At 49.8% G+C, this 57,671-nt stretch carries 55 protein-coding genes (1 of these 55 running past the window's edge); 35 read left to right on the top strand and 20 right to left on the bottom strand.

All coding sequences use genetic code 11. The annotated features are described in order from the left end of the window. The first annotated feature begins 443 nt into the window (after window positions 1–443). The 17 genes from VGK02_03215 to VGK02_03295 all read left to right on the top strand — a co-directional run bounded on the left by VGK02_03215 (window position 444) and on the right by VGK02_03295 (window position 17,324). Window positions 444–881, top strand: a complete 438-nt coding sequence (locus tag VGK02_03215; protein ID HEY3374055.1) for a flavodoxin domain-containing protein — start codon at window positions 444–446, stop codon at window positions 879–881. 105 nt (window positions 882–986) lie between these two features. Then, window positions 987–1,496 carry a hypothetical protein gene (locus VGK02_03220; protein HEY3374056.1) on the top strand — a complete coding sequence of 170 codons (510 nt, stop codon included), beginning with the start codon at window positions 987–989 and terminating at the stop codon, window positions 1,494–1,496. A 160-nt stretch (window positions 1,497–1,656) separates the two neighbouring features. Continuing rightward, a complete protein-coding gene (locus tag VGK02_03225) occupies window positions 1,657–1,839 on the top strand; it encodes a hypothetical protein (GenBank protein ID HEY3374057.1) in 183 nt (60 codons plus the stop codon). 446 nt (window positions 1,840–2,285) lie between these two features. Beyond that, window positions 2,286–4,109 carry an APC family permease gene (locus VGK02_03230; protein ID HEY3374058.1) on the top strand — a complete coding sequence of 608 codons (1,824 nt, stop codon included), beginning with the start codon at window positions 2,286–2,288 and terminating at the stop codon, window positions 4,107–4,109. 43 nt (window positions 4,110–4,152) lie between these two features. Beyond that, window positions 4,153–5,736: an ATP-binding protein gene (locus VGK02_03235; protein HEY3374059.1), complete on the top strand. Its 1,584-nt coding sequence runs from the start codon at window positions 4,153–4,155 to the stop codon at window positions 5,734–5,736. Then, a complete protein-coding gene (locus tag VGK02_03240) occupies window positions 5,720–6,427 on the top strand; it encodes a response regulator (protein ID HEY3374060.1) in 708 nt (235 codons plus the stop codon). Before VGK02_03235 ends, VGK02_03240 begins: the two co-directional genes overlap by 17 nt. 177 nt (window positions 6,428–6,604) lie before the next feature. After that, window positions 6,605–7,456, top strand: coding sequence for a 30S ribosomal protein S2 (gene rpsB, locus VGK02_03245; GenBank protein ID HEY3374061.1), 852 nt, complete (start codon window positions 6,605–6,607; stop codon window positions 7,454–7,456). A 136-nt stretch (window positions 7,457–7,592) separates the two neighbouring features. Then, a complete protein-coding gene (gene tsf, locus VGK02_03250) occupies window positions 7,593–8,195 on the top strand; it encodes a translation elongation factor Ts (protein HEY3374062.1) in 603 nt (200 codons plus the stop codon). A gap of 48 nt (window positions 8,196–8,243) precedes the next feature. After that, window positions 8,244–8,963 carry a UMP kinase gene (pyrH, locus tag VGK02_03255; GenBank protein ID HEY3374063.1) on the top strand — a complete coding sequence of 240 codons (720 nt, stop codon included), beginning with the start codon at window positions 8,244–8,246 and terminating at the stop codon, window positions 8,961–8,963. A gap of 7 nt (window positions 8,964–8,970) precedes the next feature. After that, on the top strand, window positions 8,971–9,525 hold the full coding sequence (gene frr, locus VGK02_03260) for a ribosome recycling factor (GenBank protein ID HEY3374064.1): 555 nt from the start codon (window positions 8,971–8,973) through the stop codon (window positions 9,523–9,525). A gap of 15 nt (window positions 9,526–9,540) precedes the next feature. Then, the gene (locus VGK02_03265) at window positions 9,541–10,323 is read left to right on the top strand and encodes an isoprenyl transferase (GenBank protein HEY3374065.1); all 783 of its coding nucleotides are present in this window, start codon (window positions 9,541–9,543) and stop codon (window positions 10,321–10,323) included. Between the two features lie 79 nt (window positions 10,324–10,402). Then, window positions 10,403–11,209 (top strand): phosphatidate cytidylyltransferase, encoded by an 807-nt coding sequence (locus VGK02_03270; protein HEY3374066.1) that lies wholly within the window; start codon window positions 10,403–10,405, stop codon window positions 11,207–11,209. Between the two features lie 173 nt (window positions 11,210–11,382). Further along, window positions 11,383–12,537 (top strand): 1-deoxy-D-xylulose-5-phosphate reductoisomerase, encoded by a 1,155-nt coding sequence (locus VGK02_03275; protein ID HEY3374067.1) that lies wholly within the window; start codon window positions 11,383–11,385, stop codon window positions 12,535–12,537. A gap of 99 nt (window positions 12,538–12,636) precedes the next feature. Continuing rightward, window positions 12,637–13,701, top strand: a complete 1,065-nt coding sequence (gene rseP / locus VGK02_03280) for an RIP metalloprotease RseP (GenBank protein ID HEY3374068.1) — start codon at window positions 12,637–12,639, stop codon at window positions 13,699–13,701. Window positions 13,702–13,703: 2 nt separating this feature from the next. Further along, window positions 13,704–14,786, top strand: coding sequence for a flavodoxin-dependent (E)-4-hydroxy-3-methylbut-2-enyl-diphosphate synthase (gene ispG / locus VGK02_03285; GenBank protein ID HEY3374069.1), 1,083 nt, complete (start codon window positions 13,704–13,706; stop codon window positions 14,784–14,786). A 122-nt stretch (window positions 14,787–14,908) separates the two neighbouring features. Further along, entirely contained in the window at window positions 14,909–16,657 is a 1,749-nt protein-coding gene (locus tag VGK02_03290; protein ID HEY3374070.1) for a proline--tRNA ligase, read from the top strand. Then, window positions 16,641–17,324 carry a glycosyltransferase family 2 protein gene (locus VGK02_03295; GenBank protein HEY3374071.1) on the top strand — a complete coding sequence of 228 codons (684 nt, stop codon included), beginning with the start codon at window positions 16,641–16,643 and terminating at the stop codon, window positions 17,322–17,324. Before VGK02_03290 ends, VGK02_03295 begins: the two co-directional genes overlap by 17 nt. A gap of 23 nt (window positions 17,325–17,347) precedes the next feature. Here VGK02_03295 and VGK02_03300 read toward each other — a convergent pair whose 3' ends face one another. The 6 genes from VGK02_03300 to lpdA all read right to left on the bottom strand — a co-directional run bounded on the left by VGK02_03300 (window position 17,348) and on the right by lpdA (window position 23,183). Then, a complete protein-coding gene (locus VGK02_03300; protein ID HEY3374072.1) occupies window positions 17,348–17,542 on the bottom strand; it encodes a 4Fe-4S dicluster domain-containing protein in 195 nt (64 codons plus the stop codon). Between the two features lie 11 nt (window positions 17,543–17,553). Beyond that, window positions 17,554–19,608, bottom strand: coding sequence for a heavy metal translocating P-type ATPase (locus tag VGK02_03305; protein ID HEY3374073.1), 2,055 nt, complete (start codon window positions 19,606–19,608; stop codon window positions 17,554–17,556). An 18-nt stretch (window positions 19,609–19,626) separates the two neighbouring features. Further along, window positions 19,627–19,911, bottom strand: coding sequence for a heavy metal-associated domain-containing protein (locus tag VGK02_03310; GenBank protein ID HEY3374074.1), 285 nt, complete (start codon window positions 19,909–19,911; stop codon window positions 19,627–19,629). A 14-nt stretch (window positions 19,912–19,925) separates the two neighbouring features. Then, window positions 19,926–20,324: a metalloregulator ArsR/SmtB family transcription factor gene (locus VGK02_03315; protein HEY3374075.1), complete on the bottom strand. Its 399-nt coding sequence runs from the start codon at window positions 20,322–20,324 to the stop codon at window positions 19,926–19,928. Window positions 20,325–20,586: 262 nt separating this feature from the next. Beyond that, on the bottom strand, window positions 20,587–21,747 hold the full coding sequence (locus VGK02_03320) for a cysteine desulfurase family protein (GenBank protein HEY3374076.1): 1,161 nt from the start codon (window positions 21,745–21,747) through the stop codon (window positions 20,587–20,589). Window positions 21,748–21,788: 41 nt separating this feature from the next. Continuing rightward, the gene (gene lpdA, locus VGK02_03325; protein ID HEY3374077.1) at window positions 21,789–23,183 is read right to left on the bottom strand and encodes a dihydrolipoyl dehydrogenase; all 1,395 of its coding nucleotides are present in this window, start codon (window positions 23,181–23,183) and stop codon (window positions 21,789–21,791) included. Window positions 23,184–23,343: 160 nt separating this feature from the next. Between lpdA and VGK02_03330 the strand changes: the two genes are divergently transcribed. Both VGK02_03330 and VGK02_03335 read left to right on the top strand, forming a co-directional pair. Next, window positions 23,344–24,327 (top strand): potassium channel protein, encoded by a 984-nt coding sequence (locus VGK02_03330; GenBank protein ID HEY3374078.1) that lies wholly within the window; start codon window positions 23,344–23,346, stop codon window positions 24,325–24,327. Between the two features lie 43 nt (window positions 24,328–24,370). Further along, window positions 24,371–24,883: an adenine phosphoribosyltransferase gene (locus VGK02_03335; protein ID HEY3374079.1), complete on the top strand. Its 513-nt coding sequence runs from the start codon at window positions 24,371–24,373 to the stop codon at window positions 24,881–24,883. A gap of 95 nt (window positions 24,884–24,978) precedes the next feature. On the opposite strand, the gene VGK02_03340 is transcribed toward VGK02_03335, so the two are convergent. After that, on the bottom strand, window positions 24,979–25,242 hold the full coding sequence (locus VGK02_03340) for a hypothetical protein (protein ID HEY3374080.1): 264 nt from the start codon (window positions 25,240–25,242) through the stop codon (window positions 24,979–24,981). 190 nt (window positions 25,243–25,432) lie between these two features. On the opposite strand from VGK02_03340, the gene iorA reads away from it, so the two are divergent. The 12 genes from iorA (at window position 25,433) to VGK02_03400 (ending at window position 37,359) form a co-directional block, all read left to right on the top strand. After that, window positions 25,433–27,184 (top strand): indolepyruvate ferredoxin oxidoreductase subunit alpha, encoded by a 1,752-nt coding sequence (iorA, locus tag VGK02_03345; GenBank protein HEY3374081.1) that lies wholly within the window; start codon window positions 25,433–25,435, stop codon window positions 27,182–27,184. Between the two features lie 10 nt (window positions 27,185–27,194). Then, a complete protein-coding gene (locus VGK02_03350; protein HEY3374082.1) occupies window positions 27,195–27,797 on the top strand; it encodes an indolepyruvate oxidoreductase subunit beta in 603 nt (200 codons plus the stop codon). 171 nt (window positions 27,798–27,968) lie between these two features. After that, entirely contained in the window at window positions 27,969–29,159 is a 1,191-nt protein-coding gene (locus VGK02_03355) for an ABC transporter substrate-binding protein (GenBank protein HEY3374083.1), read from the top strand. Window positions 29,160–29,455: 296 nt separating this feature from the next. Continuing rightward, window positions 29,456–30,640, top strand: a complete 1,185-nt coding sequence (locus tag VGK02_03360; GenBank protein ID HEY3374084.1) for an ABC transporter substrate-binding protein — start codon at window positions 29,456–29,458, stop codon at window positions 30,638–30,640. A 285-nt stretch (window positions 30,641–30,925) separates the two neighbouring features. Beyond that, window positions 30,926–31,807, top strand: a complete 882-nt coding sequence (locus tag VGK02_03365; GenBank protein HEY3374085.1) for a branched-chain amino acid ABC transporter permease — start codon at window positions 30,926–30,928, stop codon at window positions 31,805–31,807. A gap of 3 nt (window positions 31,808–31,810) precedes the next feature. Beyond that, window positions 31,811–32,818 carry a branched-chain amino acid ABC transporter permease gene (locus VGK02_03370; protein HEY3374086.1) on the top strand — a complete coding sequence of 336 codons (1,008 nt, stop codon included), beginning with the start codon at window positions 31,811–31,813 and terminating at the stop codon, window positions 32,816–32,818. Continuing rightward, window positions 32,805–33,575 (top strand): ABC transporter ATP-binding protein, encoded by a 771-nt coding sequence (locus tag VGK02_03375; GenBank protein HEY3374087.1) that lies wholly within the window; start codon window positions 32,805–32,807, stop codon window positions 33,573–33,575. The genes VGK02_03370 and VGK02_03375 overlap by 14 nt, the downstream gene beginning before the upstream one ends. After that, a complete protein-coding gene (locus VGK02_03380) occupies window positions 33,568–34,308 on the top strand; it encodes an ABC transporter ATP-binding protein (protein ID HEY3374088.1) in 741 nt (246 codons plus the stop codon). Before VGK02_03375 ends, VGK02_03380 begins: the two co-directional genes overlap by 8 nt. Before the next feature lie 114 nt (window positions 34,309–34,422). Then, window positions 34,423–35,721, top strand: a complete 1,299-nt coding sequence (locus tag VGK02_03385) for a phenylacetate--CoA ligase (protein ID HEY3374089.1) — start codon at window positions 34,423–34,425, stop codon at window positions 35,719–35,721. A gap of 95 nt (window positions 35,722–35,816) precedes the next feature. Next, entirely contained in the window at window positions 35,817–36,350 is a 534-nt protein-coding gene (locus VGK02_03390; GenBank protein HEY3374090.1) for an SH3 domain-containing protein, read from the top strand. A gap of 111 nt (window positions 36,351–36,461) precedes the next feature. Continuing rightward, on the top strand, window positions 36,462–36,899 hold the full coding sequence (locus VGK02_03395) for a hypothetical protein (GenBank protein ID HEY3374091.1): 438 nt from the start codon (window positions 36,462–36,464) through the stop codon (window positions 36,897–36,899). A gap of 43 nt (window positions 36,900–36,942) precedes the next feature. Continuing rightward, complete coding sequence (locus VGK02_03400) at window positions 36,943–37,359, top strand: hypothetical protein (GenBank protein ID HEY3374092.1); 417 nt, start codon at window positions 36,943–36,945, stop codon at window positions 37,357–37,359. An 806-nt stretch (window positions 37,360–38,165) separates the two neighbouring features. Here the strand turns inward: VGK02_03400 and VGK02_03405 are convergent. The 5 genes from VGK02_03405 to VGK02_03425 form a co-directional block, all read right to left on the bottom strand. Further along, a complete protein-coding gene (locus VGK02_03405) occupies window positions 38,166–39,284 on the bottom strand; it encodes a hypothetical protein (GenBank protein ID HEY3374093.1) in 1,119 nt (372 codons plus the stop codon). 240 nt (window positions 39,285–39,524) lie between these two features. Continuing rightward, window positions 39,525–40,547 (bottom strand): acyl-CoA dehydratase activase, encoded by a 1,023-nt coding sequence (locus VGK02_03410; GenBank protein ID HEY3374094.1) that lies wholly within the window; start codon window positions 40,545–40,547, stop codon window positions 39,525–39,527. A 42-nt stretch (window positions 40,548–40,589) separates the two neighbouring features. Next, window positions 40,590–41,828 (bottom strand): hypothetical protein, encoded by a 1,239-nt coding sequence (locus tag VGK02_03415; protein ID HEY3374095.1) that lies wholly within the window; start codon window positions 41,826–41,828, stop codon window positions 40,590–40,592. After that, on the bottom strand, window positions 41,812–42,903 hold the full coding sequence (locus VGK02_03420; protein ID HEY3374096.1) for an acyl-CoA dehydratase activase-related protein: 1,092 nt from the start codon (window positions 42,901–42,903) through the stop codon (window positions 41,812–41,814). Before VGK02_03420 ends, VGK02_03415 begins: the two co-directional genes overlap by 17 nt. 407 nt (window positions 42,904–43,310) lie before the next feature. Next, window positions 43,311–43,898 (bottom strand): helix-turn-helix domain-containing protein, encoded by a 588-nt coding sequence (locus VGK02_03425; protein HEY3374097.1) that lies wholly within the window; start codon window positions 43,896–43,898, stop codon window positions 43,311–43,313. Between the two features lie 736 nt (window positions 43,899–44,634). Between VGK02_03425 and VGK02_03430 the strand changes: the two genes are divergently transcribed. Both VGK02_03430 and VGK02_03435 read left to right on the top strand, forming a co-directional pair. Further along, entirely contained in the window at window positions 44,635–45,261 is a 627-nt protein-coding gene (locus VGK02_03430) for an RNA polymerase sigma factor (protein HEY3374098.1), read from the top strand. A gap of 1 nt (window position 45,262) precedes the next feature. Beyond that, the gene (locus tag VGK02_03435; GenBank protein HEY3374099.1) at window positions 45,263–46,597 is read left to right on the top strand and encodes a hypothetical protein; all 1,335 of its coding nucleotides are present in this window, start codon (window positions 45,263–45,265) and stop codon (window positions 46,595–46,597) included. Between the two features lie 80 nt (window positions 46,598–46,677). On the opposite strand, the gene ade is transcribed toward VGK02_03435, so the two are convergent. The 3 genes from ade to dut form a co-directional block, all read right to left on the bottom strand. After that, window positions 46,678–48,402, bottom strand: coding sequence for an adenine deaminase (gene ade, locus VGK02_03440; protein HEY3374100.1), 1,725 nt, complete (start codon window positions 48,400–48,402; stop codon window positions 46,678–46,680). A 215-nt stretch (window positions 48,403–48,617) separates the two neighbouring features. Next, window positions 48,618–48,863 carry a hypothetical protein gene (locus tag VGK02_03445; protein HEY3374101.1) on the bottom strand — a complete coding sequence of 82 codons (246 nt, stop codon included), beginning with the start codon at window positions 48,861–48,863 and terminating at the stop codon, window positions 48,618–48,620. A 211-nt stretch (window positions 48,864–49,074) separates the two neighbouring features. Further along, complete coding sequence (dut, locus tag VGK02_03450) at window positions 49,075–49,506, bottom strand: dUTP diphosphatase (GenBank protein HEY3374102.1); 432 nt, start codon at window positions 49,504–49,506, stop codon at window positions 49,075–49,077. 621 nt (window positions 49,507–50,127) lie between these two features. Between dut and VGK02_03455 the strand changes: the two genes are divergently transcribed. Both VGK02_03455 and VGK02_03460 read left to right on the top strand, forming a co-directional pair. Further along, complete coding sequence (locus tag VGK02_03455; GenBank protein ID HEY3374103.1) at window positions 50,128–52,653, top strand: hypothetical protein; 2,526 nt, start codon at window positions 50,128–50,130, stop codon at window positions 52,651–52,653. Between the two features lie 207 nt (window positions 52,654–52,860). After that, window positions 52,861–53,094 carry a hypothetical protein gene (locus tag VGK02_03460; GenBank protein HEY3374104.1) on the top strand — a complete coding sequence of 78 codons (234 nt, stop codon included), beginning with the start codon at window positions 52,861–52,863 and terminating at the stop codon, window positions 53,092–53,094. A gap of 118 nt (window positions 53,095–53,212) precedes the next feature. Here the strand turns inward: VGK02_03460 and VGK02_03465 are convergent, their stop codons facing one another. The 5 genes from VGK02_03465 to VGK02_03485 form a co-directional block, all read right to left on the bottom strand. Beyond that, the gene (locus VGK02_03465; protein HEY3374105.1) at window positions 53,213–53,944 is read right to left on the bottom strand and encodes an anaerobic ribonucleoside-triphosphate reductase activating protein; all 732 of its coding nucleotides are present in this window, start codon (window positions 53,942–53,944) and stop codon (window positions 53,213–53,215) included. Then, the gene (locus VGK02_03470) at window positions 53,929–54,180 is read right to left on the bottom strand and encodes a thioredoxin family protein (GenBank protein HEY3374106.1); all 252 of its coding nucleotides are present in this window, start codon (window positions 54,178–54,180) and stop codon (window positions 53,929–53,931) included. The genes VGK02_03465 and VGK02_03470 overlap by 16 nt, the downstream gene beginning before the upstream one ends. A gap of 121 nt (window positions 54,181–54,301) precedes the next feature. Next, window positions 54,302–56,497: an anaerobic ribonucleoside-triphosphate reductase gene (gene nrdD, locus VGK02_03475; GenBank protein HEY3374107.1), complete on the bottom strand. Its 2,196-nt coding sequence runs from the start codon at window positions 56,495–56,497 to the stop codon at window positions 54,302–54,304. Window positions 56,498–56,676: 179 nt separating this feature from the next. After that, window positions 56,677–57,123, bottom strand: coding sequence for a transcriptional regulator NrdR (gene nrdR, locus VGK02_03480; protein ID HEY3374108.1), 447 nt, complete (start codon window positions 57,121–57,123; stop codon window positions 56,677–56,679). Between the two features lie 238 nt (window positions 57,124–57,361). After that, on the bottom strand, window positions 57,362–57,671 hold the 3' portion of the coding sequence (locus VGK02_03485) for a DUF2807 domain-containing protein (GenBank protein HEY3374109.1). The gene runs 77 nt beyond the window's last position; 310 of the gene's 387 nt are visible here — the last part of the coding sequence; its start codon lies beyond the right edge, outside the window; its stop codon occupies window positions 57,362–57,364.

A 57,671-nucleotide genomic window follows, 5' to 3' on the forward strand; every position in this document is an offset into this window, starting at 1 on the left:
AAGCTCTTTTCCTCTAGCCAATCAGATCCATTCGTTGTAAGATGCAACATAAAAGCGTGCTCCTTTCGTTTGATTGGTCTCAAAAGGAAGGGTACGCTTTTTTGCTTAAAAAGCCAATCCACAACTTTTAGTTATAACTCAATAGTCCGATCCGGGGAGCACTTATTAGATGCAAAATGATACGTGGAAAAACCGCTTTGTAGAGCGGCTATTCTACTTTTTGGGTATTGTTACGGGATAAGGCTCAGCAAGCCAAGGCTCTATCTTAATGAGTATAGTGCGAAAGCAAAGAACATCACCCAGTTCCGCTTTTTGGGTAGATGACCGCTCAATTACTAAAAGCTTCGTATTATTTGGGAATGATGCTTATAATATCCAATATAGAAAAAGGAATCCGACGAGAGGGAACTATGTCACAAGAGATAACATAGACGGGAGAAATAATGAAAGCGCTTGTAATCTTTGATTCAACTTTCGGAAACACCCAAAAAATCGCAGAAACCATTGCCAAAGAGCTGGACACTAAAGCCGTGCCGGTCTCGAAGGTCGCAACAAAGGAACTAAATGACCTTGATTTGATTGTCGTCGGAAGCCCGATTATCAGTTGGAAACCATCGGAGTCGATGGGTAAGTTTTTAGCAAGTCTGGGCCGCGACCAGATGAAGAATGTTAAAGCAGCGGCGTTTGATACCAGGATTAGGCTCTTTGTTCACGGTGATGCGGCAACAAAGATATCCCAAGCACTGGCAGAGGCAGGGGCCGAAATCGTGACTGAGCCGCAAGCTTTTAAAGTCCGAGGGACAGAGGGGCCGTTGCTCGGCGGTGAAATCGAAAAGGCGGTTGATTGGGCAAAATTGATAAAAACAAAGGTGGGTAAATAATCGCTTGGGAATCGATTCCTAAATAATATGGGGCAGGGGAAGGATTAAGCAAGGCAAGAACGAATAACACAATATGATAACAAGCGGTGTCGCGGAAGAGGGAGCGTGCACGCATTGGAAAACCGCAAGAGCTTAGATGGGACGAATACTGATAATACCGAGGCAAGCCGGAAGAGTCTCTACAAAATCGGCGGTGCTGTTGCCCTGGTAGCCGTACTGCTATACGTGGTGGATGTCATCCTTACTTTCGGTGGGGAGCCCATCCGTTACGGTAGTCAAACGGCAGTCGATTGGTTAGGGCGCTTGCAGAGCAACCTGTTCCTCGGGCTCCGCGACCTTGGACTCTTCAATGTTATTTCCTTGACCGTTGGAATCCCCTTATATCTAGCTCTCTATGCAACGCATCGGAGGGCGCATAAAGTCTATGCAGGTCTTGCATTGATCCTTTACTTAGCCGGTACGGCAATCTATGCCTCGGTTAATGCGGCGATTCTCATGTTTGCACTGAGCGGCAAATACATGGCGGCTACAACAGACGCACAAAGAACTCTGCTAGCCGCAGCGGGGGAGGCGATACTTGCCGGGGCGAAGACTTTACGCCCGGTATTTTCATAGGCTTCGCTCTCACGGAAATCGCAGCTTTGATGATCGCTTTTGTTATGCTGCGCGGCGGAGTATTCAGCAAGGCGACTGCCTATACGGAAATTGTAGCATTTACGCTCCTGACCATCTTTACAATATGGGCGACCTTTGTTCCGGCTATGAGGAGGATAATATGGCTAATAGTGACGTTTCCGGCGGTGTTTCCAGCAGTGCCTATGGTCTGGCTTTTATTGGAGCACTTGTCTATTACATCCAACATGCGACATCGTTCTGGATTGGGGTACTGGGTTTTCTCAAAGCCCTTGTTTGGCCCGCAATCCTGGTCTATAAGCTGCTAGAGTTCTTAAAAATGTAGACGCTTTGCTAGCTTCCACCTCGATATTTTTATGAAATCTTTACGCATCCGCACCTCTTCTTAACGGCAATTTGACGCTATGCTGCGGTAAATTACTAGCAGAAGACAGGGCGTCTTGCTACTGGATATTCATAGCCAGAACAACGCTGCAGTAGCAAAGATGTACAACCAGTTGAGGTGCGGTTAAATGGAAAACACGATAATTACCGACGTGCTGTGGGTTTTAGTTGTGCTCTGCGCGCTTTTAATTGTAAGGCAGTATCTATCCACGTGGCATAAAGGTTAGGTAAAATCTTTACGATATCTTTACGCTAATCCCGCTAATCTTAATGACTTCTTAACACCAACGAGCGATAAGCTATTTGAATCTGATATTTGTCAAAATACGAGCATGTGATCAGAGATTTGCTTCTGATATCACATAAGCAGGAGTCACGTAAGAAGCTGTGTCTGTTCAAACTCTAAAGCGAACGCTGCTCGGCCAGCCGATTGCCAACGAGCGCGCTCACGAAGAAAGACTCATAAAAACACTTGCGCTAGCAGTATTTTCATCTGACGCTATGTCATCCGTAGCGTATGCAACGGAAGAAATCCTTATTGTTCTGGTTCTTGCCGGCGCCGGCGCATTGTACCTGTCGCTGCCGATAGCTATGGCGATAATTGCGCTCTTGGCTATCCTGGCCGTATCCTACCGGCAAATCATTGAAGCGTACCCGGCCGGCGGGGGATCCTACATTGTCGCCAGCGATAATCTTGGACACAAGATCGGGCTGGTTGCGGGTTCGTCCCTCTTGATAGATTACGTTCTGACTGTGGCGGTTAGTATTGCATCCGGGGTTGCCGCCATCACATCGGCAATCCCGCTTCTCTATAACTATAGGGTTGAGCTTTGCGTTGTCTTCATCCTTTTGACCATGTTGGCGAATCTACGCGGAATCCGTGAATCAGGAAAAATATTCGCAATACCCACGTATTCGTTCGTTTTCGGGCTCGCCTTGTTAATCGGGGTTGGATTCTTCAGGCACTATACCGGGCATACATTTACCTCCGGCGACCCAATCGAGGCATCGATGCTTCAGCCCATTACGATATTTCTCGTTCTAAGAGCGTTCTCGTCCGGCTGTTCGGCGCTAACCGGTGTCGAAGCCATCAGCGATGGTGTACCGGCGTTTAAGAAACCCGAAACCAAGAACGCCCGAACGACGCTTTTACTGATGGCCATCATACTCGGCATAACCTTCTTCGGCATAACGGAACTCGCCCGCATCTATAATATCGTGCCGAGTGCGACCGAAACCGTGCTTTCACAGCTTGCCCGCGGTGTATTCGGAACATCCGCCGTATACTATTTCATACAGGCGGCGACGGCATTGATTCTTGTTGTAGCGGCCAATACCAGTTTCTCCGACTTTCCGCGGGTGTCTTACTTTATGGCGCGCGATGGTTTTATGCCTCGGCAGCTTGCCAACAAGGGTGATAAGCTGGCGTTCTCGAACGGTATCATAATGCTGGCGTTATTCTCCATAATTCTCGTCATCGGGTTCAGCGGTAACACCAGCAAGCTGATTCCGCTTTATGCGATAGGCGTTTTTATGAGCTTCACGTTGTCGCAGTCCGCTATGGTTAGACGCTGGTTTAGGGTGCGCGGTAAGGGCTGGATTAAAAAAGCTATTATCAATGGGCTTGGAGCATTAACGACGTTTACCGTTCTCATGGTAGTTGCGATAACCAAATTTGCGCTCGGGGCGTGGATCGTTATCGCAGTAATTCCTATACTGATCACAATATTTCTAAGAATCAAAAAGCATTACAATAAGGTGGCCCAATCACTCACACTTTGCAACCTAAAACCGCCGAAACCGGGCAAAAATTGGGTTCTAATGTGCATCGGCGGTGTACATTGCGGCACGCTCGAAGCGTTACGCTATGCCAAGATGATCTCGAGCGGCAACAGTGTCAACGTTATCTACGTGAACACGCAGGGCGAAGTCCCGACTAACATCCTTGAGAAATGGGAGACGTTCGGCTTTAGTACGCCTCTAGAGGTTCTAGAATCACCGTACCGGGACATCATCACCCCAATCATCAACAGAGTACGCGAGATCCACAATGCGAATCCCGATGACTTTATAACCATCGTCGTTCCAGAGTTTGTTGTAAGCAAATGGTGGGAGCAACTGCTTCATAATCAGACAGCCTTTATTCTTAGAACTCGCCTTATGCTCCAGCCAAAAGTGATTATAAGCAGCGTACCGTACCAGTTATCCTAAACTTGCAGTACGTTGTATCCGCGCGTAGACTAGGATAATGACAATGACGAATTCTATTAAACAAACCGGCCGACCCGCTTCAGAAGATGTGTTGATGCAAGGTGAAGGCGAGAGCCGAAATAAGTTTGCCGCTCTGTTAAGTATCAGGCCGCATTTAGACATATTTATCGGGGTTATCTTGCTGACGGCAGTGCTAAAAGTGCTGCATTTATACTTTGAATCTGTGTTCGACCTGGCCAACATAGCGTTACTCTACCTAATACCGGTGCTTTACGGCGTTATCCGGTGGGGACGAGCGGCAACGGTTTCATCGGCCATACTATCCGTTATAGCGTTCGACTATTTCTTTGTACCGCCGGTCTTGAGTTTTTCGGTCGCAGACTTGCGCTATCTCATTACCTTTATCATCTTCTGCATTATTGCCTTCGTTACCGGCGATCTAGCAAGCAGATTAAAGGATGAGGCGCGGACGGCCCGAAAGCGTGAGGAGCGAACGGCGGCCCTTTACGCGTTAAGCCGAAAGATGGCCGCCGAGACGGATCTGCAGCACCTACAGGACACGATTGTGCAGGTGATCGCTCAGACAATTGATGGCGACGCGGTCATTCTTATGCCGGATGTTACCGGCATACCGCAAATCGTAGCCGCGACAACTACTGAAGGAGTGCTCGTAGAAGAAAGCAAGGAAGCTTCGGCGGATTGGCTCGGCAAGAGCGTATTTATTCCATTGCGGACCAAGGATAAAACATTGGGCATGATAGGCGTCTTGCCGAAACAACCGGAACGGACGCTTTCCGGCGGTCAGAGACAGCTTCTTGAAGCATTTTCAAACTTAAGCGCCGTTGCCATCGTGCGCCTGCAGCTTGCTGCAGAGGCGCATAAGATACGCCACATAGCGGCATCGGAAAAGCTTCGCACCGCGTTGTTTAATTCGGTCTCGCACGACCTGCGCACTCCGTTGGCATCGATCACAGGGGCTGTGACGAGCCTTCAAGAGGAGGGAATTTACAACTCGGAAGCACGGCGGGCTTTGGTCGAAACGATCAAAGACGGGGCACTCCGTATGAATCACATGGTTGGAAACATCCTCGACTCGGCGCGCCTGGAGAGCGGTATGCTTACGTTGAATAAAGACTGGTGCGATATTCAGGATATTATTGGAGTCGCACTCGCTCAGGCTCAAGACGTCGTACGGGATCGGTCGATACGTGTCGAAATCCCAACCGAGCTCCCGTTGGTTCAAGCCGATTTCTCGCTAATCGAGCAGGTTATCATAAATCTTTTATATAACGCCGTCAATTATTCACCGCAGGGTAGCGAGATATCGATTACCGTAACCCCGGGGGATAATGATCTTATAGTAGCCATCGGCGACAGAGGTTCGGGGATAGCTGAAGCCGATAAAGATAGAGTGTTCGATAAATTCTATCGTCTATACTCATCCGAACATGTACGGGGTACCGGTCTCGGCCTTTCAATATGCAAAGGGCTTATAGAAGTACATGAGGGTTCTATCTGGGTTGATGTGGCGCCCGAAGGCGGCAGCATCTTCACGTTTACTTTGCCGCTTGATAGTCAACCCACCGTAATTGAGCCGATCACAAAAGAAGGTGTCGAAGATTTCTGATAAAGATAAAGGCGCGCGAATTCTAATTATCGATGATGAGACGCAAATCAGACGGCTGCTGCGGGTCGCGTTAGAAGGGCACGGGTATCAAGTGAGCGAGGCCGATTCCGGGCACGAGGGCCTAAAGTCGGCCGCAACATATCATCCCGATCTAATAATCCTCGACCTTGGCTTACCCGACCTGGATGGGTTGGCTGTTCTCGGGCGTATCAGGGAATGGTCGAGTGTTCCGGTCATCATTCTAACCGTCATCGAGCAAGAGCTCGAGAAAATCAAAGCACTCGATGCCGGCGCGGATGATTACGTGACGAAGCCGTTTAGCATGGGAGAATTATTGGCGCGTGTCCGTGTCGCGCTGAGACATATCGCTAAGAACGAGGGCGAACCCGTAATCGTCGTGGGCGATCTATCGATTGACCTGACACACCGTCTGGTTACATTAAGAGGGAAAGAAGTAAAACTAACACCTACAGAGTATGATATTTTGAAGAACCTCGCCGTTTATTCAGGTCGCGTTTTAACCCACAAACAACTATTGTCTTCAATTTGGGGGAAAGAATACCAAAAGGAAACGCACTACCTGCGCATTTACATCGGTCAGCTGCGGAAAAAAATCGAATCCGACCCGACCCAGCCTGAGTACATTATAACGGAGCCGGGCGTCGGTTATCGTTTAAAAGAGATGAAGTAGGAAGCCCAAAAAATGAGCCTTCGATTTAGTGCACGCACATGACCACTTGCCGCATCACCACACTTTATGCTACAATACCTCAGATTACACACGTCGGTGGATTCTATTCCGGTGCCTACGGGTCGAATAGAAGTTGAAGCCGGCGGAGGAAAAAAACCCATGAAAGGAGGTGCAACTATGGCGGTTGTTTCCATGAAGCACCTTTTAGAAGCGGGTGTACACTTCGGGCATCAGACCCGTCGTTGGAACCCAAAGATGAAAACTTACATCTTTACCGAACGCAACGGTATCTACATTATCGACCTTCAGCAGACACTCGGTCTTCTCGAGAAAGCGCACAGCTTTATTAAGCAGATAGCGGCAAACGGCGAGACGGTCTTGTTTGTTGGAACCAAGAAGCAAGCGCAGGAAGCCGTTCGCGAAGAAGCGGCAAAATCCGCAATGCCGTATGTCAGCTATCGCTGGCTCGGCGGTATGCTTACCAACTTTAAGACAATCCAGGGTCGTGTAAAACGTCTTGAGTACCTCGAAAGTCTCGGCACAGAGACTCCTTCCCATATGACAAAGAAGGAGTTTCTAAAAGCCTCGACCGAAAAGGAAAAACTCGAGCGTAACCTCGGCGGGATCAAGGACATGAAGCGTCTTCCGGGCGCGGTGTTTATCATCGACCCGAGAAAAGAGCGCATTGCGGTTCAAGAGGCCAGGCGCTTAGAGATTCCGATCGTAGCCATTGTTGACACGAACTGCGATCCGGATGAGATCGATTATGTGATCCCAGGCAACGATGACGCAATCCGCGCCGTTACCTTGATCACTCGTGTTATCGCTGATGCGGCGCTTGAAGGCCGTGAGACCTGGCTTGCCCAGATCGGCGAAGAAGCGGCGGCAAAAGAGAAAGCTGTGGCGGAAAAAGCTTTAGAGAAAGCTCAAGAAACTGCGGCGGCACAGCCGGAAGGTCCGGTTAACATTGCAGGCTTGCCACAGGCTGCTGTCAAAGAGAAAGCAGACGCGGTCGAGCAAAAGGCATAGTAAGATCTAAATGGTCTATACCCGAAGGGTAGAAAAAGCAGAAATAATCGGCTCGAAGCATTAGCAGTTACCCGTTTTCAAGCATGTGAAAGCGGGTAACTGAGCGTTGGGCCAGGAATAGTCGAGGAGGTTTCAGATGGCAGAAATTACTGCAGCCGCAGTTAATGAGCTGAGAAAAATGACAGGCTGCGGCATGATGGATTGCAAGAAGGCGCTCACCGAGGCTAAAGGCGACATAGTTGAAGCGACCGATATGTTGCGCAAGAAAGGCCTGGCGACGCTCGGTAAAAGGGCCGGCAAAGAGGCAAAAGAGGGTATCGTCGATGCGTACATACACGCAGGAGGAAAAATCGGCGTACTTGTAGAAGTAAACAGTGAAACCGATTTCGTTGCGCGAAGCGACGACTTTAAGCAGTTTGTACACGATGTAGCGTTGCAGGTCGCAGCGGGCAATCCGCTCTACGTGCGCCGGGAAGATGTACCGGACGATGTCGTTCAAAAAGAGGTAGAAATCTATCGCGCACAGGGTATTGAGGAGGGCAAGCCCGACGCTGTTCTCGATAAAATCGCAACAGGTCGACTCGAGAAATATTACCAGCAGGTATGCTTGCTTGAGCAAACATTCGTTAAAAACTCTGATCTAACGATCAACGATCTGCTCGGGACCGTTGTGGCTAAACTGGGCGAGAATATCGGGATAAAGAGGTTCTCCCGCTACGAGCTGGGCGAGAACGCATAAACAGCAAAAAGTCAGGGCAACTACGAACTTGATTAGAAGAGTGAAGCTATGACAGATTACAAGTACAAAAGGGCGTTGCTTAAATTAAGCGGCCAATCGCTGGCCGGCAATAACGGCTACGGGATAGATCCCGAGGTAATGCGCTCGATAGCGCAGCAAATCAAACAGCTCTATGACGATCATATCGAGCTCGCAATCGTTGTCGGTGGCGGCAACATATTCAGAGGCTTTGAAGCAAGTTCGCGAGGCATGGATAGGGCGACGGCCGACTATATCGGCATGCTTGCAACCGTCATGAATGCGATAGCGCTGCAAGAAGCAATGGAGCGCGAAGGTGTTGTGACGCGCGTGCAATCCGCACTCACAATCCAAGAAGTTGCAGAACCGTATATTCGCCGTCGTGCGATGCGCCACCTTGAAAAAGGGCGCGCCGTAATTTTCGCGGCGGGCACGGGTAACCCGTTTTTCAGTACAGATACCGCGGCCGCACTCAGAGCGCTTGAGATCGGGGCGGATGTCATCCTCAAAGCGACGCGTGTTGACGGTGTCTACGATTCAGACCCGGAAAAGAATCCAAGCGCCGTCAAGTTTAGCGAACTTACCTATATCGATGTGCTTAACAAGGGTCTTCGCGTGATGGACACGACCGCTATTTCCCTCTGTATGGATAATAATATCCCGATTGTTGTCTTCAACATGAACGTGCCAGGTAATATAAAGAGAGTACTCATGGGCGAAGATATAGGAACAGTGGTAAAAGGAGGTTAATAGCGTTATGCAGAACGTATTTGCGAAATCGGAAGAAAAAATGCAAAAGGCGGTCAACGCAATTCGGAGCGAGTTTGCCGGTGTTCGGACAGGTCGCGCTTCGGCCACGCTGTTTGACCGGATTATGGTTGATTATTACGGTACAAAGACGCCGCTCAAACAGGTAGCGAACATCAGCACGCCGGAGGCGCAGTTGGCTATCATCCAGCCGTGGGATAAATCGTCGATCTCGACGATCGAAAAGGCGATTATGTCGTCCGATCTGGGCGTTACCCCATCAAATGACGGTAACGTGATTAGGGTGCCGTTCCCGCCGCTCAGTGAGGAGAGGCGCAAGGAATTCGTGAAGCTCGTCAAAAAGATGGCGGAAGAAGGCAAAGTCGGTATTCGAAACGTACGTCACGAAGCCCGCGATGATCTCGCGCAACTCGAAAAAGACAAAGCGGTCTCCGAGGACGATCGAAAGCGCGGCGAGAAGAAAATTGATGAGCTTACCGAAAAATATGTGAAAGAAATCGACGCTCTTCTCCAGCACAAAGAAAAAGAGCTCATGGAAGTATAAGAGAAGGTAAATACATTGGTACTAGATAGATTCGGTCTTCGCGCGAAACAACAGAAACAACGCGAAGGCCTTTCTATAGATGAAGTAAAAAAGGGAACGATACCGCGCCATGTCGCAATCATAATGGACGGGAACGGGCGCTGGGCTAAACAGCGCAAACAACCGAGATTGATGGGGCACAGAGCCGGCGCGAAAACCATACGGCGCGTCGTAGAAGCGGCCCCGAAGATAGGCATCGAGTACCTGACGCTCTACGCGTTTTCGACCGAGAACTGGATCAGGCCGAAAGAAGAAGTGGTGGGCCTGATGCAACTGTTTGAGGAACAGCTGAGGCAGGATATCGACGAACTCGATACCGAAGGCGTTCGAATTCTCACAATCGGCGGGATGGACGGCGTACCGGATGGTACCAGGAAAGCCTTTGAGAATGCCGCAGAGCGCACAAAAGACAACACGACGCTTACCCTTGTCGTTGCCATTAATTACAGCGGCCGGGCTGAAATCGTCGATGCCGTCAGGGCTATATGTAACGAAGCTCTCGAAGGAAACAAAATTCCTGAAATAGATGAGGAAAACTTCTCTCATTACCTGTATACTTCAAATATACCAGACCCCGAGTTGCTTATACGTACGAGCGGTGAGCTTAGGATAAGCAACTTTCTCCTCTGGCAGATAGCATATGCCGAATTCTGGGTTACGGAAACACTATGGCCCGATTTTACCGAGGCCGATCTAGTAGAGGCGGTAGCCGACTTCCAAACCCGCAAAAGAAGATTCGGCGGATTAGGCAAAGATTAATATCGCAAGACTAACCTAAAAAAATGTAGCAAGAAATTTGTAGCGACCACAGAAAACTTTAGCAGCACAGGAGCTATACATGCTAAGAGAACGAGTCATCAGTACGCTGGTTGGAGTTCCGGTAATCATCGCATGCTTGCTGTTGGGGAAATTTGTTTTCACCTTTTTAATCGCTGTAGTTGCAACAATCGCTATCGACGAACTGTATTCGATGTTTGTGCTGCGAGACTACAAACCGAGCATTCCGCTTGGCGTCATTGGAGGCCTCGTGGTCGTCGTCAGCGCGCTTGCGGCGGGCTCTTCAGGAATTATCACGACGCTTATAGCAATTATGATAATTGCGCTCATGCGGCTGGCGTTTGCACAAACCACGATTGTCGACACGGCGCTAACGGTATTCGGTATAGTGTATGTGTCGCTGTCGTTGAGCCATACGGTATTGCTTTACACGGTCGAGTACGGCTTCATAGGGGTTTTGCTCGTCTTTATCGGTACATGGGTAAGCGATATCGGCGCATACGGAATCGGCAGTGCAATCGGTAAGAGAAAAATCGCACCGGCTATAAGCGCAAACAAGACGTTGGAAGGTCTGCTTGCCGGGATGTTCACGCCGGCCGTAGTCATCGCTATATTATTCGTGCTTCCGTGGCTGCCGTTTGCAGCCCGGCAAGGCATGCCTTTGGCGCTTATAGAAGGCTTTACGATGGGATTATTGATCGGAATTGCCGCACCGATTGGCGATCTCGTTGAGTCGAGAATCAAGCGAGAAGTGCGGGTTAAAGACTCGGGGGTTCTAATACCGGGTCACGGCGGATTCATGGATAGGTTCGATAGCTTAATGTTTGCGGCAGTCGTCGGGTACTACTTCTGGCTGCTGATTACGTAGCAAACCGAAAACATTGTATTGCTTAAAGAATAATAATGAACAACAAGAGTGAAAAGCAAATACTACTAAGTCTATAGACTTAGTAGTATTTAAATGTATACAGTAATAATTAGGCTTATTACGTATAATCTTGAGTAAATATTTATAAATATCGGCCTGTAAAGAGGATTATATTGAAGAATATAGTAATTTTGGGCTCAACAGGGTCTATCGGAACACAGACGGTCGATGTTGTGAAGCGACATCCCGAGCGTTTTAACGTCATAGGCTTGGCGGCGCACCGCAATATCGAAACACTGGCTCAACAAATCGAAGAGGTAAAGCCGCAGGTTGTTGTTGTAACCGATAAGGATAAAGCCCTTGAGCTTGCCTCACAAGGCATCAAAAACGTCGAAATTGCCGCGGGCTTAGAAGGGCTTGAGGAACTCGCAGCGCACCCGGGCGCCGATCTCGTTCTCAACGCGCTGGTAGGGTCGGTCGGCTTAAAGTCAACGCTGGCGGCGCTTAGAAGCGGCAAAACGCTTGCTCTTGCAAACAAAGAATCAATGGTTGCCGGGGGCGCAATCGTTAATCGTGTACGAGAAGAAACAGGCGCCGAGATTCTGCCTGTCGATAGCGAGCATAACGCCATATTTCAGTGTATGATCGGCGAGCTCAAAGACGAGGTAAAGAGAATCATAATAACCGCATCGGGCGGCCCGTTCCGTGGTAAAGCGTTTGAAGAGCTTAAAGCAGTAACCGTAGCCCAAGCGCTCGCACATCCCCGCTGGACGATGGGCCCGAAGATTACGATTGATTCCGCAACTTTGATGAACAAGGGGCTCGAAGTAATAGAGGCGCGGTGGCTGTTCGATATGCCGTACGAAAAGCTCGACGTCGTCGTGCACCCGCAAAGCATCATCCACTCAATGGTGGAATTCGAGGACGGGTCGATCAAAGCGCATCTCGGCCAGACCGATATGCGCATCCCGATACAATATGCGATATCATACCCGGAGCGGCTACAATCGCCGCTACCATCGCTCGATTTCGCCGAATTGCGGATGCTTACGTTCGAAGAGCCGGATGTAAAGAATTTTCGATGCTTGCAATACGCCTATGATGCGATCAAGCTTGGAAGGACCTATCCGGCGGTCCTCAATGCAGCCAACGAAGAAGCAGTCGAAGCATTTTTAAACGGCGCTATTGCGTTCACGGATATACCTCGCATTATCCACTCGGTTATGGATATGCACAATGGTGCCGACGAAACCGATTTGGGTATATTACTGGAGGCAGAAGCAAAGGCACGGTCCGACGCCCGGCTAATAATTAAGGCGATACATTAAGCGGTTTGCTGCAGTTGGAAAACAACGCGTTACAAGCTATTCTTATAGTGTTCGTATAGTAAGAGGGAGTGAAGCCAAATATTTATTCTTGTTGCTATCATTGGATTAGGTCTCATAATCTTCATACATGAGTTCGGTCATTTTACCGCCGGTAAATTGATGGGACTTAAAGTAAGGGAATTCATGTTCGGCCTACCGGGCCCGCGAGTCCTCTCGCTCAAATGGGGTGAAACCGAGTACGGCGTAACGGCTCTGCCGTTCGGCGGCTACGTTAGGTTTGCGGGCGTCGAATCCGAGCTGCAAACAGAAGAGGATGAAGAGGACAGAAATACGCCCCCGGAGCGTAAGTATGATACCCAGCCGCGCTGGAAAAAAGCGATCATCATGGTTGCGGGACCGCTTATGAATATTATTCTGTGCGTGGTGCTGGTCGCTGTTATGCTTATGTTCCAGGGTATGCCGAAAGATCCAGCCTCTGGGGGGAGCAATATCCTCGGCCGGGTTTCGAAATCTTCGCCGGCGCAGAAAGTCGGTCTTAAGGAAGGCGATAGAGTTATCTCGGTGGACGGTAAGAAAGTAAAGACATGGAACGGCTTGGTAAGCGGTTTGAAGAGCAAACCCGGCAAACAGGTCACCATTGTAGTCGACCGCAACGGCAAAACGCTCACATTATTACCGACTCTCGATAAGAAAAACGGTAAAGGATTCTTAGGTATCAGCATAGGATTCAAGCAGCTCAATCCGTTTGCGGCGGCATGGCAAGGGCTGGTCACAACATGGCTTATCGTAAAATTTATGGTGGTCACGCTGTACACGGTAATTACGACGAATCTTGGGTTGTTGGTAAAAGACAGCGCCGGGCCGGTACGTATCGTGTCCGAATCCGCCAAAATCGCGCAGGAAAGTTTCTGGCAGTTCATATGGTTCATGGCGATAATCAGCGTGAATATCGGTATCGTCAATCTGCTTCCGATTCCTCCGCTCGACGGCGGGCGGCTCGCAATTCTGGGCATCGAGGGCATAAAACGCGGCCCGGTGAACCAGAAGCTGGTTTATGCGGTCAATGCCATCGGCATGGCGCTGTTACTCGCGCTCATGGTCTATTTCGTATATGCGGATATAGCTAAGATTGTAGCGGGGACACCGTTCCCGGGTGGTGGGTAAAGGTGAAGCGCTTAACACGAACTGTTAGCATCGGTGATGTAATAATCGGCGGCGGTAACCCCGTCGCCGTTCAATCGATGACCAATAAGAAAACCGAAGATGTTGCCGCAACGGTCGAGCAGATAAGGGAGCTTGAAGCCGTCGGCTGCGAGCTTATCCGCGTTGCAGTACCTACGCGTGCAGACATCGCGGCGCTGGCGAAAATCAAGAAGGAAATAAGCACCCCGCTCATCGCCGACATCCATTTTCATTGGGAATATGCTGTCGGCGCAATTGAAGCGGGCGTCGATAAAATTCGCATCAACCCGGGCAATATCGGCGGTCTCGAGAACTTCGCCAAAGTTATCGAGAAAGCGAAAGAGCATGATGTAGCAATCCGCGTGGGCGTAAACTCCGGGTCGCTCCATCCTAAATACAATAAAGAGCCCGATGCTGCTGCTGCGCTGGTTAAAAGCTGCATAGAATATGTAGAGTTTTGCGAGAGCATGCGGTTTCACAACATCGTGCTTTCGGTGAAATCATCATCCGTAAACAATTCGATTAAGGCGTACCGCATGTTGTCGGAGAAAACGGATTATCCTCTGCACCTGGGTATTACCGAATCCGGCAGCTTATCATCGGGCACAATAAAGTCATCGGTCGGGCTTGGGGCGCTGCTGGCCGACGGTATCGGCGACACCATGCGCGTGTCGTTATCAGCCGATCCCGTACATGAAATACACGTAGCGTACCAGATATTGCAGGCGCTTGAGCTTCGTTCGCGAGGGCCGGAAATTATATCTTGCCCGACGTGCGGCCGGTGCGATATCGACGTAATTCCTGTTGTAAACGAGATCGAAAAGCGGTTGGTGACAATTAAGGCGCCGATTAAAGTTGCCATCATGGGATGTGCCGTCAACGGGCCCGGTGAGGCTCGTGAGGCTGATATCGGTATTGCCGGCGGAAAGCGCGAGGGCGTTCTTTTTAAGAACGGCAAGGCAGTGCGCAAGGTCGCTGCTGAAGACATGGTCGAAGAACTTATGGGCGAGATCGAACTGCTCATCAGCGACGTAAAAGAAAAGGAAGAAGGTCTGGAAGCCGAGTAAGACAACGCGCATTGGCAATGAAATATAACTCGTAACAACGCGGCACGTGCATGCCGCTTTTGTATATTATGCTAGAATAGTAAGCGATGTATGCATAGTAGCCGTTTTTCAGGGGGATATTCATGAGGTTTTCCATATTATTTGCACCGACGCTTAAAGAAAGCCCGGCTGAGGCTGAAGTTATCAGCCACAAGCTGCTCTTGCGCGCCGGTTTGATACGAAAAGTCGCGGCCGGTATCTACACGTTTTTACCGCTGGGATACCGTACGCTTAAAAAAATTGAAAATATTATCCGGGAAGAAATGGATCGAATAGCGGCGCAGGAGATTCTGATGTCGGCGCTGCAGCCCGCGGATATCTGGAAGCAAAGCGGGCGCTGGTTCCAGTACGGTCCCGAGATGATGCGCCTTGAAGACCGCAACGGGCGCGAGTTTGCGCTCGGCCCCACACACGAGGAGCTCGTCACCGCCTTGGTTAAGGACGAAGTTCGCTCGTACCGGCAGCTGCCGCTCACGCTCTATCAAATACAGGTAAAATTTCGCGACGAGATCAGGCCTCGCTTCGGTTTGATGCGCGGGCGCGAGTTCATTATGAAAGACGCTTACAGCTTCGGTAGAGACATGGAAGATCTGCGGTGTGTGTATAAAAACATGTATTCGGCTTACAGCCGTACGTTCGCACGATGCGGGCTCGATTTTAGGGCGGTTGATGCGTCATCGGGGCTTATCGGCGGTAAGGTTTCGCAGGAATTCATGGTGCTCGCCGATTCGGGAGAGGATACGATCTTTTACTGCGATTCATGCGATTACGCCGCAAGTCAGGATGTCGCAACAACAAAGCTTGCGGAACCGTCAACAGAAGAGATAAAGAAGGCTGAAGTTGTAAGTACGCCGGGGCAGAAGAGTATCGAGGAAGTCTCAACATTCCTCGGTATTCCTTCAGACAAGCTGGTAAAAACGCTCATATATAAAAGCGGTGGCGAGGTTGTGGCGGTGCTCATCCGCGGCGACCGCGATGTCAACGAAGAGAAGCTTGGAAAAGCGCTTGGGACAACCGATTTTCGCCTGCTTGCGGGTATGGAATGGCAGGATTATCCTGAACTGATACAAGGATACGTCGGCCCGGCCGGCCTCAAAGGTATTAAACTGATCGCCGATAACGAGATATCGGTAATGCGCAACTTTGTCGTAGGTGCGAACAAAGAAAACGCACATCTTACAAACGTAAACATCGGCGAGGATTTCCAGGTCGATGAATGGTTCGATGTAAAAATCGTAAAAACCGGCGACGCGTGCCCGGGATGCGACGGCAGTTTAATCGGCGTCAAGGGGATCGAGGTCGGGCATATCTTCCAGCTCGGAACAAAATATAGTGAGGCGATGGATGCTACCTTCACCGACGAGGAAGGGCGGCAGAAACCGTACATCATGGGTTCATACGGTATCGGCGTGAGCCGAACGGTCGCGGCGGCAATCGAACAAAACCACGACGAAAGCGGTATTATCTGGCCGATCAGTATAGCCCCGTATGAGGTTGAGGTCGTTGTTCTCAACTACGATAAGACCGATCAGCAAGAGCTCGCCGATAGAATCTACGAGCAGCTTGGCGAGAGCGGAGTCGAGGTAGTAATCGACGATAGGGTCGAATCGGCGGGGAAGAAGTTCGCCGATGCCGATCTCATCGGAATTCCGGTTCAAGTTGTAATCGGTGCGCGTACGCTCAAGAGCGGTAACGCCGAAGTAAAGATACGTGCTACCGGAGAGCGGCTTGAATACCCGATCGAAAACGTAGTAGAAAATGTGGCAGCGTTGGTAGAACAGATGCACAAAGAAATCGAGGTTGGGGCAGATAGATTTGGAAACGAATCATAAAACAATCAATAAAATAACGGCTATCGTACCGGCGTATAACGAGGAAGAACGTATCGGGACGGTTCTGTCCGTACTAAAAACCGTGCCCATAATCGACGAAGTAATCGTCGTTAATGATGGTTCCAGTGATAATACATCATCAGCCGCACGGTCGTTCGGTGTGGCCGTACACGATCGGCGGGAAAACGGCGGCAAAGGCGCCGCCATGCAGACGGGAATCGAGGCTGCTCAAGAGTCGGATATTCTTCTCTTCATAGATGCTGATCTGATCGGCATGACGCCGCAGCATATCGAAGACCTCGTGCAGCCGCTGCTAAAAGACAGTGAGCTTATGATGACCGTCGGTAAGTTTGCGGGCGGAAGGTTGTCTACCGATTTAGCGCAGGCAATCGTGCCGATGATATCCGGGCAGCGTGCGGTTAAGAGATCGTTTTTAGAAGGATTGCACGATCTCAGCGAAACGGGCTTTGGTGTTGAAATTGCTATCACGCAGCACGCTAAACGCAACAAATACAAGGTTGAGGAAATATTGCTGGCAGATGCTTCTCAGGTAATGAAAGAAGAGAAGCTCGGTTTTGTCGATGGCCAACGCGCGAGAATGCGTATGTATTGGGATATCGTACGCCAGGTAGTTGCGCGAAAGCCAGCGAGGAAGCCTAAGCTGTAGCATAAATCGCTTGCAATATGACTTTAGAGCTCTTTTACCGATAGTGCGCTGTACGGGCATTCCGATATACATTTACCGCAGCCGTAGCAAAGCTTGGTATCCACCGAAGCGGGCTCTTCCGAATCTACCTGAAAAAGAGCTTTTGTCGGGCATGATTTGCGCGCCGTACATTTAACGCATTGATTGCATATTTTAAAATCAACAACCGCTAGTTTCATTTCGATCACCCCTAAATCTTGCGGGAAAAGAGCCGCATTCCGTTCAAAATAACAAGGATAGAGATACCGGTATCGGCGAAAACCGCCATCCACAATGTTGCCATACCCGCGACCGCGAGCACAATAAAGGCAAGCTTAACTGCGACCGAGGCGAAGACGTTTTGCTTGATAATGCGGAGCGCCCGTCGGCTTAGCCGTATGACATACGGTATATTAATAAGCTCATCACCCATAAGGGCGATATCAGCGGTCTCAAGCGCCACGTCCGAGCCAATCGCACCCATCGCGATGCCCACGTCGGCCCGCGAGATCGCAGGTGCGTCGTTAACACCGTCGCCGACCATAACAACCCGGCCGTATTGCTTCGAGATGGTCTCCAGTGCATTTACCTTATCCTCGGGCAGCAACTCTGCGCGAAACTCCGATATGCCTGCTTGTGCTGCAATTTCCTTCGCTGTTTCGGTGTTGTCGCCGGTCAGCATAACGATATGCTTTACGCCGGCATCGTGAAGCTTGTGAACCGCAAGACGGGCATCGTGTCTCAGCTTATCGGCAACCGCCATGATACCGAGCAGGCAATCCTCGGTGCCCAACATGAACACCGTTTTTCCTTCATGCTGCATCGCCGAAACGAGCGGGGTCGCAGCCGGGTCGGTAATACTAAGTTCGCTGAACAGCCGGGGGTTTCCAATATAGTACGAGGTTGAATCGAGCTGGGCCTTGAGGCCTCGGCCGGGCATAGACTCAAAGCTTTGCGGTTCGGTGTATGTAATGTCGCGATCGCGAGCATATTCAACAACTGCATCGGCAAGCGGGTGGCCGGAGCGTGCCTCGATTGCGGCGATAACAGCGATAAGCTCGTCCTCGCTATAGCTGTTTAGCGAAACCACATCGGTAACGCTTAGGTGCCCGGAAGTGAGCGTGCCGGTTTTATCGAAAACTATCGCCGACACGGTCGCGGCGGTTTCAAGGTATGCGCCACCTTTAATGAGCACACCGTTGCGCGACGCGGCCCCGATTGCAGATGCGATTGAAACGGGCGTCGAGATAACCAGTGCGCACGGGCACGATATAACCAGCAAGACGAGCGAACGATAGAACCACGTCGAAAACGGCTGTCCGAAGAGCGGGGGAATAACCGCGACGGCGATGGCAATACCGATCACGACCGGCGTGTAGTATATCGAAAACCGGTTAATGAATTGCTGGGCCGGTGCTTTTTTCGTTTGGGCATCTTCGATCAGTCGGATGATATGGGAAAGCGTCGAATCACTTGAGCGCCGCGTCGAGGCTATTTCAAGGTATCCTTCATTATTGAGCGTGCCGGCAAACACAGGGTCGCCTACATCTTTTACGACGGGAAGCGACTCCCCCGTGACCGTAGACTGATTCACCGATGAACGCCCGAGCATAACAGTACCGTCTATAGGGATGCGTTCGCCCGGTTTAACAACAACGATGTCGCCGACCTGCACCATGTCCGTAGGCACAACGCGCGTGGCGTCGCCGACCTTGACCGTTGCCTCGCTTGGGGCGATTTCAAGCAACCGGTGAATCGCATGACGGGTTTTATCCATCGTGAACGCCTCGAGCATGGTGCCGACGGCGTAGAGGAACATAACCGTTGCTGCTTCGAGCCACTGACCGAGGAAAAACGCGCCAATTACGGCGACCGTCATTAATACGTTCATATCGAATACAAAGGACCGGAGAGAAGAAACAGCGCTGTGTGCGGGCTTGTAGCCCGCTATAGCTGTTGCCGCAACAAGAAGAACTATACTAATGCCAAAGAGGCCGGTAAATAGCTGTAGGAGCGCACCTAGCGCGAGCGGAATCGCCGCCATTAAAACAGTGATCGCGCGTTTATCCGTAAGCCAGAACGACCTTTTCGGTTCGGATATTTTTCTAACACCCTCAAGTTCCGCCGTATAACCGCCGGCCCCTACGGCGTTTATTATATCTGTTGGAGAAATAACTTCATCACTAAACGATACGGTGAGTTTGCCGGTTTCAAATGTAACTTCGGCCGAGGACACGCCTTCGAGCCCTGCAACTTTGCGTTGCAGTTTTTGGGCACAGTCGGGTCAGTCGAGCCCTCGAAGCCGAAATACGGAAGTACGAATATTCTCAGGGGCGCCCACTTCATAGCCGAAATCCTCGACTTTAGAGAAGATTGCCTCACGCGAGTTTCTGCTGGCATCGTATTCTACGTGTAGGTTAGACGCGGTAAAGTTGACGGATGCGGCTCTTACGCCCGGCATTTTCCCAATCGCTTTTTCAACTTTAAGCGCGCAATCAGGGCAATCCAGCCCGCATATCGGGACGGTTTCTTCAATTATGTTTCCTGATTTAATGCTCTTCGTGTCCATATCTATCACTTCAATCACGTAAGGTTTTCAAGGATCGGCATTGATGCGGGCTCGTGAAACTCTTCCTGGACGTGGTGCATGCATTCGGTAAGCAGCCGGATAATATGAGCATCGTCGAGAGAGTAATACACCATCTTGGATGCTTTTCTGCGTTTAACGAGCCGCGCATCTTTGAGTTTGCGAAGCTGGTGAGAGACGGCCGATTGGCTGGCACCGACAACTTCGGCGATTTCACAGACGCATAGTTCGCCTTGTAGAAGCGAAAACACGATCTTAACGCGTGTCGGGTCGGAGAGAACCTTAAATGTATCCGCCAGCCTATCTATCGGCCGGTCACCTATAAGCGAACTCTTAATACGCTCTACTTTCCGCACATCGATAACTGATTCGGCACAAAGGTCATCAAACGCCATAGCAACCTCCATCTTATATGAACATGTGTTCAGATATAATAATATAATATATAGTATCGGATGAAAAGACCAACACACGTAGCGAAAAAGATTATCCAACCGAAAGAAAATCGCAGTGCGGCACAGCAATGTCGTAAAGTTAGCTCACTATTGGCTGGTTGAATTTTATTGAAGCAGCGGAAGTGTGCGAAGAGCTTCTAAAAAGGACCCTGCTTCGCGGGAGAATGCTGCACGTCGATTTGTTGGACATGAAAATTGAAGACTACACTGTATGAACGTGACCGGCTAGCATTCGCTCGTAACGCGCGGTCAGCAGTTCGGCAATTTCATCGATTTCATCTTCGCGGGACCATCTTCCGAGACTCAAACGAATTGAACCGATAGCAAAAGCCTCTTCAACACCCATAGCTTTAAGCACCGGCGATGGTTCGCACGACGCGGCGTGGCATGCGGAGCCAGGGGACGCGGCAACCTCGGGAGTTTGCCCCAGTAAATCAGGACCGGTGACGCCCGGAAATGCAATGTTAAGCGTATTCGGAAGGTGTTCTGTCGGGTGGCCGTTAAAGCGAACGGCCGGTGCATCCATAATAATCAACTCATACAACCGCTCTCTAAGCTGCCGTACGGTAGAGAAAACCATCTCGAGCGATTCTGTGGCAATCTGGACGGCTTTCCCAAGCGCTACCATTGACGCAACGGCCTCAGTGCCGGCGCGCAGACCGAACTCTTGCGACGCACCCCGGATGATCGGGTGGATTTCGGTACCTTCGCGTATGTAGAGTGCCCCGATTCCTTTAGGCGCATATACTTTATGTCCGGCGATGGTGAGCAGATCAACCGCCAGGTCGTCCACATTGACCGGTATCTTGCCGAGACTCTGCGCCGCGTCGGTGTGGAAGTTGACACCTAGCTCTTTTGCCAGCTCTCCGACTTCAGCGATAGGCTCGATCGTGCCCACCTCGTTGTTTGCATGCATGATTGTAATGAGGATGGTGTCATCGGTAATGGCGTTCTTTACATCGTCGACTGAAACCATTCCGTAGCTGTCGACCGGCAGATATGTAACCCGAAAGCCCTGCCGCTCCAAGTATTTACACGGCTGCAAGACCGCCGGATGCTCGACGACATCGGTGATGATGTGGTTGCCATGGTGCCGGTTCGCAAAAGCAGAGCCGACAATCGCCATATTGTTCGATTCCGTGCCGCCGCTTGTAAAGATGATTTCGCGGGGGGTACATCCGATAGAGTCGGCAACTTGCCGCCGTGCACGGTCAACGGCTTCCTTAGCCAAGCGGCCGTAGTAATGGTTGCTCGAGGGATTACCGAATATCTCAGTCAAACACGGTATCATCTCGGCGGAGACCGCAGGGTCTACTGGTGTTGTCGCATTATAATCCGCATAAATAGGCTTGATTAGATCCATTTACTCACCCCACGTTACGCTCTTCAGTACTATTACGAGTATTATGCAGCTTTCCGCTGCGTGTAAATTGCCCGCCCTTGAACATCCTGCGACGCCTCCATAATTACTTCCGAGGCCGTTGGATGCGCGTGAATAACCCTGCTTAAGGCAGATGCCGTCATTCCTTGGAGCATCGCTACAGCGACTTCGTGGATGATATCGGCAGCCCGATCGCCGATTACGTGAGCCCCTAAAATCGCGTCTGAAACCGCATCGGCCACAATCTTAGCCATTCCGGAAATCTCTCCGATAGCGTGGGAAATTCCAAGCTTTCTAAACTCCATAACGCCCGCACGAACGTCCATCCCCATACTTCTTGCGTGCGCCTCGGTCAGACCGATAGTGCCAATTTCCGGGTTAGTATAAATGGTTCCCGGAATTACAGTATAATCCATAATCAGCTGGTTGCCGAGTGCGTTTGCTACTGCGACACTGCATTCCGCCGAGGCAACATGCGCGAGCATCGGGTTGCCGATGACGTCGCCGACGGCAAAAACGCCGGGAACGTTGGTCATCATATGGCTATCGACTATTATTGAGCCGTCAGGTTTCATAATGACCCCAATATCATCAAGCCCAAGCCCTGAGATTAAAGGGCGGCGGCCTATCGAGACAAGGGCCGTGTCCGCCGTAGCCTCGCTTCCGTCACCTAAGCGTACGGTTACCGTATCGTTAACCTTAGCGCCGGTTATTTTTACACCCGTTCGCACTTTGATATCATCTTTCTTGAATTCGCGGGCTAAAATATCGGCGATATCCGTATCGACATTCGGTATGAGCCTATCCATTGCTTCAATAATAGTGAGCTCGACGCCGAATGGTCTCAGCATGGAAGAAAACTCGCAGCCGATATAGCCCCCACCGATAATCAGAAGTGATTTTGGGAATTTTGTTAATCTGAGGACGTCATCGCTAGAAAACACTCGAACGCCGTCGAACGGAAGAAACGGAAGAGCCTTCGGGGTGGAACCGGTTGCAATAATAATATTATTTGCCCGAATATCCTTGATGTCGTCCGGGCCCGTAATGCGCAGCGTATGCGTATCTATGAAGCGAGCATGCCCCTGAATAAGCGTTGCGCCGTTCGCTTCAACAAGACGCATGATTCCTTGACGCTCGATTTCAACCACCTTGTCTTTACGCTCTATTAACCTCTTTGTGTCTAAGGCGATCGAGCCGTCAATTTGGATACCGAATTCGGATGCCCGGTAGGCGTGCCGCAGCACCCTTGATGAGGCAATAAGCGTTTTTGTTGGAATACAGCCGGTATTGAGGCAAACTCCACCGAAACGACCTTCTTCGATAAGGCAGACCGGCACGCCCGTACGCGCCGCTCTGATTGCGCCAACATATCCGGCGGGGCCGGCACCGATAATCGCGATTTCATATCGTTCCATACCATGCTCCTTCGATAAAGAAAACAACTATCATAGTTTTACCCGTGATGAATGCGCTATAGTCGAAAAGGTTGATCTCGGGCGCTAACAGAAATAATAAAGAAAGCCGATAACAGTATAGTAAGCTCACAAAAGGAGGGGTTGAAATAGCTTGGATCTGATGCGACGATTATGGCTTACCTTTGCGCTATTCGTGTCTGTTGTCGTGTTGGGGATCGTTGGATACATGGTCGTTCTAGGCTGGAGCTTTACTGATGCCATCTATATGACCATCATCACGATCACCACTGTTGGGTTTAGGGAAGTACGTTCATTGAGCGTCGTAGGGCAATACTTTACGATGATCCTTGCCCTAGCAGGAACTGGAACAGCGTTTTACCTTCTGATATCAATTACTGAATTTATGATAGAAGGACATTTAACCGGACTATTAGCGGAGAGAAGAGTGGAACGAGAAATTAAGAAACAAAAAGAACATTATATTTTATGCGGATTTGGAAAAGTCGGCGCTAATGTAGCCGAGGAACTCAGCACCTCTAGCGCAGACTTTGTCATCATCGAGAATAATCACGAACGCGTGGAAAGCGCGAGATCTTATGGCTACTATTGTATAGAAGGCGACGCATCGAGCGACGAAGTGCTTATCAAGGCAGGCGTCGAGCGTGCTAAAGGCCTCATTGCAGCAGTAGATAATGATGCCGACAACGTATTCGTAACCTTGACCGCGCGCGTGCTTAACCCCGGTATCAACATCGTCGCGCGGAGCATTCTTGAGGAATCCCGCGAAAAGCTGATTCATGCGGGCGCGAACAGGGTTGTATCACCGGCGTTCATCGGCGGTCGCCGGATGGCATCGATTATGCTTCGCCCGCTCGTATCCGATTACCTCGATGTCGTTACCTTTGGGGACGGTTTGCAATACCGCCTAGAAGAATACGTTGTAAGCCCGAGCTCGACGATAAAAGGCAAGTCGCTTGCCGATGCCGACGTCAGGCAAAAAACCGGCGCGCTCGTTCTTGCGATAAAGAGAACGACCGGCGAGTTCAACACGAACCCGTCTCCGGATACAACTATTGAGTCCGGCGACCATATTGTGGTACTCGGCACGCAAAACCAGCTCGAGGCCGTGCAAAATATCATCTAATATGCTAGATTACAAGTGTAAATCTAGTATGCGGGAGGTTGCTGTGGATCTGAAATCATATATTCGTGATATTCCCGATTGGCCAAAAGAGGGGATCGTGTTTAAAGACATAACCCCACTTCTCGCCGATAAAGATGGCTTCAAGTACGCAATCGATAGCATGGCCGAGCACTATGACGGCGAGCGGATCGATGTTGTCCTTGGTGCGGAGGCACGAGGTTTTATCTTTGCAAGTGCTCTGGCGTATAGGCTTGGGGCAGGCTTTATCCCGGCTCGAAAGCCCGGGAAGCTGCCGTATAAAACATGCAGAGCGGAATACGAGCTTGAGTATGGAACCGATTGTCTTGAGATGCACGAGGATGCAATAAAGCCGGGCGACAGAGTTCTAATCGCAGACGACCTCATCGCGACCGGCGGGACCGTATCTGCGAAAGCTCAGCTGGTCGAGCAACTAGGCGGCACCGTGGTAGGCATGGCATTTCTTATCGAGCTTGGGTTCTTAAACGGACGTGAAAAAATCGGCGAATATGAGGTATTCTCACTCATCACGTACTAAGGAACAACGAGCACTAAGAGCAAAATAGAAAAGCCCCTCATTTGAGGGGCTTTTTGATACCCGCGCATATAGCTCGTGCTAAACAGAACACCTGTTTACGCTGTTTTCTTCGCCTTACTAATAAGGTCATGAACTGATGCGCCGCCAAGCAAGCCCGCCATATGCGTCGTCAAGTGATCGGAGAGCCATTCATGAAGTGTGGTTCTTGAATCGAATTGTTCGCTCTTAATCATTGGTTCAAATTCTTGCATAAATTCTTGCGGGAAGTTGTTCTCATTCAGTACTCTGACAATCTGAGAGCCGTTCACCGGATAATTCAGATTATCAATAATATTATCGAGGTTATACGTAGCAGCCATGATTTCACCTCCTTTACAGTATCCAAATATGAAACGTACCCATAAATTCGTGTTTTAAATACCCGAGCTCTAGCCCTTACCGTTGCTTTTTAGGGTTGCAAATGATATAGATTAAAAAAGGCGTTTTAAACAGTGTAGAAGGTAACTTGCCGGTACAATCGTACCGGCTGTAGGCATTAAAGGTGAATGTATGAAGGTACTGCTAACAGGCAATGAAGCCATCGCTCATGGTGCATACGCTGCCGGAGTAACCGTAGCGTGTGGATATCCCGGCACGCCGAGCACAGAGATCCTTGAATCGCTGGCTAAGTACGAAGACGTCGATGCCTCGTGGGCGCCGAATGAAAAGGTCGCGCTTGAGGTTGGCATCGGCGCGTCATTAGCGGGTGCGAGAGCGCTCGTAACGATGAAGCACGTAGGATTAAACGTTGCCGCCGATCCGCTCTTTACGCTAGCGTATACGGGTGTTAACGGCGGTATTGTTGTTATTACAGCCGATGACCCAGGCATGCATAGTTCACAAAACGAGCAAGATAATCGTCACTATGCGAAAGCGGCAAAAATACCGATGCTTGAGCCAAGTGACAGCAGTGAAGCCGCTTGGCTTATCGAAAAAGCCTTTACAATTAGTGAGCGCTTCGACACGCCGGTACTATTGCGCACAACAACCAGGGTGAACCATTCCAAATCATTGGTCGACGCCAGCGACGAGCGTGTGCAAAAAGAGCCGTCCTACGAGAAAGACCCCCAAAAATACGTCATGGTACCGGCGCACGCCCAGAAACGCCGCGAAGTCGTTGAGAGTAGAATGGCTGCGCTCGCAGATTACGCCGAGGAGTTCCCCGGAAACCGCGTCGAGTGGGGCGACCGGCAAATCGGCTTTATAACGAGCGGTATTTCATATCAATATGTACGCGAAACATTTCCAGAAGCATCGGTTCTGAAAATCGCTATGATAAATCCGCTGCCGAAACGGATGATAACCGATTTTATAGACCATGTTGAGCGGGCCATAGTAGTAGAAGAGCTCGACCCGTATATAGAGGACCAGATTAGAGGCTGGGGTTTAACTGTTGAAGGCCGAAACTATATTCCGGGAATCGGCGAGCTCAACACCGAGATTATTCGTGAAGCGCTCAATGAAGAAGAGATCGAAGCGCCGGTTGAGGATGTAAAAACTGAAGAGATGCCGCAGCGACCGCCAATGCTGTGCCCCGGCTGTCCGCACAGGGGCGTATTCTACACACTTAGCCGTATGAAGCTTATTGTAAATGGTGATATCGGGTGCTATACGCTGGGCGTTATGCCGCCGCTTAATGCTATGGATAGCTGTATCTGTATGGGAGCAAGCATCGGCAACGCCGAGGGCATGCACAAGGCGACGGGCCGGAAAGATATAGTGGCCGTAATCGGTGATTCAACTTTTGTGCACTCCGGTATAACGCCGCTAATAAATACGTTCTACAATCAAGACCCGACGACTACGATAATTCTCGATAATCGCACGACGGCGATGACCGGCCGCCAAGGTCATGCGGGCACCGGCGTTAAGTTGCAGGGAGAAAATACAAAACCGCTCGACTTCGAGCAGCTCACGAGGGCTATCGGCATCGAGTCGGTGCAAGTCATAGATCCATACGAGCTCAAAGAAGTACGGCAGGCGCTAGAAGAGGCTATTGCCCAAGATGAGCCGTCCGTCATAATTTCACAACGGCCGTGTTTGTTGGTTGAAAGATCAAAAAATGGGCCACTGATGGTAACCGCTGATAATTGTATTGGCTGCAAGGTGTGTTTGCGGCTCGGCTGCCCCTCAATTTCTTGGAAAGATGAACGGGCCGTTATAGATACGGCAAGCTGCGTCGGGTGCGGTGTCTGCGCCCAATTATGTAAAAGCGATGCGATAGTGGAATATACACAGCCCGACAAGGGAGCTGGGATTTAATGGGGTCGATATGGTAAGCGATGTTAAGGATATCCTGCTCGTAGGAGTAGGGGGACAAGGAACAATTCTAGCGGCCGATATTCTATCGCAAGTACTCGTAAGCGTTGAGTACGATGTGAAAATGGCCGAAATACACGGCATGAGCCAACGAGGCGGCGGCGTTAGTACGATGATCCGTTTCGGAAGCAAAGTATTTTCACCGATCACCGAAAAGGGCAAAGCCGACTATGTAATCGCTTTCGAGCTGCTGGAGGCACTCCGTTGGAGCGATTATGTAAAGCCGGGCGGCGTCATGATAGCGAATACGGAGAGAATCGAGCCGCTGCCGGTCATTCTCGGCAAGGCCGTCTATCCAAATGATATTGAAGAAAAGATTAAGGCAAAAGGCATAAATCTCATAACAATCGATGCCGCGAAATTCGCCGAGCAAGCAGGCACCAAGAAGGCGGCAAACATGGTCCTTTTAGGTTGCCTGGCGGCACTTATGCCAATCGGCAAAGAGGCATGGTACGGCTATATCGAACGCAGGGTGCCATCAAAAACAATAGAAATTAACAAGAAGGCATTCGATTTAGGTTACGAAATCATCTCAACAACGGCATCGATGGTGTAAGAAAAGAGGTATCTGCGGATAAGACGGGAATTTAAATATATGCAAGTGTCTGTAACTGAATGAGTTCGGTTTGCTTGCGAGTAATACGAGCCTCTAATTGAGAAAGACGCATCAAATCAATAGAGGCTTTTATCATAGTGGGTTATACAATACGTTCATTAGGAGGGGCACGTGAAGAGAACAATAGTTATACTACTTGCACTGGCGTTGGTTTTGTTAGCGCTAGGATGCCAGGGCTCATCACAGCAGAGTACTTCAGGCCAGGGGGGAAATGCAAACACAGCGGATAAAGTGCCGTATAAAATCGGTGCGGTCATATCCGTTACCGGCGCCTCGGCGCCGCTTGGCGAACCGGAGAAAAAAGCGTTGCAAATGGAGGTCGATAAGATCAATAAAGATGGAGGCGTCGACGGCCACAAGATTGAAGTCTTTATAGAAGATGATCAAAGCGACGCAAAGAACGCTAACATCGCTGCATCGAAACTCATCGATGAGAAAGGCGTTATCGCTATTATTGGTGGTACAAGCACATCATCGACAATGGCGATGAAGGCAAAAGCGGCACAGGCGCAAGTTCCCGACGTGGCGATGGCTGCCGGAATCCAAATTACCGATGATCCGGGAAAGCAATGGATGTTTAGAACAGCCCAAAGCGACGCGCTTGCCGTACAAAAAGTTATCGACTACATGAGCAACACACTGAAAATCAAGAAGTTCGCCATCCTTAACGATGCGAATGGCTTTGGTGAGAGCGGTAAGAATGAGCTCAAGAAGTTAGCGCCAAAAGCAGGTCTTGAGGTCGTCACATCAGAATCCTACAAAACCGACGATACGAATATGACCTCGCAGCTAACCAAGATAAAAGGAACAGACGCGCAGGCTGTTGTCGTGTGGGGCACAAACCCCGGTCCGGCCATTGCTGCGAAGAACATGAAAGAGCTCGGCATGAAGATTCCGTATATCGGCAGCCACGGCATCAGCAATAAGAGCTTTATTACCTTAGCCGGTAGTGCGGCCGATGGTGTAGTGTTTCCAGCCGGTAAAATCCTTGTTCCATCATCAGCGACTGGCGAGCAGGCAACCGTTATCAAGACATTCATGGATGATTTCAAAGCGAAATACGGCGAAAGCGCGAATCATTTTGCGGGACATGCGTATGATGCAATCCACATTATCACCGATGCGCTGAAAGCCTCAGGCGGCGATAAGAGTAAACTGAGAGATGAAATCGAAAAGACAAAAGATTTCGTCGGTATCGGTGGAATCTTTAGCTATAGCCTAACCGACCACGATGGAACCCAACAATCGGATCTTATTATGATCAAGATACAAAACGGCCAGTGGGTAGAGGCCAGCAAATAGGGCGTTAACGAAGAGTATTAACGTAATAATATGATAATAAGCGGCCGGGCACCTGTCCGGCCTCTTATTATCATAAGTGTAACGCGTATTTGGAATGCTCATCGGCATAATGCTCGTACTGCTAGCAATAACATGTGCCAATTATAGCCGGTCTATAGACTACTGAACAAAAAATAGCTTATATTAGAACGTAACAGGAGACACTTAGCTTATTAGTAAAACTTAATACATAGCCTACAAATGGGAGCTTGTAAGGCGACACATTAGTGCAACCACTTAAGAAAACGGAGGGGTTTATGAAAAAGTGGGTTGGAATGTTGCTGGTTTTAATCGTCCCATTAATGCTGTTGGGATGCCAGGGGTCAGCAAAGCAGGAACAAGCGACTTCAACTTCTGCAACGGAAGCCGCAAAAGAGCCCTTTAAAGTTGGGGCAATCGTATCGGTGACGGGTCCTTCCGCACCGCTCGGTGAGGCCGAGAAAAAGACGCTTCTTTTAGAAGTGGAAAAGATCAATGCTGCCGGTGGCATCGACGGCCACAAAATCGATCTTTTCATCCAGGACGACCAGAGCGAAGCAAAAAATGCAGTGCTGGCCGTCAGCAAGCTTATCGATGAACAAGGTGTTATCGCTATCATTGGCGGCACCACGACGCCGTGCACAATGGCGATCAAAGACGCAATCGCAAAAGCGCAAATCCCGCAAATGGCAATGGCCGCGGGTATACCAATCACTAAAGCCCCAAATAACGAGTGGGTATTTAGAACAGCGCAAAGCGATGCAATTGCCGTGCAAAAGGTCATCGGCTACATGAGCACGGGCTTGAAAATCAAGAAATTCGCGATTATACACGATGCAAACTCCTTCGGGCAGAGCGGTGCTACAGAACTCCAGAATCTCGCTCCGAAAGCAGGACTTACGGTTGTAAAGGTGGATTCATACAAGACTGACGATACTAATATGAGCACGCAGCTTACCAAGATAAAAGGCTCGGGCGCGGAAGCGGTTGTCGTATGGGGCACGAACCCCGGTCCGGCTATCGCTGCAAAGAACATGAAAGAGCTCGGCATGACGATTCCGTATATCGGCAGCCACGGTATCGGCAATAAGAAATTCATAGAACTTGCCGGTAATGCGGCTGAAGGCGTCGTGTTCCCAGCGGGGAAGGTTCTCGTCCCGTCATCGGCGAGCGGCGAACAGCAAACCGTTATTCAGGCGTTTTTGGACGACTACAAGGCAAAATACGGCGAGCCTGCGAATTCGTTTGCCGGGCATGCTTACGACGCCATAAACATTTTGACGAAAGCTCTAGAAAAAGCCGGAAGCGGTAACGAGAAACTTCGCACAGCCATCACAGACACAAAAAATTTCAACGGTATAAGCGGAATATTCTCATATGCACAAGCCGACCATGACGGTCTAAAAACAACCGATATGGTCATGGTGGAAATAAAGAACGGTGCATGGCAGGAAAAGAAATAAGCGCAACCCTATTACGCGCAGGCCTTAAGATGAAGGCCTGCGCGTAATAGCACTCATACAGACGCAGGGAAAGCGAAAACGCGCATGCTCGCCGTAGCAGCATGGGAATACGCAAAAGCCTAGCATTAGTACGTAAAAACATGTATTCTAAATTTAGCCATTGCAGCAGAATACAATGGTCAGGCCCTTAAGAGATACAAATCGAGCGCAAACACGGCAGAGGCAACAGCAAGGGCTTACTCAGGGGTATTACTATATGATTATTATGGGGTCGATCTCAGTTTCATGCATTTAGATCAACTTTTACAATTTATTATTAGCGGTATCACGAGCGGAAGCATATACGCACTAATAGCGCTTGGGTTTACGTTAATATATAACTCGACACAGATTATCAACTTCGCACAGGGCGAGTTTGTAATGCTCGGGGGCCTGTTCGCGGTCTCGTTGTATTCTGTTACACACCTGCCGCTTGTTCTGGCAATTATCCTCGCCATCGCCATTGTCACTATCGTCGGCGTTGTTTTCGAAAGACTCGCTATAAGGCCGCTTAAAGACTCATCCGGGATTACCCTGATCATTGTAACCATTGGCGCTTCGATACTTATGAAAAACGTGGCCATGATATTCTGGGGCCGTGATCCTCAGACAATGCCGCCATTTACCGGCGACACGCCAATTAACTTTTTTGGGGCATCTATAACCCCGCAATCGCTGTGGGTTATCGGGGTCCTTATCCTCGTTGTCATCATGCTTCAGCTATTCTACAAACGCTCGGTAATCGGTAAGGCGATGAAGGCAACCTCTATAGATCCTACCGCTGCCCGTTTGATGGGCATTAATACATCGAACATCGTGATGCTGTCATTTGCCATGAGCGCGGGATTCGCATCGCTGGCAGGCATTCTCATTACGCCGATATCGATGACAAGCTATTCGGTCGGCGGATTTCTCGGCCTCAAAGGGTTTGCCGCAGCGGTTTTGGGCGGCCTCGGTAATCCGGTCGGTGCCGTCGTCGGCGGTATCCTGCTCGGCGTTCTCGAGTCGGTGAGCATTGGCTTTATTTCGTCAGGATATAAAGACGCAATCGCGTTTCTCATATTATTGCTGGTTCTGTTTATACGGCCGAGCGGAATTATGGGCTCAAAGCTCCGGGGGAAAGTATAGGATATGCGCACTAATCGCAAGCCGGTAATACAATCGAACTGGTTTTGGGTGCTCGTCTACGGGGCGATCATGGCGCTTCTGCCGCTTGCGCTTACCAATAATTATTACATCAAAATCCTCATCATTATGGGGATTAACACCATAATCGTGCTGGGCCTAAACCTGCTTATGGGTTATGCCGGCCAGGTATCGTTAGGCCATGCGGCGTTCTACGGCATCGGTGCGTACGCATCGGCGATTTTAACGACAAAGTACGGGTTGTCGCCGTGGTTCGGGATTGCCGCGTCGGTTGTGCTCGGCGGCTTGATTGCGTATGCAATAGCAGTGCCGACCCTGCGGCTCAAAGGCCACTATCTGGCCATGGCTACGCTTGGTTTTGCAGAGATCGTCCACGTGCTCTTTTTAGAGCTCAGAGACTACACCGGCGGCACCGACGGTATCTTCGGTATCCCATCGATATCGTTCGGCAGCTTTACCCTGGAGACCCCGATAAAGCTCTATGCGCTTGTACTGATCATAACGCTCGTAGCGCTAATCATGGCTATCAATATAATCAACTCTCGGGTCGGCAGAGCGCTGAGGGCAGTGCACGGCAGCGAAGTCGCCGCATCGGCAATGGGTGTTGATACCTCCAAATATAAAATACAGGTTTTTGTACTGAGCGCCGTGCTGGCATGTATCGGCGGCAGTTTGTACGCACACATGGCGGGTTACGTCAGCCCTGAGTCATTTACGCTCGGCGTTTCAATAACCTTGGTAACCATGGTTGTGTTCGGCGGTATGGCGAACGTCTGGGGAGCGGTCATTGGCGCCTCGATGCTTACGTTACTGCAAGAGTACCTCAAGGGTTATGACGATTATAATTTCGTAATTTTCGGAGCGATTCTCGTGCTGGCAATGGTCTTCATGCCGAAAGGCTTGGTTGGAGCCGGCTCCAAGCTGATACAAATAGCAACGCGCCGAAGTACCCCGATACCGGAAACGGCAGGTGATAGCAGTGCCGCTTCTTGAGATAGCGAATGTTACAAAACAATTCGGCGGTCTGACCGCCGTTAACGATGTAACGTTTAGGGTCTACTCTGACCAGATAAAAGCGCTTATCGGCCCGAACGGCGCCGGTAAAACCACTGTATTCAACCTGTTGACGGGTGTAGATAAGCCGACAAAGGGCGCAATCCTATTCGACGGCAAAGAAATTGCCGGAAAGAAACCGCATGTTATCGCGAAGCAAGGCATATCGCGAACATTTCAAAATACTCAGATATTTGGCAACATGTCGGTCGTCGAGAATGTTATGGTCGGGCGGCATATACAAACGCATTGCGGCATGTTTCGCTGCATGCTCGGGCTTCCAGCTGTAAGAAGCGAAGATTCAGAGACCCGCGACAGGGCGCATTCACTCCTTACGCTCGTAGGGCTGGAGAAAGAGGCAAATAGATCTGCAGATGACCTGCCGATCGGCGGCAGGCACCTTTTAGAAATCGCCCGGGCATTAGCGACCGAGCCCAAGCTCTTACTACTCGACGAGCCGGCTGCAGGTCTTAACACCGAAGAAAAAGATAAACTCGCCGAAACCTTGTATAAAATTAGAGGTAACGGCGTTACCATTCTGCTTGTAGAGCATGACATGGGATTGGTTATGGAGATATCGGATGAAGTGGTGGTCCTAAACTTCGGCGCAAAGATAGCCGAGGGCCCGCCATTGCTTATTCAGCAGGACGAACAGGTCATCCAGGCTTATCTCGGGCAGGAGATAAATAATGCTTAAAGTGAAGGGCATTGACGTATCGTACGGTCACGTACGGGTACTCAAGGGAATCGATATATCGGTAAACGAAGGTGAAATAGTCACAATTATCGGCTCGAACGGCTCCGGAAAATCGACGCTGCTCAAGGCGATATCAGGCATCATTAAACCTAGCTCGGGCACGATGATCTTTTCCGGGAGACAGCTGGAACGAATGATCCCGGAGAAAATCGTTGCTCGCGGCATTTCCTACGTACCGGAAGGCCGGCATCTTTTCAGTGAGATGACCATCATAGAAAACCTGGAGCTGGGCGCATATTTGCGATTTAGAAACCGCAAGGAATCCAATCGTGCAATCCGAGACGACCTCGATTTTGTATACGGTATGTTCCCGGTGCTCAAAGAGCGGTTGAGTCAACCCGCGGGCACGCTATCGGGCGGCGAGCAGCAGATGCTTGCGATCGGCAGGGCACTTATGTCTAAACCGAAGATGCTTCTGCTCGATGAGCCGTCGATGGGGCTGGCACCGATCATTATTCAGGGGATATTTAAAACGCTTAAAGAGCTCAGAGAAAAAGGCCTCACGCTAGTGCTGGTCGAACAGGATGTCGCCGTTGCACTTAGCATTGCAGACCGCGGCTATGTTATGCAAAACGGAGAAATCGTATTGCACGACACCGGAAGCAACCTGCTCAACAATGAAGATGTTAGGTCTATATATTTTGGCAATCGTAAACATGCCCACCAGGAATAAATACGGTACTAATATGTTAAAATAGGCTGGTAAGGCTATAACAAAGAAAGAAAGCGCAGACAATATCGGCTATGGGCCTTGGCTCGAAAGCCATGTAGGATAGTGGAGGATGACATGATTTGGAACCCGGAATATGAATGTATCGATAGAGAAAAGCTGCAAGAGCTGCAGCTAAAGCGCCTGCAAACGCTTGTAAAATGGATATATAATGAGGTTCCCTACCATAGAGAACGCTTTGTTGAGGCAGGCGTTAAACCGTCGGACATCAAGACGCTCGAAGATGTAGCAAAGCTGCCGTTTACAACAAAAAATGATTTGCGCGACAGCTATCCGTTCGGTATGTTTGCCGTCCCCATGGAAAACGTTGTCCGTGTCCACTCATCCTCGGGCACGACGGGCAAGCCGATAGTCGTGGGATATACCAGGGGAGATATGAATACCTGGTCTGATCTAACCGCCCGCGTCGCAATGGCCGGCGGTGCGACCTCAAAGGACATCGCACAGATGTCGTTCGGCTACGGCCTTTTTACGGGCGGCTTCGGTATGCACGCGGGCCTTGAGCGCATCGGGGCCTCGGTCGTCCCGGTTTCAACCGGCAACACAAAACGCCAGCTCATGCTCATGGAAGACTTTGGGACAACAGTGCTCGTAAGTACGCCTTCATATGCCCTACATATCGCGGAAGTCGGCGCAGAGATGGGCGTAGATTTCTCTAAACTGCCGCTTCGCGTGGGTCTATTCGGCGCTGAACGCTGCACTGAAAAAATGCGCACGGAGATTGAATCGAAGATGCTTATCTCGGCGACCGATAATTACGGTCTCACCGAGGTTATGGGCCCGGGTGTCGCCGGAGAGTGTGAGAGGAAGAACGGCATGCACATCAACGAAGATCATTTTCTCGTTGAGACTATCGATCCCGAGACAGGCAAGCCGCTACCGCGAGGCAGCGTAGGCGAGCTCGTGTTTACAACGCTTACCAAAGAAGCATTTCCCGTCATCCGATACCGCACACGCGACTTAACGCGTATTATCGATGAACCGTGTGAGTGCGGCCGAACGCTCGCCAGGATGGAAAAGATCCAAGGCAGAACCGACGACATGCTCATCATTCGCGGGGTAAACGTATTCCCGTCACAGATAGAGAGCGTTTTATACGAGATAGAAGGCATCGATCCGCATTATTTGCTAATAGTTGACCGTAAGGGCGCAATGGATATGATGGAACTCATGATCGAGGTCTCAAGCGATATATTCCCCGGTGATTGGAAAGGCCTCGAGAAATTTGAGAAAAAAGTTGAGGAGCAGCTTAATACTGTGCTAGGCCTGAAGGTTAAGGTAAAACTAGTCGAGCCTAAGACAATCGAGCGAACTAGCGGTAAAGCAAAAAGAGTTATAGATAAGAGAGAACTATAGCTTTATAATAAAAAACATCATAAAGCATCACCAAGCACCACCACTGTAACGCCGGAAACAACCAGACACTTGCTAGCATAGAGGAAAGGGTTACCGTGAAGCTTCTTGGCAACGGGTCGCGCATAAAAAATAGCGAAGGGAAAACTTTAAATAGAATCGTCATGCAGCATCTCAGCGCGTGGGTAATCCTTCTGTTCGTTGGCGCCGTAATTTGGCAGATGGCATCGCCGGTAATTCCAAACCAACAGGCGTTTTATGCGGGACAGGAGTCAGAGGCTACCGTAACCGCTATCGGTCAAACACCGGCCGCGAGCACCGAAACCGCTTCAGCGATAGGCTCAACAAAAAAAGCGCAAGCCACAAAAGCGGCTGTAAAAGGTACCACTATTACAACAGTAGCAGGGCCGAAAACAACAAGTAAGACGGCCCCGGCCAAAGGGCGCGTGAGAATAATCGTTGAAGCGCTTAATATACGCGTAGCGCCCGACATAACCAGCCAAGTTATCGATAGCATAGGAATGGGCGAGACGGTCAATGTTATCGGCACAAGCGGAAATTGGCTTAAAGTTAGAACAGATACCGCTGTCGAAGGTTATATAAGCGCTAGCATGGCGGAACCGGTTAAGTAGGCGATATCACAGCACAAGATCGCGTCTAAACAGGAGAGCACGTATAACATACGTATTGAATAATTATTGAGAAGCATAAGATGAAGCAAGAGACGTATCAGCGGAGAGAACATGCAAGAGAAGAATTATAACCACAACAAGGCAAAGACAACCAATCTAGCATTAGACTGTTATCGGGCGCGCGTAATAAAAGTACACGAAGAGCGACCCGTAGACCTCGACTGGCGCGAAGATATCTTATATACGGCGCCGAAAGCCTATCCAAGTAAGTTGATGACAAGTTACCGGGTTCAGGTGCTGGCGCCCGATAAAACGATCCACGAACTAGCGAACCTCCGGGACAGGGCGGAGGCAAGGAAGCGCATACGGTCCGTGCGGCACGATCTTAAGCGTCTCACGAAGATGGAATTTAATAAGAAATATGATATCGTTGATACAACAGACACCGACATTGCCGTCGGCCCAATAATTATCGATGAAGCGCTTTATGGCAATGCGATGCTGTTTACCGGCGTACAACACAGCAAGAATCCGCGGAATAATATGTAATCACAATGTTACAATAGCACCTTTGTTGGGGCGGGGAAGAACCATGACACGGCGAGCACAAGTTGTAGCAATCATAGGACTAGCATTACCATTATATGGTATCTTGTGGTATGTCGCGGGTGCGTTTTTGTCGATCGGCATAAACCTTATCGCGGTCGCAATAGCAATCAGTATCGCGTATCTTTTTCTCGAAGCGCTTTCATGCCAGAGCGTTAGAGGAAGTATACTCAAGATAAACCTACGGAGAAAACTAGACATAAAAGAAGTCGCTCGCATAATAGGGCCAATAGCCCTGTTGCCGGCCGCCTCTATCATTATCGCCCAACAGTCCCTTGCCAGTTCGGTAAAACCCCTTCGGCTATACGTTCTCTTTGTCCTGCTATTTTTAGTAGGTTGGGCAATGGGAACGGTCGAGACCGCCAACCTCATAGACGAGGACGAGAAAAACGAGGCATTGTAGTAAAGATTAAATCCAAGTAAACTCCTATCCGGCCGCGAACACACGTTCGTGATGCGGGCGATCTTTATTATATCGGCTGTTATGAGGGGCGGATTGTGAGTAATACTCTAAATCTGAAGAGCGGTTGTGCAAATAATCATTGCGGCGGAAAGACCGTTGCCGGGAGCTTATCTCCGAGAAATAGCTGGTAGCAAGTAGGAAAATGAAACAAAATGAGAGAAATATGCCTAGATATGGATTCGCCGGTAAACGGATGATTGAATAGAGATTACGCAAATTGCGCCCGAGTCGCAATGCAAACACCGAAATTGTAACCGGTATGTTACAAGTCTGACGAGGAATATCGTAAGTTAACATAAGACATATTATGGTAAGCAATACGCCGTTGTGATTATATCGACAATCGAGTTTTGGCCGCACCAGTTCGTCGAAATACTGTTTCACTTTAGTTTCTAAATCATCGATGCTTTTGAAAATATTCCCGAAATTTAGGCGCTCTCAAATCCGTTCTAAGACACTTTTAAATTACGCCCATACATTTATATTGCCTATTTTTCGCTTACCCACTCTGCTTGCTATCGCCAACCAACGTTTCGGTCAATGAATTCCGAATGTCTTAGATCTTTGCGTGGTTGCATTGAGGTCGGTACGGCGATTCTCTAATAATACGAAGCCAATAGTATGAAATCAGCATACCGCAGATAAGCCATTGAGGAAGTCGATAATCATTTCCCAGGTTGCCGGATCGAAGAACTAGTTACCGTGTCCAGATTCGAGCAGATCTAGCATGCGCCTGTTTCCTAACATTATGCTGCCAGCCCACGTTCGCGCACATCAGCAGACCCGGCTTTACATCCTCGCTTGCTGTGCAGCAAGTCGATAAATGCTTCCAACCTGGTCAGCGTTCCCGCCCGGCCTGTCTGTTCGTCTATGACAAACGATATGATCGGTATATCCAGGTCTTTGCTTATCCGCGGTAAAATCGATTTTGCGATAGTGTCGGGCATGCAGGTAAACGGACCCAGCTCGACAATGCCGTCGAATCCATCCTTAGCGTAGATGGCTGCATTCCCCACGCTGGTTAAGCCTTCCCCTCCGACGAAATGATTGAGATATGGTCTGGCTGCCCGTGCTATCTCGGCATCGCTTACGCCCTTGACCTCATTCTTATCCGACGGGCTTATCCAGTCGGTTAAATAAAGCGAGCGCTCGACCGAAACACCCTTATTTCCCAGGTATTCTTCGATATCAAAATTTATAAACGGCTCTAGCAAGATGTAAAACTCACCGACGATGCCAACTTTTAGCGGTCTGCGGCTCATATCCTTTTCGACTGCTTCAAGCTGAGCGAACGCCAATCGTGATGCTTCTTCTATCTCTTGCTGGGTCTTTGCCGGCTTCATAATTTCGAGGGCTTGCTTATATGCCTTGGTCGAATCGCCTTTATTCACTTCATATGCTCTGAACTTCAAGACATATTGCTCGAGCCGGTCGAGAATTCGTCCTTTCGTAAAGCTGGTACTGATTATCTTATATATCTGATACACCGACTTGCCCGGTGCAAGCAGGCGCAATGTATCTATAAATCGTTTCCAGCCCAAGACGGGTGGCTCGATTATTATCATGTCGAATTTATAGCCCGCGTCCCGCAAAACGAGTCTTTGGATCTGAGCATAATAACCTAAGCGACATGGCCCGATTCCACCGACCATCAAGAGCGTGTCAGCACCGGCTTCGATGGCCTCGATAAAGTTGCCAATCATTATCTTCATTGGCAAACACGCAAGTTCTGGCGCGTAACGTAAACCCAGCTGCATGGTCTTATCAGCAGTCTTGGGCGGCACCATATAGTCGATGCCCGTTCTATCAAGGAGGTCGGAGACTATAAGATCGAGCTTGCCCAGCTGTGGAAAAGTGGCTAACATGTCGGCGTCCCCCGTATCTTCATCACACCCCTAAGTCCAGTCGCAAAATATCGTATTTCGCGCATGCAGAACACAAAAGATTGCAGGCTATAAGTCCTTGCTTAGATGCTTACCTACAGACCGGCTAATTCAGAGGATACCCTCAGACACAGTTTTTAAACAGAGCGCTTAGTATGCTTAAGATCGCATCCTTCGAATTTAAAAGAAGAGCATTGAAAAGAGTGGCTGTCAGAGAGAGGTTTAGTGCAACACTCCTGTCAAACACGGCTCGCATTCATCGGCTTTAGGCTGTCGCTCTGAATTCGATGCCTGGCTATTACTCCACTTGCCGCAGCGATCCCCCCAGCGTGCGAGAATTGCATTGTCGCTTTGCATCTCGATAACCTCGCACCGGTTCGCGCAGCCACCGCACTCAAAGCTCGACGCAGCAAACGAGAGTTCGCTTACTTCAAAACCTTTAAACGCCGTTGCACCGGTGATCTCCACCTCTTCCTGCGCCAGAAGTGCGGCGCCGATCGCTCCCATAACCCCGAAATAAGGTGGCACGGCTACCTGCTGACCAAGCGCCTTTTCAAACGCGGCCTTGATACCTTTATTCGCTGCTACCCCGCCCTGAAACACCACAGCGCCTAACACCTGTTTGCCGCGCCCAACGTTATTAAGGTAATTGCGCACCAGCGCCTCGCAGAGCCCAGCGATGATGTCTTCAAGCGCACACCCTGTCTGCTGCTTATGAATCATATCCGACTCGGCGAATACGCCGCAGCGCCCGGCGATGCGTACCGGGTGTGAGGCGCGAAGCGCGATGTCACCAAACTGCTCGATCGGTATCTTCAAGCGGGATGCCTGATGGTCGAGAAACGACCCTGTTCCGGCTGCGCACACGGTGTTCATGGCAAAATCAATGACAACACCGTCGCGTATGATGATGATCTTCGAATCTTGTCCGCCGATCTCGAGCACGGTCTGCGCATCGGGCACGATTTTCAATGCTGCGACCGAGTGAGCGGTGATCTCATTCTTGACCGTATCGGCACCCACCATGATACCGGCCAGCTGGCGGGCGCTACCGGTAGCACCGACGCCTTCGATGGTTATATTGCTGTCGAGCCTGCCTGATAGCTCGCGCATGCCGTCCTGTACCGCCTGGATAGGCCTTCCGTCGGTTCGTATGTAGATGCTATCGATTACGTCACCGCTCGCGTTAATGACCGCAAGATTCGTGCTGACCGAGCCCACGTCTATTCCTAAATAAGCCTGCAACTGTTCAACCCCCTATTGATATTCCGCTACGTGTAAATACGCTCACTCATTTATATAGTGTCGAGCTGCCGTACTACTCAGTTTCGGCTCGACCAGTTGATCTTCGTCAGATTGCCGGATAGGGTCACCGTCATCGCAGGCGTTTTTGCGCTGCAGAGCGGTGTGCCGGCGGGCTAACAAATCCGCAAATGCTTCGAGCCGCGTGACGAACCCGGCTTTGCCGGTCTGCTCGTCAAGGCTTATCGAGAGAACCGGTATAGAAAAATCGCGGCTGACTCGCTCGAGCACACTTTTTGCGACGATCTCCGGTATGCAGGTAAACGGCGAGAGCTGGATGACGCCGTCAAAGCCCCGTTCGGCGTATTGAATCGCGTGCGCCACCGAGTCTTGCCCATGGCCGCCGATCATTTCGCCCAGGTAGCTCAAGGCGACCTGTTCGAGGCGCTCTTGATTCTTGCGCCCCGGCTTCTTAAATAGCTTGCTTTCTTTGGTCCAGCCCGCTAGATATATCGAACGCTCCGTCTCGACACCCATTTCGCCCAGTGTTTCTTCAATCTCAAGGTTGGCGGACGGCTCGAGTAAAACGTAAATCTCACCCACAATACCGACTCGCAGCGGCTCGAACCCCGGTTTAAGCGGGACATCCGTCAGTACTTGCTCGGCACGTTGCTCGGCCTCTTCAAGATCGGAGAGCGTCTTCACCTGGTTGATAATGGCGGTCGCCTTCTTAAATGCCTTTGTCGTCGAGCCCAGTACCGCTTCCCGGGCGCGCACGCGGTGCGATATCCGCTCGATATGATCGAGCGCGATGATTTTCTTCCAGGCATACCACACCAGTTTGGCTACGTGCCACTTCGAGAAACCGTTCGCGTTGAGTGCCTCGATCTTTCCGATGAAGTCACGTAGGTCGACACGCGGCGGCTCGAGCACGATCAAATCGACGTCAAGATGGAGCTCGTTTAGGATGAATTGGTGAATTTCGCAGTACAGACCGGCGCGACATGGGCCGACGCCGCCCGTGCTGACAATCGTATCGGCACCTTTTTCAATAGCCTCTAAATAGCTTCCGGTAATAATTTTAAGCGGCAGACATGCAAATTCCGGCGAATGCTCGGCGCCGAGCGAGAGCGTGAACCGGTTCGGGCGCGGTGGAACCACTACATCATTACCGAGGTTGATGAGAAGTTCTTTAAATACTGCGTGTGATTGTCCCATGTACGGAAAAGTCACGGTGCGCTTGCGTCGCTTAAAGGAGCGTGCGCTCTTAATTGGTTGTTGCAACAGTTGCCGCCCCCTTCCGCACTGCATGTCGAAGGCGTGGCGTAATAAGCTCGTCGATCGACGGTTTCTTCTCAGAGACACGCTGTCGCCGTCGCACCATATCGGTAAACGCCTCGAGCCGGGTCATGAGGCCGGCCTCACCTGTATGCTCGTCGATCATAAGCGTCATAAACGGTACCGACGGGTGTTCTTTTGCTATACCGCCAATAACCCTGTTGACGATTGAATCGGGCCCACAGCTAAATGCGGTGACATGAATCAGCCCGTCGACCGTATCGTCATATTCAAAGTAGTGGTGCGCCGCAAGAACCGCCTGCTCGCTGTAAGTCCAAAACATGTTTTTATACAGTTTTTGCTGCTGCGCCTGCAGATCGTTCTTAGAAATCGTGTTGGCGGTCAGCGGCATTACCCGCATATCGCGCAGCTTATTGAGCAGATCAAGGCTTATGTAAGGATCGTATATTTCGTAGGGGTACCCGATAACGGCAAATCGCAGGTCGTATGCGTCCGTATCCATAGCAGGCCCAGCTATACCGGGCTCGTTACGGGTTGTACGTTCGGGGTTAGCCAAAACCTTTATCGCAGCGGCCGGCGCAACGCCGGCGTGCAAGAGCTCGCTATACCGCCTATGATCTGCCAAAGCGGCCTCAAGTGCCTGTTTAACCCGGCGATTATTGCACGATAACCTGTTACCTACCTCGAGCGCCACGCGCTTTAGCTCGCGCTTATTATCCCTATTATCATACCGGACATCAATGAGCTCTGGTAAGTCGGTTATTGAGCTTCTAACCATATCGGGCAGCCCGAGAAACTTCGGGCAGTAGACGGTACGTCCGTTGGTGCATACCACGCGCGGCAGAAAGATATAATCGATACCCCGCTCGATGAGGTCGACGACATGGCCGTGAAGTAGCTTCACCGGCATACATGCATCCGTAACGGCTGTTCGCACACCTGCATCGAGGATGCGTTTGGTCGTCGTCGATGATGTTACCACGGTGGCGCCAAGCTCGGTAAAAAAGCGTCTCCATAATGGAAAATATGAATAGTACAAAAGGGTTCGTGGAATGCCCACGGCGAAAGGTCGCTCGGCGTGGGCCCACGGTGACGTATTCAGCTTAATCAACCCGCCTTTCTTTCATTGTTAGTCTGTTTAATAGTGTATATACTGTGCCGCCAAATAATAGCGGTCGGCGTCAATCGGGTTGTTTCTTCGTCCGGCAATATAATCTCCCATATATAGTATACATAAAGAGTATGCCTGCGGTCGCTATCACAACGACTGTTGCACCAATTAAGCGACCAGAAGAACAATGATTGGTGTCAATAAAACTGTTTCCCCCTTAATAATTTCATGCGAATCCCCTTAAACTCATTATGGTCTGACCGCCAATCAAGCGTTGTAACACGCTGTATTACTTTGACGAGGGCTCGTACATGTTACTTATTGCTTTTGTTTGTGTACGCTTCCTTTAATAGTCGCTACTTGAAACAATGCCTCATGAGCGTATCAATTCGTATTTCAACATCAGGCAAATTGATCCCCATCGCAGGCCCCAACATCGGTGCCATGAGTATGGGCAAAAACGTGGCTCCCATAATATGGCTCACGATAATTGTAAGCTGTTCAGGGTCATTCTCACCGGTTATTTCTTGTATCGTGGCCTGTATCTTATTAAGACCCATCGCCTTAATGAATTGCACATACTGGTAATGCGTCTTGAAGGAAAGATTGCCCTGGAGAAATAGCCTTCGAATTAGCTCCGGGTATTGCTGAAGAGACAGGGCATATCTAGTTAAGAAGCGTTGCAGGCGCTCTTTTGGAGGAACCGTCGTTTCATCTAACAAATCGAAGCATTCGCGAAACGTATCCAATAAAGCCGCTACCGCCGCATTCAGAAGAATTTCCTTGGAACCGAAGTGGTAATTGATAAGAGCTACATTGATATTGGCTTTTGCTGCTATCTTGCGGATTGTGACTGCCTCAAACCCTTCGTCTTTAATCAAATCCAGTGTGATTTTAAGGATGGTATCTTTGGTCGATAACTTTTTCTCGGCAATCTGGTTCATTCTATATCTCCCACGCTAAGGCGATATGATTTATTTGGGAATATTAAACAGATTTAAACAGTGTTTAAATTATGATATCGCATATTCTCGTTTACAATCAAGGGGCAAAGATTGTGAGGCAGGATGAAGCCATTTCCCTTGTATCTTTGTGCGCTCTAAACAACATCACGTCGTCGGAAACCGGCCAACCCAGCGACGGCAAGTAGCACGAAGATTGTGAACATCCGGACCACAACAGCACCGACGGCGAGCCCAAAGACCGCCCATCGTTCGCCTGCGAAGGCGCGGGTGAGGCGCGACCAACCGATCGGAGATAACCAGGGCAGCATGATAGCCCACCACTCTTCCCTATATCATCGACAGCGCGTATCAGGAAAGACCGGCCGAGAGCGACTCCTGCAATTCCCTTCGCGGTGCCAGTGCTCCGCGATAACCGTGCAGCTAATACATTTTATCTGTCCAACTTGGTCTTATAGCCTATTGGCTCAAGCATAACAAGGATAAACCAGTAAAGAATTGTTATCACTTACCCACAACATGATGTTTAAGGGCGGTTTAAGATGCCCCTCTATCCTCGGAAGAATCTGCGACATGATACTTAAGTAAATATGCTTTTAGCCGATACTTTCTTTAATGACCTACGTTATAATATGAAGCGATTTTAAACCTTGTGGTTGCCAATTCCTACATGTTAGACAGTGCTTTCAAAAGCGACCCAGCAATAGGAGCCATATGCGTGGATATTAATCAGGAAAAAGAGCTGGTAAAACAGGCGCAAAAAAGTCCGGTTGCCTTCGGTCACCTCTACGACCAGTACTTCAAACAGATATTCAACTATGTCGTGCATAGAACAGGCGATATCGGAGTCGCTCAAGATATCACGTCCGAAACATTCTTCAAGGCATTGACGAACCTTTGGAGATTCCAGTGGCGAAACATCCCCTTCTCTGCCTGGCTATATAAGATCGCCACTAATGAAATTAGGCTTTACTACAGAAAAGGTCGCTACAACGCGGTCTCTTTAGATGAGCTTATTGAAACGGGAAATTCCGTACCCGCTTCAACCAATGATTTGGAGGCCGAGTATATCGAGGCTCAGGATGCCTTGCATAGGCACGAGGAATTTCTCTTTTATCGGCAAAAAATCAGCGAGCTACCAATCAACTACCAAGAAGTTATCGTTTTACGCTTTTTTGAAGAAAAACAAATTAAGGAAATAAGCCAAATCTTAGGTAAATCTGAAGGCACGGTTAAGTCATTGCTACACAGGGGCTTAGAAAAATTGAGAAAAAACCACCACCAAGAGCGCCAAACATGCAACCTTTTGGAAACAGAAGCATTATATGTACAAGAAGGTCGATAGCATGAAAAAAGATGAATTGATCGAAAAACTTGAAAGCCTTGAGCGCCCTGATCTTGAAATGCCGGTTCGTAAGCAACACTTAAAACAAGCGCTGCTTAATACCGGTCACTTCCAACCGGCGAAAGGCATGGGATTTTGGTCAGCGATTAAGGAATTTGGAGGTTTGATTTTTATGAAATCACATGCTTGGAAGATTGCTATGGCGCTTGTACCATTGTTTATTGTGGTTTTCGCATTTCAATCGTTCGCCGTTAGCGCCAAGCCAGCTGCCTATCTTACCCTGCAAGTCAACCCCGCTTTGCAGCTCGCACTCGATAAGGACAATAAGGTCGTAGGGCTAAAAGCCCTTAACAATGACGGCAAAACCATTATTGCCAGCGTCGATGTGCAGAATATGCCGGTAGAGCAAGCCCTGCAGGAAATCACCGGTAATATTATAGCCGGAGGTTTTGTTAAGAAAGATGCTGAGATAATAATCGCCCTACACCCTGCCCCGGGCGCTGACACGAAAGCTCTCGGCGGAATCGCCGAATCTGCCCGCAACCTGGTTAAAGACCGTCTTGCCAAGGATAAGTTGCAGGCGAGTGTAGAAAGCATCGTTGTGAGCGACGAGTTATATAGCGAGGCAAGCAAACAAGGAATTCTGCCAAAATCATATGCCAACCTGGTTAAGGCCAACGTATCTCGGGAGACGATTAACACATTATTCGGCCTAAGAAATGAGCCGGGTGTCTCTCAGACGGCATTCGATGAAGGGTTCGGAAGCGTTGCAGAATCTTTCATGCATATGGTAGAGGGCGGCATCAGCGAACAAGCAGCTATCACCGCACTCAAGGAGGCGCTAAAGGTCGACCCGAGTCTCGATCGAATCGATAAAGTTGCCGAGGCGCTTGTCGAACTCAAGAAGACCGGCCTTTCCGAGGCGGATGCATTGAACAAGGTAAAAGACGCCATCGCGACAAATCCAAAGCTCGATAACCTGGGAGCACAACTTGGCGTTAGTATAGATGGCGAATCTGACGGCAACAATAATAACAAGGACGAGGGAAACGCCGATAATGTTGACCAGAGCAACGCCGGCAATGTTGATGAAGGAAGCGTCTATAATGCCGAGATAAAGAGCGGCGACAACAACGGCCACAACAATAATGTAGACGAGAGCAGCGTATCGGACGGTGAGCACGGAAACAATCAAGATACGCATGCTACCAGCGGAATCAAGCACAGTGGCGACATGAGCCCTGCTCAAGGTGCCATAGTGAGCAAGCCGGATACTAGACAAAAATCGAATCAAGCGGATGGCAATCAAGAATCTGACGGATCTAATAACAACTAATTACAGTAAAGCGCACAATGGTTCGAGACATAAAAATATGGCCGGTGCCGTGTTGAGACGGCACCGGCTTACCTTTCTTCTTACAAGAAAAGCGGCACCAGCTCGCCTGATGTTGAGTTGACAAGACCTTTATCGGTAATCTTAAGTGAGGGTACGGTTGCCAGCGTTAAAAACGAAAGGGTCATAAACGGGTCGCTCAGCTGGGTGCCAAGATCGCGCGCGATTTTCTGCATGGCCTTGAGGTTGTCGTAAACCTCATCGCTCTCCCCTTCCGACATGAGGCCGGCTATGCGAAGTTGCAGTGTTGCCAGTATTGCGCCGTCGTTTACCGCAACCAAACCGCCTTGCATGTCGATAACGGCATTTACCGCGTTTGCCATATCTTCATCGTTAACCCCGGCAACTACTATATTATGCGCATCATGTGACACGCTCGATGCGAGCGCACCCCTGCTCAACCCAAAGCCCTGCAGCAAGCCGAGCGAAAGCTTAACCTGGCGGTTGTAGCGGTTAATTACGGCTATCTTTATAATATCCCTGTTGCGGTCGGCGGTTACCATGTCGGCAAGAGCCGGGGTTGGGATAACCGCTTCCTCGGTAACAATTTCGTTCGGGATTACTTTTATTGCTCTTATCTGTTTGCCGCTAGAGGGAAGAGCGAAATCTCGCGGCTCAACCTTGTCGGCAAAGATGCTGTTCTTCAATGTAATCGGCGGCGTGTACGTCTCTATAAATTGCAGGTCCTGGCCGATATCATAGATGACCACACCGTTTTTTATTACCGTTCGGATATATACCTCGGTTAGATCTTCGAGGATGATAAGATCAGCGATCCTGCCGGGCGCAACGGCACCGCGATCATGCAGACCGTAGTGCTGCGAAGGGTTTAGTGTCGCCATCTGCAGGGCGAGCCGTATATCGATTCCCCGTGAGATCGCTTTGCGAATAATGTGGTCGACGTGACCTTCCTCGATGATATCGGTCAGGCTGCGGTCATCGGTTACCACGCACATCCGCCTTGCCGCAAAGTAGTTTACAGCGGGCAGAAGTGCGTCGAGGTTTTTGGCGACCGAGCTTTCGCGGATCATTAGGAACATGCCGCGGGCAATCTTGGTGAGCGCCTCGTTGAGCTCGGTGCTTTCGTGATCGGTTGTCGGGCCCGCAACGAGATAGGCGTTGAGGCGCTTCCCTTTTAGCTGTGGGGCGTGCCCGTCGATCGGGTCGGCCGCGGCAGCCAGTATCTTCTCGAGCGTCTCCGGCCGACCCGACATGATGCCGGCAATATCCATAACTTCGCTTAATCCGATAAACGCCGGATTGGACAGGAGCATCGATATATCATCTCTGGTGATAGAGGCGCCCGTTGTTTCTATCTCTGCCGGTGTTGAGGGCACGCTTGATGGGGCGGTGAAAAAAAAGTCGATCGGTACGTCCCGGGTTGCTTTAAGCAGGTAGTTAACGCCCGTCAGACCCGCGATATTGGCGATCTCGTGCGGATCGGCGATTGCAGTTGTGGTACCATGCTTGATCAGCTCAACGGAGAGGGCCTCAGGCCGCAGCATCGATGTTTCAATGTGCATGTGGGCATCGATAAAGCCCGGAGCGACGATTGATCGCTGCAAATCGCGCTCGTACATTCCTTTATACCGGCCTATCCCGGCGATGATCCCTTTATGAATGGCAATATCGGCGGTGTCGAATGCGCCGTTTAGCACATTAACGATCTCGGCGTTTTTAAGCACGAACTCAGCCGGGATGTCGCCTTTAGCTACCTGAATTAACTCGTAAAGCTCCTCGTAATCCATGCAGACATTATTCCTATCTAGCAGCTTTTATTAACATGGATGGTCGCAGTGCGGCTGATCGCCGTTAGATATCGGAGTGTTGAGATTGCTGCTGCAAGGGGTGTGATGGCAAAGCGGTTGCATGCGGGAAAAGAAAAACCGCGGTGTTCGACACCGCGGTTTAGTAGATATAAGCAGGTGGGGCTGATTCCAACACACCTCTACTCTTCGGACATTTAAAGCTCCGCTAATGCCTCATCGCATATACGGAGAAATCTTGTCATAACCCACGTAGACGGCAATTTATCTAGAAACGGCATAAACACTGCTCTGTTCTCTTCTGCTTTTGCCCGGAACACCGGGTCAGCCATAAATTTTTCAACGAGCTTGGTCTTGGCATCGTCGAGGCTCACAATTTGTGTTATAGCCTCGACGTCTTGATGGAATGTTTCTAGTTCAGTTTGCGTACATGCTCTAGCCATACTACGCCTCCTTATTGATACAGCCCTCCTGCCTCAACCTCCTTATTGGCGGAAAATGTGAGAAATATTTGCCAACCGCATAAAATACTTGTTATCTCAATATTACACTATAGATTAGAGATTTCCTTCTAATGTCTTAAACTTTAATCCTCTCGTATATGACACGGCTTATCGTATAGATGCGCGCTTTATATCATTCGGTAGCTGAGCGTTATACGCCGGTACTACCGAAACCACCCGCACCCCGAACGGTGTCATCAAGCTCATCAACGACGTTAAATGTTACCTGCTCTACCCTCTGGATAACGAGCTGGGCTATCTTGTCCCCACGCCGTATCTCAAAAGGAGCTGATGTATCGGTGTTAATGATAATGACGCCGATCTCTCCCCTGTATTTGCTGTCGATAAGCCCGGGTGTGTTGACAATGCTGATCCCGTGTTTAAGCGCAAGCCCGCTTCGCGGTTGTACAAAACCCGCATAACCATCTGGTATTGCAATAGCTGCGCCCGATGGTATAAGCGCCCGCTCCCCCGGTGGAATGATCTGATCGATCCGGCTGCGCAGGTCGCAACCGGCGTCTCCCTCGTGAGCATATTCCGGCGCTGGCATATCTGCATCAAGCATTTTGATATTAATGCGCAATCTAGTGCCTCCTCTGTTGTGTGTTGCTATTTGATATTAGACACTATGGTATCAGAAAGTGTTGAGCCCTTATAGGTAGGTACTCACGACATCATCTCATAAAAAAAGATATCATATTATGTGTATTAGTGATTCTTATTCATTATTTAGATGCTATTTCTCCGTTAAATACCGTTAAGCGCAAACACTCCCCTCTTTGTCCTTACTTTATTGTGAAAAATTTGACAACAAACCCTTGACTAATCTTTACAATAACTTATAATAACTATTAGCTATTAATATATATTGTGCCGCTAGGTTTATTTGCTGCCAAGCGAATACGGATAGGTGTCATCAACTGTTTTCGGCTTTTACTAGCGGCACACTAAAAGAACCGCCTATATGGCTTAGATATATGACAAACGAGAGAACCTTGAGAAGCCAAACGTAGTCTTCATGCGCTGTGCTAAACGGCACATGAAATACGGAAGTCAACATTCCACTCTACAATGCAGCCCTTAATAGCACCATAAACTGTTTACCGAGCCATACGGCTTAAGCGCTTTATCCTATCGCGAAAGGAGGTGGAATACTTTGAGAAAAACAAAAACCCCTATCTTAACCTCAAAGGAGGTGAAACACATGAAAAAAGGCTTAGTCATTTTAATGGCTATCGCGATGCTCTTTGCGATGAGCACTGCAGCACTTGCTGTGCAGGAAGAAAACCAACTGCCTGGCCACACGAACGCATTACCCGGCAAAGGTAACATCGTTGCCAACACCTACACCCCTGTCGCTAGTGATACTGCAAATCCGTTAAGTGTAAAGGATTATAAGTACTATGAGCAGGGTTTAGTAACAACAACTACCGTCTTTGCTCCATACGGCGGAGGCAACGGCCTCAGTACCCACGTATACGGCACCTGGAACAGCCCGTACACCATGGGTATTGATGGTTACAACTACAATGACTCACAGGACTATGTAGAGACCGGTAAGATGGCAGGCACAGCTGCACCGAAAACGTTCCCGATCAACCCGTACTTCCTTAATGCCATAACCAACATGTTTACTGGCTATGGAATGAGCGGCATGCTTGTTGATACGAACAGTGACGGTGTAAAAGAGTCCGTTGCTACAATGCAAAAACCAGTCTTCCAGTCAGGCCCACACGGCGGCTACCTCACTTCAACACACCGTTGCCGTGAGTGCCACGCAGTCCACCGTGCAGCAGGTAAGTTCAAATTGTTGCGCTCCGACACAAGGTTTGAGGCATGTGATTGGTGCCACGGTACCGGCGCAGGCTCAGGCTACAACATTCAAATGGACAACAATGACCTCTACACCGAGGAGTATAACGTCGGTCACACCATGGGCTACGGTATTGACAGCGGCAAGTGGAAAGCACCAGACGATACCTATCCGGCATTTACGCCGAATTATTACATGGGTGGATTCTCATGCTTCGATTGCCACAGCCCGCACGCTAACCCGGCACGTATGATCGGTTTCGATGCAAACGGCGAGCCGATCCAATCGATCGTTGATCTTGTAAGCGGTAACGTTTATAATATCGGTAACCCAGGCCACGACATGTTTGCTGTAGGCGGCAAGGGCTTCGCTCAGACCAGCATGGACCCAGCTGATCCAAAGCTCGCATGGGTACCGGCTCTCGGCGGTCCGCTTCCGAATAAGGCAAAACCATACTACCTTGCAGGTAGCTGGCTCCTTATCAAGGACCCGGACAAAGAGATCGCATCACGCGCATACACCAATGTTCCTGTTGATGTATGGTCGTTAAGCAGTGCGATTAATGGCCTACCAAGTTATACAACGGGCGCACTTGCACCTTTTGCAGAGTTTGACTCTCTTGGTGCTTCTACTAAGGTGAAAGATGCCAACGTTGACATCGCAGCTGGTGCTGAGATTCCGGATAGCGTCTATTCAGATGGCAAATTCGGTTTTGCTCTTAACGAGTTCGATGCAACCAAGTCATACCCGGTTAACAAAGTTCCGATTAACTGGAATACACCTATCGGTAGCGCGGCTATGCTCGAGACCACTCAGATGTTTGGGTTTGGCGCTCAGAGCGTAACCAATCCGTTGGGCATGGCGAATCCGGCTGTGACCTTCGATCCAAAACAGTATGGCTACAATGTCCGCAACCCGTTCTGTAAATCCGTCATGATTGATGAGTTCTGCACAGACTGCCACGACGGTAACGCTGGTCTCTCAACTGTAGCAGCTCCGCTGTTCAGTGAGGATCGCGCACTCCGCGGTCAGACTGTCACCGGTGATAACACTGGCAACAGCATTAGCACTACCGTAACTGGTAATGTTTCAGACTGGAAGGGTTCGTACGACATCGGCTATGGCCACGATGAGTCATCACGTCACTGCGGCCGTACCATGGAGTTCAATCCAGAAGATGGGTACGATATGGGCCCGAAATGCCGTAACTGCCACAAAGGCTCGACCGGCTGCGGTGCTTGCCACAATGACGACCCGACAAGCCCTGGCGACGGTGTTACCACCACGACAGCGAGCGCGGCTGCGGATAACCACCGCGCCGGCATCAGCTACCTGTTTGCCGAGATGTTCGCAATGGGTAACCAAGCCGATCCGGGTAACCCGATGTTCTCATGGGCTACTCCGTCCGCAGTCGATAGCTACTATCGCCTCACTACCTACGATCCGTTCATTACATCAACCGGCTTGGATAACCAGATGGCACAAGTGAATACGAGTACATCTTTCGGCGGTCTGTCAACGACCGCAAATATGTACAAGAATTCGCGTACGGTTGACTGGTCAACAACAGATTGGAGAGCAAGCAGTGGTGTTTCTAGCACCAACGCAGCTTGTTCCGACGACGGCTTGAGCTGGCCACACCGTACACTCGGTTGGAAGATGCTGAAAGACGATCTGTTCGGTATCGATCCGCAAGGTGTCAGCAACACTGCTGGCGCACCTCGCGTAATCACTGCTGGCCAGGCAAGAACCGGTGTCTTCGGCAACGGTATCAAGGCACATGACCTTGACAGCGTTTGCTTAGACTGCCACAACCCGACGGTTTGGGGTGCTACAAGCACATCTAACCATACGGATGATATCAACAACCCGGCTGACAACATGAACGACGAGCTTCTCCTGAGAGGCTTACCGTAAGACGTTAGCTGTAACTTACAAGGAATTACTTGCAAAAACTAACAAGTAATCAATAACAAAAGCGCACAGCGATTGTGTGCACAACATACAAAACACCAAAGAGACCCGCTTTCATGCGGGTCTCTTTTATTGCCCGGACTCTTCTTATAAGCCGTCGTTACTCATCGCACTCACAGGGTAAAGATAGTTGTGGAGGTGGGATAAGGTATGGCAAACGAATTAAGTCTTGACCAGTGCATGCGAGAGCCCGGTGTTTACTACAATCCTGAAGAGGGCGTTATTATACGGGTAAGTAAAGTAGCACCCCTTCTCGAACATTCAGAGGAGCTGGTTGCCGGCAAGAAAGGCGGAGAGCCTGTCACCTACTGTGTAAAGATTGCAGATGATCCTGCGCTTAACGATGATGATGTGCAGTACATCATCCGCCAGAGAAAACTTTAAGCGGCAAGGTTGGCATGCGACGAAACTTAGTCGGCAGGGTTATAGGTAACGATAAGCCCCGGCATATGGCTGTGCCAGGGCTTATTCGGAGAGCGCCAATAGCTCTGTCTATAAATAACTAACCGCGAACGCTTGTCGGCAGAAACGCCGATGCTTCATTTGCCAGCGACGCTAAGAACTCTGCATCATAAGGCTTAATCGTGCTATATTCCGCAGCAAGGACCTCTTTGGGTTTAAATTGCTGCAAGTAATAACGGCTTGCCCCTACCTCTTTGAGGTACGCTGCTATTTCAATAACATCATCGTGGCTGACGATGGTCGGTACAACCGTTGTTCTGAACTCTACGGCTATGACTCCCCTGCTCTCAGCTTCAACGAGCAGCGTAATACTTTCTTTCACCCTGTCCGTGAAATCACCAACCCGTGTCGCCTTCGCGTAGTTTTTAAAACTCGTCTTTATATCCATTGCAACCATGTCGACCAGGCCCTCATTGATCAGGCCTCGTAGTACATCCGGTTGTGTTCCGTTGGTATCGAGTTTTACCTTGGGAGCAAGGTCTTTTAGATAGGCCAGCAGCTCGGGAAGACTATCGCTGAGCGTAGGTTCACCGCCTGATACACATACGCCATCGAGCCAGCCTTGCTTGGCCTCAAAATTGCGAAACAGCACTTCAAGCGGTATGTCGGCCTTATCTCCCCCGTCGATAAGCGATGGGTTATGACAAAACGGACAGCGCAAATTACAACCGCCTAAAAATATCGTTGTAACTAAATGCCCGTCCCAATCAAGCATGCTTGTTGGGACGATTCCTTTAATACCAAAGGAATTTGCGACTAGTTTCGCAGCCATTGTGCAATATCCTGTCTACTCGGGATTTCGCCCCGCCACGCAGCCACCTCCTGGCCGGTACCGTCGGTGATTACGATCGATGGTGTTGAGAGTACGCCGTAAAACGCAGCTTCGGCCAAACCGTCGACCTCATCGAGGTTGAAGAGCTCAGCATTGCCAGAACCCTGAACAATTGCTTTTGCAGCCGGGCATTTTGGGCAATCGGTTTTCCAAAATACTTTCACTTTCTCTGACATCGTTCCTGCTTCCTCCATAATAACTAGTAATACTGTGATTTGAGGCTGTAACTGGTGCTTTAGGCACTGCAACATTTAAAGTTTGAGCGGAGTGCGGTACTCCGCCCGTTTCAACTATTTACTAACACCCGTGGCCGTTACCGGAGATAGCTTCGGTAACCAGATCGGTTCTGACTCTATCTTTGAGTTCGCCGGACTTACCTTTATTCCAGGTAGGGATCTTTGAGAAATAGCCGACGATACGGGTAATACCGTAGACATCTTCTGAACCGCAACTCGGACATACCTCAGATAGTCCTCTTGAGGTGCGGTGACATGCCTCGCACACGGTGAACTCCGGGCTAAACGCAATCTGCTCGGCATGGGTGCTTCTAAACGTCTTAATGACGAAGTTCTCAAGCGATTTTGCTGACGGCTCATGTTCGCCAAGCCAGATATGGATGATCGCACCCGCATCGATAAGCGGATGGAACAGGCTCTGTTTGCGAACACGCTCGATATAATCGACATCCGCCTCAACAGAGAGATGAATGCTGTTTGTGTAATAGTACTCGTTGTTCTCGAAGCTGCCCTTGATTACGCGCCTGGTCTGCTCGGGATAGTACTTCATATCGAGCTTTGCAAGACGGTAGCCTGATGACTCGGCCGGCGACTCTTCGAGCACGAGCTTAATTCCATATTGTTCCGAGAGTTGTTTGCATTTGAGATTCATATGCGAGACGACCTTAAGCCCGAATTTGAGCGCTTCAGGCGACTCATGTAGCTCTTGGCCTATGTGGGTCTGCACTAACTCATTTAAGCCTAAGAGGCCGCACAGATACGTAAGGCGGTTCATTCTCAGGTACGGCTTACCATCCTGGGCTTCGCTTAGCATTGCAAGCGGGCCTGCGGTGCCAAGCTCCATGAGCTCGCTGATGAACGCCTTTTTCTGGACGTGCGCCTTTGCAACCAGCTCCAACGTACGGTTGAGTTCGGAGAAAAGAAGCTCATCGTTGCCGGTCGCCTTGTACGCGATTCGCGGCAAGTTGATGGTGACGTTTTGCAGCGCCGAGAAGCGCATCATCTCGGGGCGTTTTGCTTCATCGAGGTCTTCCTCACCCAGTTTGAGTTTGAGCCGGCAGCATTGGCTAACCGTTACCTCGTCGCCGCGGTCAAAGACAAAGTAGGTAATGCCCTGCTTCGATGCGACGAGGCATGCGAGCTCAAGGAATTCTTGCCACCCTTCGGTCCTAAAGAAGTCTTCATTGATGTGAAGAAGCGGTTTCGGGAAGACGAACGTCTTGCCGTTGGCGTCGCCCTCAAGATAGACCTCGAACATTGCCTTGAGGAACGCCTGTGCCTCTTTCTCATACGCTTTATATGTTTTGCCGGTGTACTGGCCGCCCGGGCCAACCGCCGGTGTATCGGCGAAGTGGCGTGGGATATTCCAGTACAGGTTAAAATCGGTAAAGGTGACTTGGCTGCCGCGTGCGCCCGCGAGCTGGTTAAACTCGTAGATAAGCATCTGCGCAAGCTGCTTGATTTCTTCATAGCTTCTGTTTACTAGGAACGGCGCGTAGAACATATTGACCGCTTCCCAGCCGACAGCGCCGGCATAATGAGCTTGCAGTGTGGAGGCCATCTTAACCATGTGCCCGACGAGCACTTCGGCATGCTTGGCCGGCTTTGATGTGCTCGTGATGTTCGGTAGCGAGATGCCGTATTTTTTGATGTATTCGAGCGAGTGGCCGCCGCAGTACGGGCGGATGATAAAGCCGAGATCGTGTAGGTGAATATCGCCCATCATGTGTGCAAGCGCCACATCTTCGGCAAATACCTTCCTGAGCGCGAACTCTTTAAGGATCGTCTCAGCAAGCGTAAGGTTTATCGATTCCGGGTTGTGCGTGGTATTGCTGTTTTCTTTATTCGCATTCATGATGATCTCCTCGACATCGTACATCGGAAGACCGAGGTGTGAATGCTTTTTATGCATTATGGTCAGGTTGCGCTGCAGAAGCTCAAGGTCGACGAGCTCCCTAATAATGCTTGTAGTAACAGAGCTGAAGTTGCTGTCGAAGAGCTTTTTCTCAACGGTGCTGGCAATCTCATCGGCGAGGGCTTCGCCGGCGCCGATTTCCTTAATGAGTGAATCAACGATCTTAGCTTTATTCCATATGTTGATCTCTGACTTCGAGTGTGTGCTGACGAGGAGAGCTATATCAGTTGCATCCCCGCTCCGCTCTTCACTGTAGGTCTTTACGACGTTTATTATCCGCATAGGCTTCGCTGTATCGATAGAATCCGTTTCAGCCTCAGCCGTTGTAATGAAATCGGACATAGCTAGAACCCCCTTGTATACTGCTTCTTCTACTCGAACATCTACTGGTTTAAAACTCGCTTCGCCCCTGTTTGTGGGCTATGTACGGTGCTGCGCAGCTAAGTGCTCTGGAAAAACTGCTGCTATGTATAGTGTTATAAAACTACGATATAAAAGCGTTGATTATAGTTCGATAAATGCTACTTCAGATTCTTCAACTCCTGTGTGAATTCTTCTAGATCTTTAAACTCCTTATAAACAGAGGCAAAGCGAATATAGGCTACTTTATCAACTTCTTTGAGTGCTTTAAGTACTCGGTCACCTAACTCTCTCGACGTCACTTCGTAGCTGAACTCATTTCGCAAATTGCCTTCTATATCATCGACCATTTGCTCTGCGTTCTCTCGTGCTACGTGCCGTTTTACGAGCGCTCTTAAGACACCGTCGAGCAGCTTCGTTCTGCTAAACGGCTCTCGAGAGCCGTTCTTCTTGATAACCGTAAGCGGTATATCTTCGACTCGCTCAAAGGTCGTAAAACGCTTACCGCATTCGAGGCATTCACGCCTTCTTCGTGTTACGGCGTTGGTCTCATTACCCCTTGAATCTACTACCTTCGAGTCATGATAACCGCAGTAAGGGCACTTCAAACTTGCACCTTTGCACTTGAGTTATCCACAGGTTTTCCACAACATATTGCGTGTGTAAACATAGTATACCACTACATATTGGGGCTTTAAACAATATTTGAAAGAAAATTTTACGGCAGTGTTGTTATCGCTGGGTAGCATAGTCAAAAAATTTCAAGCGGTCGCTTGTCCTTCGTTTATGGTATAATCTGGCAGGCTCATGAGCTGGAATAATACTAAATGGTAGGATATGGGAGAATTAGTTGGAAACCTGCGCCTCGTTTATCAGCTTGATATCGCGGAGCTCCCTTACGGTCACAATAAATGTGACCGGCTTAGTCGGCCGTATTCTCAATGTATCGCCGTCCCACTTCTTAAAGCGAATGGTGAGCCGGTTTTGCTTAACACTCGTTAGTATCTCAGGCAGTATATTGTCCTCAGCCTTGACGGTGAGCGATTCTTTATCCCCTTTAACTATGGTGATGCGGCCGGCATCGGCTAACAAGACTTCATTAAATGCCTGGACGTCCCGCTCCTCGGTCACGACATGCCCCGAGCCGGGGATGCTG

The sequence above is a fragment of the Candidatus Aquicultor sp. genome, from assembly GCA_036504445.1.
Classification (GTDB): domain Bacteria; phylum Actinomycetota; class Aquicultoria; order Aquicultorales; family Aquicultoraceae; genus DASXVE01.

Coding starts and splice junctions, on each gene's coding strand:
- VGK02_03435 (HEY3374099.1), top strand. CDS start 45,263: ATGAAAAAAGATGAATTGATCGAAAAACTTGAAAGCCTTGAGCGCCCT.
- VGK02_03465 (HEY3374105.1), bottom strand. CDS start 53,944: ATGGCTGCGAAACTAGTCGCAAATTCCTTTGGTATTAAAGGAATCGTC.
- VGK02_03360 (HEY3374084.1), top strand. CDS start 29,456: ATGAAAAAGTGGGTTGGAATGTTGCTGGTTTTAATCGTCCCATTAATG.
- VGK02_03425 (HEY3374097.1), bottom strand. CDS start 43,898: ATGAACCAGATTGCCGAGAAAAAGTTATCGACCAAAGATACCATCCTT.
- VGK02_03315 (HEY3374075.1), bottom strand. CDS start 20,324: ATGGCGTTTGATGACCTTTGTGCCGAATCAGTTATCGATGTGCGGAAA.
- VGK02_03330 (HEY3374078.1), top strand. CDS start 23,344: ATGCGACGATTATGGCTTACCTTTGCGCTATTCGTGTCTGTTGTCGTG.
- VGK02_03460 (HEY3374104.1), top strand. CDS start 52,861: ATGGCAAACGAATTAAGTCTTGACCAGTGCATGCGAGAGCCCGGTGTT.
- VGK02_03215 (HEY3374055.1), top strand. CDS start 444: ATGAAAGCGCTTGTAATCTTTGATTCAACTTTCGGAAACACCCAAAAA.
- VGK02_03365 (HEY3374085.1), top strand. CDS start 30,926: ATGCATTTAGATCAACTTTTACAATTTATTATTAGCGGTATCACGAGC.
- VGK02_03405 (HEY3374093.1), bottom strand. CDS start 39,284: ATGTTAGCCACTTTTCCACAGCTGGGCAAGCTCGATCTTATAGTCTCC.
- VGK02_03400 (HEY3374092.1), top strand. CDS start 36,943: ATGACACGGCGAGCACAAGTTGTAGCAATCATAGGACTAGCATTACCA.
- VGK02_03225 (HEY3374057.1), top strand. CDS start 1,657: ATGGCTAATAGTGACGTTTCCGGCGGTGTTTCCAGCAGTGCCTATGGT.
- VGK02_03395 (HEY3374091.1), top strand. CDS start 36,462: ATGCAAGAGAAGAATTATAACCACAACAAGGCAAAGACAACCAATCTA.
- lpdA (HEY3374077.1), bottom strand. CDS start 23,183: ATGGAACGATATGAAATCGCGATTATCGGTGCCGGCCCCGCCGGATAT.
- VGK02_03310 (HEY3374074.1), bottom strand. CDS start 19,911: ATGGACACGAAGAGCATTAAATCAGGAAACATAATTGAAGAAACCGTC.
- nrdD (HEY3374107.1), bottom strand. CDS start 56,497: ATGTCCGATTTCATTACAACGGCTGAGGCTGAAACGGATTCTATCGAT.
- pyrH (HEY3374063.1), top strand. CDS start 8,244: ATGACAGATTACAAGTACAAAAGGGCGTTGCTTAAATTAAGCGGCCAA.
- VGK02_03385 (HEY3374089.1), top strand. CDS start 34,423: ATGATTTGGAACCCGGAATATGAATGTATCGATAGAGAAAAGCTGCAA.
- VGK02_03300 (HEY3374072.1), bottom strand. CDS start 17,542: ATGAAACTAGCGGTTGTTGATTTTAAAATATGCAATCAATGCGTTAAA.
- VGK02_03455 (HEY3374103.1), top strand. CDS start 50,128: ATGAAAAAAGGCTTAGTCATTTTAATGGCTATCGCGATGCTCTTTGCG.
- VGK02_03340 (HEY3374080.1), bottom strand. CDS start 25,242: ATGGCTGCTACGTATAACCTCGATAATATTATTGATAATCTGAATTAT.
- VGK02_03445 (HEY3374101.1), bottom strand. CDS start 48,863: ATGGCTAGAGCATGTACGCAAACTGAACTAGAAACATTCCATCAAGAC.
- iorA (HEY3374081.1), top strand. CDS start 25,433: ATGAAGGTACTGCTAACAGGCAATGAAGCCATCGCTCATGGTGCATAC.
- frr (HEY3374064.1), top strand. CDS start 8,971: ATGCAGAACGTATTTGCGAAATCGGAAGAAAAAATGCAAAAGGCGGTC.
- ade (HEY3374100.1), bottom strand. CDS start 48,402: ATGGATTACGAGGAGCTTTACGAGTTAATTCAGGTAGCTAAAGGCGAC.
- tsf (HEY3374062.1), top strand. CDS start 7,593: ATGGCAGAAATTACTGCAGCCGCAGTTAATGAGCTGAGAAAAATGACA.
- VGK02_03320 (HEY3374076.1), bottom strand. CDS start 21,747: ATGGATCTAATCAAGCCTATTTATGCGGATTATAATGCGACAACACCA.
- VGK02_03290 (HEY3374070.1), top strand. CDS start 14,909: ATGAGGTTTTCCATATTATTTGCACCGACGCTTAAAGAAAGCCCGGCT.
- VGK02_03470 (HEY3374106.1), bottom strand. CDS start 54,180: ATGTCAGAGAAAGTGAAAGTATTTTGGAAAACCGATTGCCCAAAATGC.
- VGK02_03235 (HEY3374059.1), top strand. CDS start 4,153: ATGACGAATTCTATTAAACAAACCGGCCGACCCGCTTCAGAAGATGTG.
- VGK02_03370 (HEY3374086.1), top strand. CDS start 31,811: ATGCGCACTAATCGCAAGCCGGTAATACAATCGAACTGGTTTTGGGTG.
- rpsB (HEY3374061.1), top strand. CDS start 6,605: ATGGCGGTTGTTTCCATGAAGCACCTTTTAGAAGCGGGTGTACACTTC.
- VGK02_03380 (HEY3374088.1), top strand. CDS start 33,568: ATGCTTAAAGTGAAGGGCATTGACGTATCGTACGGTCACGTACGGGTA.
- VGK02_03350 (HEY3374082.1), top strand. CDS start 27,195: ATGGTAAGCGATGTTAAGGATATCCTGCTCGTAGGAGTAGGGGGACAA.
- VGK02_03270 (HEY3374066.1), top strand. CDS start 10,403: ATGCTAAGAGAACGAGTCATCAGTACGCTGGTTGGAGTTCCGGTAATC.